Genomic DNA, 57,671 nt, shown 5'->3' with positions numbered 1-57,671 from the left:
CCGCCCAGGACACTGCGCTGACCTCGGCATCGGACACCGAGATCGGTGTCCAACCAACCTGGAACATCGCATTACCGGCAGTGGACGCACCGGCCGTGAGCTGTGCGGGATCGATGGGCCGGGAAGCCAGATGCCGCACCGTGGCGACCGGAGCGCCCGACGGATCCGCCAGATCCAGAGCGGCACCGTGCTCACCGACGCGGGTGAGCCGAACACGCAAGGCGTTGGCACCGGCCGCGTGCACGGTGACACCGGACCACTCGAACGGCAGCGCGAGCCCACTTCCCTCCGCGGGCGTGTGCCCGGCGATGAGCAGTGCGTGCAAGGCGGAGTCGAACAGCGCGGGGTGAACCCCGAAACCCTCGGCATCCCGCGGATCCGGCAGCGCGACCTCGGCGAACAGCTCGTCGCCACGCTGCCAAGCCGCCTGCAAACCCTGGAAGACCGGGCCATACCCATACCCGGCATCGAGCAGCTCGTCGTACACACCGTCGATCGGCAACGGCTGCGCACCAACCGGAGGCCAGGAGGTGAGATCGGCATCGGCCGCCACCTCGCCCGGGGCAAGGATACCTTCGGCGTTCAGCGTCCACGACGACGCCGAAGCGACATCGTCAGGGCAGGAGAAGATCCGCACCACGCGACGGCCCGTCGGGTCCTGGTCGCCGACCACAATGCGCAGCGCGAGCCCACCGGACTCCGCCAGCACCAGCGGGGCCTGTAGGACCAGCTCCTCCAGGGTCGAGCAGCCGACCTGCTCCGCCGCGTGCAGGGCGAGTTCGACGAGACCTGTGCCGGGGAACAGTACGGTGTCCATCACCCTGTGGTCGGCCAGCCATGGGTACGTCTGCGCCGACAGACGGCCGGTGAGGGTCACCGCGTCGGAGTCCGGTTGCGATATCACCGCCGAAACCAGGGGATGTCCGGTTGCCACCAGACCCATCGCCCGAGCGTCACTGCCACCGGCCAACCCTTCGGCCATCCAATAGCGTCGACGCTGGAAGGCGTAGGTGGGCAAGTCGATTCGCCAACCTCCGGAACCGGCGTACAGACCGGCCCAATCCACCGTCGAACCTGCGACATGCAACCGGGCGAGACCCGTCAGCAGGGTCGAGGGATCCGCATTGTTTCGTCTGGTCAGCGGGACTGTGGTCGCGGTGTCGAGGGTCTGGACGATCATCGGGGCCAGCACCGCATCGGGCCCGACCTCGGCGAACCTGGTCACGCCCATGCCCGCCATCACGGCGACCGCATCAGCGAATCGCACCGTTTCGCGGACCTGACCGACCCAGTACGACGGATCCGACATCTCGTCACCGACCCGGGCGCCGGTCACTGTGGACACCAACGGGATGGCGGGCCGACCGAACGCCAAACCCTGTACCACCGAAGCGAACTCAGCCAGCATCGGCTCCATCAGCGCCGAATGGAAAGCGTGCGAAACCCGCAACCGATGCGTCCGCCACCCACGATCGACACAACGATCGACCACAGCGGCGACATCGGCCTCGACACCGGAGAGCACCACCGACGACGGACCATTGACCGCCGCGATCGACACCTCGAGCTGGGCTTCGACACCTCCCAGCAACGCCAGCACCTCGGCGACCTCGTCTTCCGACGCACCCACGGCCACCATCGCCCCACCCGCGGGCAACGCCTGCATCAACCGGCCACGCGCCGCTACCAGCACACACGCATCCCCGAGCGACATCACCCCCGCCACATGCGCAGCCGCGACCTCGCCGATCGAATGACCGGCCACCACATCCGCACGCACGCCCCACGACTCCAGCAGCCGGAACAACGCCACCTCGAACGCGAACAAACCCGCCTGAGCGAACACCGTCGCATCGACCAGGCCATCGCTCGACAGCGCCGCACCCAGCGAAACCGACTGCCCCAACAACGGATCCAACTCAGCCACGATCGCATCGAAAGCCTCGGCGAACACCGGATACGCACCACGCAGCTCAGTAGCCATACCCGCCCACTGCGCACCCTGACCGGAGAACACCACACCAGTCGAACCCGGCACCACACGACCGGTCACCACACCGGGCGCCTGCACGTCGGCGGCCAGCGCCCGCACTCCGGCGAGCAGACCGTTGCGGTCATCGGCCATGACAACAGCACGATGCTCGAAGACACCACGCGTCGACGCCAACGAGTAACCCACATCGATCGGATCGTGGTCGTCGACATACGACGCCAGACGGGCGGCTTGACTCGCGAGAGCCTCGCCACTACGTGCCGAGAGCACCCACGGCAGCACTCCACCGGCCGAGCCGATACTGACCGCAGGCACCGATCCCAGCGCCGGCACCGAACCCACCACCGGCGGAGCCTGCTCCACGATGACGTGCGCATTCGTGCCACTGATACCGAACGACGACACACCGGCACGACGCGGCCGATCCACGACCGGCCACGGCACCGACTCGGTCAACAACCGAACGTGGCCCTCGGACCAATCGACCTTGGTACTCGGCTGATCGACATGCAGGGTCTGGGGCAGCACACCGTGCCGCATCGCCATCACCATCTTGATCACACCACCCACACCCGCGGCGGCCTGCGCGTGACCGATGTTGGACTTCAACGATCCCAGCCACAACGGACGATCCGGGTCACGATCCTGCCCGTAGGTAGCCAGCAATGCCTGGGCTTCGATCGGATCGCCCAACGTGGTGCCGGTGCCATGCGCTTCCACAGCATCGACCTCGACCGGGGACACTCCGGCATTCGCCAGTGCTTGGCGGATCACTCGCCTTTGCGAGGGACCGTTCGGCGCGGTCAAACCATTCGACGCACCATCCTGATTCACCGCCGAACCGGCAAGCACCGCCAACACCTGATGACCATTGCGGCGGGCGTCGGACAACCGCTCCAACACCAGCACACCGGCGCCTTCGGACCAGCCGACACCATCGGCGGCATCGGCGAACGACTTACACCGTCCATCCGGCGACAACCCACGCTGACGACCGAACTCGAGGAACATATCCGGTGTCGCCATAACCGCCACACCACCGGCCAACGCCAGATCACACTCGCCCGACCGCAACGACTGCCCGGCCAGATGCAGGGCCACCAGCGACGACGAACACGCCGTATCCACGGTGACCGACGGCCCTTCCAGACCGAACACATACGACACACGACCCGAGACCAAACTGCCTGCGGCACCGCTACCGGTCCCGGTTGCCTGGGCGTAGTCGTGGTACATCAGACCGGTGAACACGCCGGTCGAACTGCCCCGCAGCACCGCCGGATCCATACCGGCCCGTTCCAACGCCTCCCACGAGACCTCCAAAAGCAACCGCTGCTGGGGATCCATCACCGTGGCCTCGTTGGGGCTGATTCCGAAGAAGTCCGCGTCGAATTCGGCTGCGGAGTACAAGAACCCACCACTGCGCGTATAGGTCTTGCCCGCCTTACCGGGTTCGGGATCGTAGATGCCCTCGATGTCCCAGCCTCGATCCACCGGCATCTCCCCGGTGGTATCGACGCCCGAGACGACCAGATTCCACAGGTCCTCCGGCGAGGCGACCCCACCTGGATAACGGCAGGCCATCGCGACCACAGCGATCGGCTCGTCGTCGGCTCGAACCCGACTGACCGCGTGCTCTTCGACAGCTTCGGTACCGGTGAGTTGCGTACCGATGAACTCGGCCACGACTTGCGGATTGGGGTAATCGAAGATGAGCGTGGCCGGGAGCTGCAGACCGGTCGCGGTGTTGAGCTTGTTGCGGAACTCGACGGCGCTCAACGAGTCGAACCCGAGCTGCTGGAAAGCCTGCTGGGGTTCGACGGAATCGAGGGAGGCGTGTCCGAGGATGCCCGCGGCAACCGACCGGACGAGGTCGACCAGAGCACCTTCGCGGTCGGAATCCGACAGGCCTGCCAGCGTCTGTAGAAACGCCTGACCCGCGGGGGTCCGGCTGGGGCGGCGCACAGGTGCCGGTGCCATCGAGCGGACGAGAGCCGGGATCTGCTCGCCCCGTGTTCGAAGCACCGCGGGATCGACCCGCAGTGCTACCAGCTGAGCGGTATCGGCGGCGATCGCCGCATCGAACAATGCCAGACCCTCGGCCTCGGTCAGCGGCGGGAAGCCCTGCCTGCGCATCCGATCGAAATCGTCCTCGGACAGCTCGATACCGAGCCCGCTCGACCGCGCCCACATGCCGTAATCGAGGGAGGTCGCAGGCAGCCCCAACCTGTGACGATGCACCGCGAGGGCATCCAGGAAGACGTTGGCCGCAGCGTAATTGGCTTGTCCCGCGGCCAGCACCAACCCACCCGCCGAGGACACCAGCACGAACAGCGACAGCGATCGATCACGCGTGAGCTCGTGCAGATGCCATGCGGCATCGACCTTGGGCCGGAAAACATACCCGATCCGGTCCACCGTCATCGACTCGATCACACCGTTGTCGGCAGTTCCCGCCGCGTGCACCACACCCACCAGGGGATGCTCGTCGGAGATGCCGTCCAGCAGCGCGGCCAGCGCGGACCGATCGGACACATCACACGCGGCAATGGTGACCTCGGCGCCGAGCTCGACCAACTCGTCACGCATCTCAGCGGCACCCGGAGCGTCCAGGCCTCGCCGAGACGTCAAAAGCAGATGTCCCACACCATGTTCGGTCACCAGATGCCGAGCGATCACGGCACCCAGACCACCGGTACCACCGGTAACCAGCACGGTGCCAGGCTCTGTCAGCCGAGCGATCGTGCCCGGTGCGTGGCGGATCAAACGCGGCACGAGCAGAGTCGTGCCGCGTAGCGCGGCCTCCGGTTCCCCAGCAGCGGCTGCCACTGCGGTCGCGACAGCGAACATGTCACCGTCCTGATCCAGATCGACAAGCTGGAACCGACCCGGGTGCTCGGCCTGCGCGGCACGCAGCAGCCCCCACACCGGCGCTTGATCCAGACGCACCTGCTCGGAATCGGCAACGGCCACCGCCTGCCTGGTCGATACGACCAAACGGGAAGCAGCGAAACGGGTTTCGGCCATCCAGCCCTGGACGTTGTCGAGCACAGAGGTCACGACCTGCCGTGCCGCCGCTGTCGGCGGACCGTCCTGGAGCGGGCACTCGAGCAGCACGATGTCGGGAACAGCCGACTCCTCGGCCGCATCCAGATCGGTGATCAACGCCGCGAGATCACGATAGCGCCGCACTCCGTCGGAACTCTGGTCACCGCGGTTCTCGCCGGAACCGAGGACCGCCACGCGGCCCGGGTCGACACTCACCGCTGACGAGGCCGCAACGGTGACCCATTCCACGCCGAAGAGGGCCTCCGACACCCGGCCCGCGCCCAGGCGTTCGGCCGACACCGGCCGAGACACCAGAGCACCCACCGACAGCACCGGCCGGCCCTGGTCATCGGCTATCTGCACCGCGAAGTCGTCGCCTTCGGGGACGCTGTGTACCCGCACGGCGGCGGCACCGGTCGAGTGCATGACCACACGATTCCAGGCGAAAGGCAGCACCGCGGAATCATTTCCGCTGCGACGACCATGAATGATCTCGGTGTGCAGGGCCGCGTCGAACAATGCGGGATGGATTCCGAAACCCTTGGCATCCTGCGGATCCGGCAGCGCGACCTCGGCGAACAACTCATCGCCGCGCCGCCAAGCCGCCCGCAGACCCTGGAAGAACGGGCCATACCCGTACCCGAGTTCGAGCAACTCGTCATAGGCTCCGTCGATGTCCAACGGCTGCGCGCCAGCCGGAGGCCACGAAGTCAGATCGAAATCAGCCATGACGTCACCCGGGGCGAGCACGCCCTCGGCGTGGAGCGACCACGGACCCTCTGCGGCCTGTCGAGAATGGACGGTCAGTCGTCGGCGACCGGCCTCGTCGGCAGCGGTCACCACGACCTGTACCGCGACACTGCCTTCGGCGGGCAACGTCAACGCGGTGTGCAGGACGAGCTCGTCCACCACCGGGCAGCCCAGCAGACCGCCGACATAACCGGCCAGCTCGACGAATCCGGTACCCGGCAGCAACACGACTCCGTGCACGCTGTGGTCGGCCAGCCATTCGACGGAGTCCAGCGACCACCGGCCGGTGAGGCTCATTCCACCCGACTCCGGGTGCGGCACAACGGCACCGAGCAAGGGATGGTCCACCGTATCGAGCCCGACGGCGGTGATTCCGCCGAGTTCGGCACCGAGCCACGACTGGGCCAACATCTGCTTGGCGTCGAGCCAGAACCGCTCGTGTTGGAAAGCGTAGGTGGGCAGGTCGATTCGCCGAGCTCCGGTACCGGCGTAGAGACCGGCCCAGTCCACTTCGGCACCGGCCACGAACAACCCGGCCACCGCATTCAATACGGTTGAGGCATCTGCGTGGTCACGTCTGGTGACAGCGACTGTCGCTGCGTCACTGAGAGTTTGGGCGACCATCGGTGTCAAGACGGCGTCGGGCCCGACCTCGGCGAACCTGGATACACCCATGGCCGCCATCGCGGCGACCGCATCGGCGAACCGCACCGTGTCACGAACCTGACCGACCCAATACGACGGATCCGACATCTCGTCTTCGACGCGGGCACCGGTCACCGTCGACACCAACGGGATACTCGGGCGGGCGAACGCCAAACCCTCTATCGCCGAAGCGAACTCATCCAGCATCGGCTCCATCGACGCCGAATGGAAAGCGTGCGACACCCGCAGCCTGTGTATACGCCAACCCTGTTCGGCGCACCGATCGGCGACAGCCACGACATCGTTCTCGACACCGGAGAGCACTACCGACGACGGACCGTTCACCGCCGCGATCGACACCCCACCGGCCAGCAGCGGTAGTACGTCGGCCTCGGACGCACCGACGGCAATCATCGCCCCGCCCGCGGGCAGCGCCCACATCAACCGGCCACGCGCCGCCACGAGCACACACGCATCCGCCAACGACAACACACCCGCCACATGCGCGGCAGCGACCTCACCGATCGAATGTCCGGCCACCACATCCGCACGCACGCCCCACGACTCGAGCAGCCGGAACAACGCCACCTCGAACGCGAACAACCCCGCCTGCGCGAACACCGTCTGGTCGATCAGGTCATCGCTCACCAAAGCAGCACTCAGCGAAACAGTCTGCCCCAGCATCGGATCCAGTTCAGCGACGATCGCGTCGAAATGCTCGGCGAACACCGGATACGCACCATGGAGCGCGGCGGCCATGCCAGCCCACTGCGCACCCTGACCCGAAAACACCACACCCGTCGAACCCGGCACCACACGACCGGTCACGACGCCAGGAGCCTGCGCGCCGGCAGCCAATGCCCGCATACCTACGAGCAGACCATCACGACCCTCGGCCACCACGACTCCGCGATGCTCGAACACACTGCGCGTCGATGCCAGCGAGAAGCCGATATCGAGCGGATCATGTTCGCCCACACGCGATGTCAAACGATCGGCTTGATCGGCAAGCGCCTCGCGACCGCGGGCCGAAACCACCCACGGCAGCACAGCCGGGACGGTCCGCACAACCGGCGCCGGAGCAGGCTCCACCACCGACGCCTGTTCCAGGATGAGGTGAGCGTTGGTGCCGCTGATACCGAACGAGGACACACCGGCGCGGCGCGGCCGATCCACCTCCGGCCATGCCACCTGCTCGGTCAGCAACCGGATGTGGCCTTCGGACCAATCGACCTTTGTGGAGGGCTGATCGACGTGCAGGGTCTGCGGCAGCAGCCCGTGCCGCATCGCCATCACCATCTTGATCACACCGCCGACACCCGCCGCCGCCTGAGTGTGACCGATATTGGACTTCAACGACCCCAACCACAACGGACGATCCGCATCACGGGCCTGACCGTAAGTAGCAAGCAGCGCCTGCGCCTCGATCGGATCTCCCAAGGTGGTACCGGTGCCGTGGGCTTCCACCGCGTCGACCTCCGTTGGGGAGACCCCGGCATTCGCCAATGCTTGGCGGATCACCCGCCGCTGCGACGGACCGTTCGGCGCGGTCAAACCATTCGACGCGCCGTCCTGATTCACCGCCGAACCCGCGATCACCGCGAGAACCTCATGACCATTGCGGCGCGCGTCGGACAACCGCTCCAACACCAGCACACCGGCGCCTTCGGACCAGCCGACACCATCGGCGGCATCGGCGAACGACTTACTCCGCCCGTCCGGCGAAAGCCCCCGCTGCCGACTGAACTCGACAAAGACCTCCGGCGTCGCCATGACCGCCACACCACCGGCCAACGCCAGATCACATTCGCCCGACCGCAACGACTGCGCGGCCAGATGCATCGCCACCAGCGACGACGAACACGCCGTATCCACGGTGACCGACGGCCCCTCCAGACCGAACACATACGAAACTCGACCGGACGCGATAGATCCCGAATTCGAATTGACCGGATAGTCGTGATACATCATCCCGGTGAAGACCCCGGTCGAACTGCCACTCAGCACGGTGGGATCGACACCGGCCCGCTCCAATGCCTCCCATGAGGTCTCCAGCAACAGGAACTGCTGCGGATCCATCAGCGCGGCTTCATTGGGACTGATGCCGAAGAAGACAGGATCGAACTCGCCGGCAGAATGCAGGAATCCACCCTCACGCGTGTAGGTGGTGTGCGGTGTTTCGCCGGTGGGATCGTAGATACGTTCGGTATCCCAGCCACGATTCACGGGGAATTCCGACGTCGTGTCGATACCGTCTACGACCAAATTCCAAAGATCCTCGGGCGAACTGACACCACCCGGGTACCGGCAAGCCATGCCGACGATCGCAATAGGTTCGTCGGCAACAACTTTGGCGGCAGTGACCGCGATGTCCTCTCCTGCGCCGGTGAGCTCGCCCGCGAGGTATGTGGCCAGCGCCTGTGGTGTCGGGTAGTCGAAGACCACCGCGGCCGAAAGCGACAGGCCGGTGGCGGTTTTGAGCCGGTTGCGCAGCTCGACCGCGCTCAGCGAATCGAAGCCCAGGTCCTGGAACGCGCGATCGGGATCGATCGCGGACGCACTGTCATGACCGAGGACGGCCGCGACGTACGTGCGCACGGTATCGAGTACCGCCTGCTGCTGTCGATCGGCGTCCAGACCGGCCAGCCGCTGCTGGAGACCGGACATCACCGCCGATGTCGCCGCCGCCGGCCGCCGGGCGGCTCTCGGCGCCAGTTCCCGCAGCAGCGGTGGCAGCAGTCCGGCATCGGCCTGGGCACGAATCGCGGCGGTGTCCACCGCGGCGATCACCGCGTGTGCCACGCCGCGGTCGAGCACCGCATTCCAGCCGGCCAACGCCTGCTCATCCGGCATCGCGGTGAATCCGCCCCGGCTCATCCGGGCCACATCGGTCTCACTCAGGTGTCCGGTCATGCCCCCCGAGCGTGCCCACGGACCCCACGCCAGCGATTGGCCGGCCAGCCCTCGTGCACGACGGTGCGCCACCAGCCCGTCGAGGAAGGTATTCGCGGCCGCGTAGTTGGCCTGTCCTGGTCCGCCGATCGTGCCCGACACCGACGAGAACACCACGAACGCCGCAAGATTCAGCTCCGCGGTCGCCTCGTGCAGGTACCAGGCGGCATCCACCTTCGGCGCCAGGACTGCGTCCAACCGTTGTGCGGTCAGCGACGCGATGATCCCGTCGTCGAGCACACCCGCGGCATGGATCACGCCCGTCAACGGCCACTGTGCAGGCGCTTCGGCAGGCAGCCCCGCCACCGCGTCGGTGTCGGTGACGTCGCAGGCCACCACCCGAACCTGTGCGCCCAGTTGCTCCAACTCGGCGCACAGCGGTGCCACGCCGTCGGCCCGCGGACCGCTGCGGCTCACCAGTAGCAACGACCGCACGCCGTGCTCGGCCACCACGTGGCGGGCCACCACCGCACCCAAACCACCTGTGCCGCCGGTGATCAGCACCGTTCCCGTGCCGAAGGCGGAAGCATCATCGCCAGGTACGGAAGGCACCACGGTCGCGGGTCGGGTGAGCCGAGCGGTGTGGGTGACTCCGGCGCGCACGACCACCTGGGGTTCGCCCACGGCCATGACAGTGGCCGCGAGTTGCTCGTCGATGCCGGTGTCCGCATCGACCAAGACGATTCGGCCCGGATCTTCCGTCTGCGCTGTGCGCACCAAACCCCACACCGCGGCGCCGGCAAGGTCGGTGAGGTCTTCATCGGGCAGCGCGACCGCGCCGCGCGTGGCGATCAGCAGGGTGCTCGAGGCGAACCGGTCCTGATCCAGCCATGCCTGCACCACCTCGAGGATCCGCGCGACCTCGGAATGGGTGGCGGTCACCACATCGGTGCCGGTGTGTTCGTCCCACCCGAACCCGGCCTCGACCACCACCACCGGGGGTACCGGCGACTCCGGATCCAGGTCCCACCGACCCACGGCCACATCTCGAGGTGTTACCGCCACCACCGCGGACTCGGACGCGGTCGGCGACCACACCAGTTCCAGTACCGGATCGGCCGAGCCCGCGGCAGCCGCGGCGAGCTGCTCGAGTGGCATCGGCCGGGTCTTCACCGATCCCGACAACACCGGCTGTCCCTGCTCATCGGCTACCGACACCGACACCGACGATCCGGTCGTGGTCAGACGTACGCGCAGCACCGACGCTCCGGCCGCGTGCAGCGACACCGATTCCCACGAGAACGGCAGCACGACCTGCCCGGCCCCGACCGTGAACGGTGAATCAGGCTTTCCCGCAGCGCTTTCGAGTACACCGGCCAGCAGTCCCGCCTGCAGGGCAGCATCCAGCAGTGCCGGATGGATCCCGAATCCTTCGGCTCGCACCCCGGTGTCCGCATCGACGGCGATCTCGGCGAACACGTCCGCACCGCGTCGCCACAGCGCCCGCACACCCTGGAACGCCGGACCGTAGTCGTAACCACGCGCCAGCAGCTCCGGGTACGCGGCCGCGACATCGATACCACTCGACGCGGCCGGCGGCCATGCCGCCGGTTCGGGTTCGGTCATGTCGTCGTGGGTGGTCAGCAGCCCTCGCGCGTGCAGTACCCACTGTCCGTCGCGGTCGTGTTCATCGCGGGAGTAGATCGATATCGGCCGCTGCGGGGACTCGTGTTCGGGCCCGCCGACGATGACGTGGATCTGCACACCGCCTGCCGCGGGCAGCAGCAGTGGCGCCTGTAGCGTCAATTCCTCGATCACCGGACACCCGGTGACGGCGCCTGCACGCAACGCCAGCTCCACAAACCCGGTGCCCGGCAACAACACCGACCCGGCTACCGCATGGTCGGCCAGCCAGGGCTGTGTCGCTACCGACAATCGGCCGGTCAACAGCACGCCACCGGACTCAGGCACCGACACCATCGCGCCCAGCAACGGATGGTCCACCGCACCCAAACCAACGGATTCGACACCCGCCGTGCCGGCAGTGGCCTCGAGCCAGTAGCGACGGCGCTGGAACGCATAGGTGGGCAACGCGACCCTATCCGTGCGGCGGCCCGCATACAGCGGCGTCCAGTCCACCCCTACACCGACGACAGAGGCTTGTGCCAGCGCGGACACGAACTGAGTCGGCTCGTCGATCGAGCGCCGGGCGGCCGCGACCACTATCGACTTGGCCTCGACGGCCGGAGTTTCGACAAGACATTGCCGAGTCATCGCGGCCAGCACCGCATCCGGTCCGATCTCCACGAATCGCCGCACACCCGCCTCGACCAGGGCGTCGATCCCTGGTGCGAACCGGACACACCGCCGCACCTGCTCGACCCAGTACGCGGGATCGGTCAGCTCGGCAGCGACCACGACCGCCGAAACGTTCGACACGATCGGCAAGGACGGCTCGCGGTACGTCAATCCTTCGGCGACAGCGCGGAACTCGTCGAGCATCGGCTCCATCGACACCGAGTGGAACGCGTGGCTGACCCGTAGCCGGGAGGTCTTCACTCCATCCGCAACCAGCCGATCACCGATCTCGTCTATCACCGACGCTTCCCCGGACAACACCACCGACGACGGGCTGTTCACCGCCGCCAACGACACCCGGCCGCCGAACTCGGCCAGCACCTCCAACGCCTCGGCCTCTGACACCGCGACCGCGAGCATTGCCCCGCCCTCCGGCAAGGCACCCATCAACAGACCACGCGCCACAACCAGCGCACACGCGTCCTCGAGCGACCACACCCCCGCCACATACGCCGCCGCCAACTCACCGATCGAGTGCCCGATCAGCAGATCCGGTGTCACACCGAATGATTCGATCAACCGGAACAACGCCACCTCGAACGCGAACAACGCCGGCTGGGTGAATTCGGTCCGATCCAACACACCCTCGGTGTCGGCGAACATCAACTCCTTCAAGGACAGCGCGGAGCTCCTCGATGGGTGGGCCCGACCCAACAACGGATCGACCTGCGCGCACACCTCGTCGAACGCCGCCGCGAATACCGGAAACGCGTCGTACAGACCCGCACCCATCCCCATCCGCTGCGCACCCTGCCCCGTGAACAGAAACGCCGTCTTCCCCGAACCCGCCGACCCCTCGATCGTGCGCGGCGAACCCACCGCCAAATCGGCCAGACCCGCCAGCAGTTCGTCCCGATCCCGACCGACGACGACACCCCGGCGCTCCAGCAATGCCCGCGAGTCCACCAATGACCGCGCCGCCGACCAGATGTCGACCTCCGGGCGATCGACCAACCACGCCCGCAACCGCTCGGCCTGCGCCCGCAGGCCCTCCTCCGATGTGGCCGAGATCGTCCACGCCACAGCGGCATCGATGTCCGGCAAGGCCGATCCGTGCTCAGGCATCGATACCGCCTGGGCCGGAGCCTCCTCGATGATCACGTGCGCGTTGGTGCCGCTGACTCCGAACGAGGACACACCGGCGCGGCGAACCGTCCCCCCTGCGCGCCATGGTTCCGCCCGAGACAGCAGTCGCACCGCGCCTGCCGACCAATCCACGTGCGGGGACGGCGTTTCCGCGTGCAGGGTCGCGGGCAGGGTTTCGTGTCGCAGCGACTGCACCATCTTGATCACGCCACCGACACCGGCCGCCGCGACGGTGTGACCGATATTCGATTTGATCGATCCGATGCGGAGCGGCTCCCGATCCCCACGCTCCTGCCCGTACGCGGCGATCAACGCGTTGGCTTCGATGGGATCTCCCAGCGGAGTGCCGGTCCCGTGCGCTTCCACCGCATCCACGTCGGCGGGCGTGAGCCCGGCATTCGCGAGGGCCTGCGCGATCACTCGCTCCTGCGACGGACCGTTCGGCGCTGTCAGGCCATTGCTCGCACCGTCCTGATTCACCGCACTGCCCCGGACGACGGCCAGGATGTCATGGCCGAGCCGCTGCGCATCCGACAGCCGCTCCAAGACCAGGACGCCCACGCCTTCGGCGAAGGCCACACCGTCGGCCGCGGCGGAGAACGCCTTGCAGCGGCCATCCGGCGACAGGCCGCGTTGCCGCGCGAAATCAACGGAGAGATAAGGGGTTGCGGCCACGGTGACGCCGCCGGCCAGGGCCAGTGACGTTTCGCCCTGACGCAGGGCCTGACACGCCAGATGCAATGCCACCAGTGAGGACGAGCATGCGGTATCGATCGTGACCGCTGGTCCCTCGAGGCCGAACACGTATGCGACGCGGCCGGAGATGACACTGTGGGTGGTGCCGGTCAGCCGGAACCCTTCGAGATCGCCGGTGACGCGGTCGACATATCCGGAGGCGCACGCGCCCGCGAACACGCCGGTATCGCTGCCGCGCAACGCGATCGGGTCGATTCCGGATTGCTCCAGTGCCTCCCAGGATGCTTCCAGCAGCAACCGCTGCTGCGGATCCATCGCCAGGGCTTCCCGCGGGCTGATTCCGAAGAATCCGGCGTCGAAATCACCGGCATCGTCGAGGAATCCGCCGCCGCGGCTGTAGACCGTGCCGGGTCTATCCGGATCCTGGTCGATCAGCTGGTCGAGATCCCACCCACGATCGTTCGGGAATTCCGTGGTGGCATCGGTACCCGACCGCACCAGATCCCACAACTGGTCCGGGGTTCGGACGCCGCCGGGGAATCGGCAGCTCATGCCGACGATCGCGATGGGCTCGTCCACGCGGACGCGGCGCGACACCCGGGTCGTTCCGGAACCGGACGCCGCTCCCTCGATCTTGGAGTGCAAGAGGGTGGCCACCGCCGCGGCGGTGGGGTGGTCGAAGACCATGGTGGACGGTAGCTGGACACCGGTGGCCTTCGACAGGCGGTTGCGGAATTCGACGCCGCCGAGCGAGTCGAATCCCAGTGTGTCGAATCGCTCGTCGGGACTGATGTCTTCGGCGGAGCCGTGCCCAAGGACGGCTGCCGCGTGCTCCCGGACGAGTTCGAGCACCACCTCGGCGCGTTTGGCCTCCGGTACCCGGCTCAGTCGAGTGCCGAGCGAACTCGACGCGGCCGCGGTCGGGGCTGTGGTGCGGGGCAGGTAACCGCGCAGCACCGCAGGCACCGCACCGTCGCGCGCTTCGCGCCGCAGCTCCGCCGGGTCGAACCCGATCGCAGCCAGGTGCGCGGCGGCGCGTGCGGTGGCCGCATCGAACAGCCGGAGACCTTCGTCGTTCCCGAGCGGGTGGAGACCGAGCCTCTCCCAGCGGGCGACGGCGCTGCGGTCCAAAGCGCCGGTCATACCGGCGGCGGAATTCCAGGGCCCCCACGCCAGCGAAATCGCGGACAGTCCTTCGGCTCGGCGACGGTGCGCCAGTGCGTCGAGGAATGCGTTGGCTGCCGCGTAGTTGCCCTGTCCCGCCGATCCGATCGTTGCCGCGATGGACGAGAACAGCACGAAGGCCGACAGGTCACGGTCGCGACTGAGCTCGTGCAGATGCCACGCGGCCGCAGCCTTCGAGTCGAACACTCGCCGCAGTTGCTCGGCGGTCAGGCCTGCGAGGGTGCCGTCGTCGAGGACACCCGCCGCATGTACTACGCCGGTCAGCGGATGATCGGCGTCGATCGAATCCAACAGCGAACGGAGGGCTGCTCGATCGCCCACATCGCAGGCCGCCACGCTGACGCCAGCTCCGGCCGCCGACAGCTCGGACACCAGTTCCGTCGCACCGTCGGCAGTTTCGCCACGCCTGGACACCAGCAGCAAACGGCGGACTCCGTGTGCGGCGACCAGACGTCGGGCCACGAGGGCGCCGAGGCCACCGGTGCCACCGGTTATCAGTACGGTGCCATCGCCAAATGACGGGTGGGCCTGCGTCGCGTAGCGACTCGATGAGGGGTGGTGGTCGGGCGACGGGTGGGCCTGTCCCTCGGCATCGTGTTCGGCTCGTGCTTTCGCGAGCCTGGGCATGAGCAATGCTCCGGCGCGCACCGCGACCTGTGGTTCGCCTGCCGCGATCACCGCACCGATCGGCATCGAATCACCCAGGGGCGCAGCGGCCGACGGATCGGCGTCGACGAGAACGAACCGACCCGGATATTCGGATTGGGCGCTACGCATCAGCCCCCAGACGGCTGCCGCGGCGAGATCCGGCGCCTCGCCAGGCAGCGCGGCACCGTTGGTGGTCACCAGAACCAGCCGAGTGTCGGCCAGGCGGTCTTCGGCCAGCCAGGCCTGCACCGTCGCCAAGACCGTTTCCAGGTGGCCGCGAACGGCCGCCGGATCGTCGGCCGCGGCGCTGTCCTGCGGATGCCAGATCACGACATCCGGAATAGTCGGTGCCGCAGCGAGTTCCGATGGGCTCGGCGAGCAGGTGTCGATTCCGGCGATCGGCACCGAACCGAGGACGGCCATCCGTTCCGCGGACGGACTCGGTGCCGTTGCCTGCACGGGCATCCACTGGACGCCGTAGAGATCGGCGTCGTCCCCGGCCACTGTGCCGCGCATCTGTTGTACGTCGTAGGGCCGCATGACGACCGCGTCGACGGAGACCACCGGCCGCCCCGAATCGTCCACGGTCGCGACGGAGATCGTCTCCGGCCCGGTCGCCGTGGCGATGACCCGCAGCGTCGTCGCCTTGACCAGCGGCTGGTGCAGTCGCGCCCCGCCCCAACGGAACAGCAACCGGCCGGTGTTCGGATCGCTGCCTTGATCGCGCCAGACGAGCCCTGCCAGACCGGCGTGCATCACGAGGTCGAGCAGAGCGGGATGCAGATCGAACCGCTCCGGTTCGGCCGCGGCTGCGGTATCCAGGGTGATCTCGGAGAAGACGGTCCCGCCCCGCTGCCACGCGGCGTCGACACCGAGGAACGCGGGACCGTATTCGAGTCCGGAGCCCTTCGCGATCTGCTCGGGAATCCATGCCGTGTCGAGGGTTTCGGCGTCGACCGGCGGCCAAGCCTCATCGCGCAGCTGATTCAGCAGCGCGTCGTCGCCGTCCCAGGAGGGGGCCAGTACGCCACTGGCGTTGCGCACCCATTCGCCCGCTCGGCGACCTGTCTTACGGAAGTAGAAGCTGAACTGCCGTCGCCCGGTCCGGTCCGGCTCCTGCACCGACACCTGGAGCTCGACCTCGTCGTCCTCCGACGGAAGGATCGGAGCCTCCAGGGTCAGCTCCTCGACGACGCCGCAATCTATTCTGCTGCCCGCTACGAGGAGGAACTCGACGAGCGTCGCACTCGGCAGCACCACGGTGCCGTAGGTCATATGGTCGGCGACCCACGGGTCGGTCGGCAGCGAGAACCGGCCGGTGAAAACGAACTCGTCCTTGCCTGCCACCGGCACCACGCCGGTGAGCAACGGGTGGCCGTGGGCGTCGCCGGTGGCTTCGGGACGCGGCGGCAACCAGAATCGCTGGTGTTGGAAGGCGTACGTGGGCAGGGGAACTCGCGGCATCGCACGGCCACCGAACAGTGACGTCCAGTCCACCCGCACGCCGGACGTGTGAGCGTGCGCCAACATCGTCAGGAACTGTTGGGGCTCATCGTGATCCCGGCGCGTAGCCGCGGCAACCACCGACGACTCCACGCTGTCCGGAAGGGTCTGCCGGGTCAGCGCCGCCAGCACCGCGTCGGGCCCCACTTCCAGGAAGCGACGCACACCCGAGTCGATCAACGTCTCGATACCCGGCGCGAATCGCACCGCGGCCCGCACTTGCCGGACCCAGTAGGCAGCTTCCATCACCTCGTCCCCGGCAAGCTGACCGGAAAGATTCGATACCACAGGAAGGCGCGGCCGGTTGTACGTCAAGTTCGCTGCGACAGATTCGAATTCGGCCAGCATCGGCTCCATCCGATGCGAGTGGAAGGCGTGGCTGACTCGCAGCCGCGAGGTCTTCCGGCCACGCTCGGCGAATCGAGCCTCGATTTCGGCGACCGCGTCCTCGTCACCCGAGATCACCAGGGCCGCAGGCGCGTTCACCGCAGCGACCGACACTCGCTCGGAATACCGAGCGACGACATCGTTCACTTCGCTTTCGGACGCCGCGATGGCCAGCATCGCTCCGCCCTCGGGCAACGCACCCATGAGACGGCCGCGCGCCGCCACCAACCGGCAGGCATCCTCGAGCGACCACAGACCCGCGAGGTATGCGGCCGCGACTTCGCCGATCGAATGGCCGATCAACACGTCCGGGGTGACGCCGAACGACTCCAGCAGCCGATACAGCGCTACCTCGAAGGCGAACAACGCAGGCTGGGTGAACTCCGTCCGATTCAGAATCGTGGCATCAGTACCGCCATGAGCGGCGCCGCTGAACATGAGTTGTTTCAGCGAGCACTCCAACACCGGATCGAACTGGGCGCACACCGAATCCAACACGTCGGCGAATACCGGGAACGCCTCGTACAAGCCTGCGCCCATGCCGATTCGCTGGGCACCCTGACCGGTGAACAAGAACGCCGTCGTCCCCGAGCCGATGGCGCCCGCGACGACACCGGAGCCGGTTCCCGATTCGGCAAGATCGGCCAGCCGCTCGAGCAACTCGGCCCGATCGCGACCGAGGATCACACTCCGCGAATCCAACTGCGCCCGGGACGTCGCCAGCGAATAGGCGGCATCGGCGATGTCGATCTCCGGCCGCTCCGACAACCATGCGCGCAGCCGTGCCGCCTGTGCGCGCAGGCCTGCCTCGCCCTTACCCGACACCAGCACCGGGGTGACCGGCACGGTGATAGTCGAGTGCCGCTCCGCTTCGTCGTCGATGTCACCCTCAGTAGCCGCTACCGGTGCAGCAGGTGCTTCTTCGAGGATCACATGCGCGTTGGTACCGCTGATCCCGAAGGACGACACACCGGCCCGACGCACTCGATCGCCTGCGGTCCACGGTTCGGCTTCGGTCAGTAGACGCACCGCGCCCGCATCCCAATCCACGTGCGGCGTAGGAGTTTCGACGTGCAGCGTGCGCGGCAGTCGTTCGTGCCGCATCGCCTGCACCATCTTGATCACACCGGCCACACCGGCAGCGGCGACCGTATGGCCGATATTCGATTTCAAGGAACCGATCCGCAACGATTCCCGATCACCGCGATCCTGTCCGTAGGCGGCGATCAACGCCTGCGCTTCGATCGGATCACCCAGGGTCGTGCCGGTCCCGTGCGCCTCCACGGCGTCGACATCGACCGCCGAGATCCCCGCATTGGCGAGGGCCTGCGCAATCACCCGTTGCTGGGCCGGACCGTTCGGTGCGGTCAGGCCGTTGCTCGCGCCGTCCTGGTTCACCGCACTACCGCGAACGACGGCCAGGATGTTGTGACCGAGCCGCCGCGCATCCGAAAGCCGCTCGAGCACAAGCACACCCGAGCCCTCTGACCACGCCACACCGTCGGCGGCGGCCGAGAACGCCTTGCACCGACCATCGGGTGACAGGCCGCGCTGGCGGGAGAAGTCCACGTACAGATACGGGCTGGCCGCCACGGTCACACCACCGGCGAGCACCAGCGAGCTGTCGCCCTGGCGCAGCGCCTGGCAGGCCAGGTGCAACGCCACCAGCGATGACGAGCACGCCGTATCCACCGTCACCGCAGGCCCTTCCAGGCCGAACGCGTACGCGACGCGACCCGAGATGACGCTGTGCGACGTGCCGGTCAGCCGGAAGCCCTCCAGGTCACCGGTCACCCGACGGGAGTATCCCGACGAGCAGGCACCGACGAAGACGCCGGTATCGCTGCCCCGCAACGACATCGGGTCGACACCCGCGTCCTCCAGGGCTTCCCATGCTGTTTCGAGCAGCAACCGCTGCTGCGGATCCATCGCCAGCGCTTCGCGAGGACTGATGCCGAAGAAGCCTGGATCGAAATCGCCTGCACCGCCCAGGAATCCACCGTGGCGCGTGTAGACCTTTCCAGGCTTGTCGGGGTCCGGGTCGAACAGCCGGTCCAGGTCCCACCCGCGGTCGGTGGGAAATTCGCCGATGACATCCCGGTCCGCCGCGAGCAGGTCCCACAGATCCTCGGCGGACCGAACGCCGCCCGGGAATCGGGCACTCATGCCGACGATCGCGATCGGCTCGTCCGACGCCGGGGATGGTCGGCCAGCGGAACGGGTGAGCTCAGCGCGCCGCTGCCCGCGGCCCGTCCCCGTGACCCGTTCCAGTAGTAACGCCGCGACCGCACTCGCGGTCGGATGGTCGAATATGAGCGTCTTCGGCAGCGGCACACCGGTGGCCCGCATCAGTCGGTTCTGCAGCTCCACTCCGCTGACGGAGTCGAAACCGAACTCGGTGAACGGCAGGTCGGGGTGGATCGACAGGGCCGACTCGTGGCCTAGGACGGCAGCGGCATGCTCACCAACGAGATCGAGAACTACTGTGTCGCGCTGATATTCGGGGACCGACAGCAGTTTGCGTGCCAGCGGGCCGTCGTCCCACGCTCCGGTCTGCTCCCTGCCCTCCGAAAGCTGGCCCTCGGAAATCTGCTCCTCGGTTATCGCAACGACGTCGGTTACGCGGGAAGCGACGGATGCACCGGCCCAGAAACTACGGCGCTGGAACGCGTACGGCGGCAGGTCGACCCGCGTCCCACCGGACACCAGCGCGCGCGGATCCACCGGCACACCGGCGCAATGGGCCTGTGCCAGCGACGCCATGAACCGTTCCGGTCCACCGTCACCGCGCCGCAACGATCCGACAACCTGCACGCCCTCGGCCGCACCGGCCGCCTCGGTGGTTACGCCGATGCCCATCGTGAGCACCGGATGCGGACTCGCCTCGATGAACCCGTTGATACCGTCACCGATCAGCGCCGTAACGGCATCGGCGAACCGAACCGGTTCCCGCAGTGACCGATACCAGTATTCGGCGTCCAGTTCCGCCGTATCCAACCGGTCGGCGAATACCGTGGAGAAGAAGGGCACCGACCCGGATCGCGGGCGGATCGGCTCCAGTTCCTCGAGCAGCCGATCACGCAGCCGCTCAACCGCTTTCGAATGCGACGCGTAATCCACCGGAATCCGGCGGGCCCATACACCGTCGCGGGCGCAGTCGGCGAGGAAGTCATCCATCGCCGAAACGTCACCGGCTATCACACTTTGCGCCGGTCCATTCACCGCCGCCAACGACAGCCGGTCCCCATACGCCGACAAACGTTCCCGGACCGCCTCCGCGCCGAGTCCGATCGAGGCCATACCGCCCTGTCCGGCCAGCTCATCGGCGACCGCCCGCGATCGGAGAGCCACCACACGCGCCGCGTCGGACAGCGATAGTCCACCGGCAACATAGGCGGCGGCGATCTCGCCCTGGGAATGGCCGATCACCACGTCCGGCTCCACGCCGGCCGCTCGCCACATCCGGGCCAGCGAGACCATCACCGCGAACAGCGTCGGCTGCACCACATCCACGCGATCCAGCGGGGGCGCGTCACCTTCGCGACGCAGCACCGCCGTCAGCGACCAGTCCACGTACGGCGCGAGCGCCGCTTCACATTCCGCAATCGACTCCGCGAACACGCCACCCGAATCCAACAGCCCGAGCGCCATCCCCTCCCACTGGCTGCCCTGCCCCGGGAAGACGAACGCGATCCGCCGCTGCTCGACCCGCGCGGTTGTCGGCTCGACCGCCACAGCGGGCGCGGTCGGGTCGGCCAGGGCCGCCAAGCCTGCCAGCAGCTCCTCGCGATCCCGCCCGACGACGTTGCCGCGCCATTCCATTCGGGCTCGCGTGGTCAGCAGCGAGTGCGCCACATCGACCGCATCCAGCTCCGGACGGCGGAGCAGCCACTCCCGGAGCCGGGCCGCTTGCGCACGCACGCCGTCCTCGCTGCGGGCCGACACTACTAACGGCACCGCCCCCGCAGCCCCGTCCACCGTGGCCGCGGCGGACCCGGCGGCGGGCGCCTCCTCCAGGATCACGTGGGCATTCGATCCCCCCATACCGAACGACGACACACCTGCCGTGCGGACGTTGCCCACGGGCCAGTTCTCGACGCCCGTCACCACCCGTAAACCCAGGTCCTCGAGTGGAATTCGCGGATTCGGCGTCTCGAAGTTCAGGCTGGCCACCAGTTCCCGGTTGCTCAGACAGAGCACGGTCTTGATGAGGCCCGCGATACCGGAAGCACCTTCCAGATGCCCGATATTCGTCTTGACCGATCCGACGGCCAGCGGCACATCCTGCGTCCGGCTCACGCCGTAGGTTTCGCCGAGCGCGGCGGCCTCCACCGGATCACCGGCGGGTGTTCCGGTCCCGTGCAATTCGACGTACTGCACCGACGGCGCCTCGACACCTGCCGCCGTCAGAGCCGAGCGGATCGCCGCGGCCTGCGCGTCCCGGCTCGGGGCGCTCAGCACTCGGCGTTCGTTGCCGGTGTTGACCGCACTGCCGCGGATCACGGCATGAATCCGGTCGCCGTCGGCGACCGCCTGCGCCAGTGGCTTCAGCACCACGATGCCGCCGCCCTCGCCGCGCACGAACCCGTCGGCCCGCGCATCGAAGGTGTAGCACCCGCCGAGCGCCGACTGCGCGCCGAACTGCTCGATACGCTCGCCGCTCGTAGGCGACAGAATGAGGTTCAGGCCACCGGCCAAGGCCACATCGCTCTCGCCGCTGCGCAGACTCTCACAGGCCAGATGAACCGCGACCAGCGAGGATGCTTGGGCGCTGTCGATTACGATGCTCGGGCCGCTGAAACCGAAGTAGTTCGAGACGCGGTTGGCGATGATGCCGCGTCCGACACCCCACAGCGAGTGGCGGCTGACACCCGGCCCGCCCTGGGAGGCCACGATTTCGGCGAAATCGCTTCCGGTGGAACCGAGGAACACACCACACCGCCGGGCGTCGCGCGCCGTGGCTGCCAGGCCTGCGTCCTCCAGCGCCTCCCAGCTCAACTCCAGTGCAAGCAACTGCTGCGGATCGAGCGCCCGCGCCTCGTTAGGCGAGACCCCGAAGAAGTCCACATCGAAATGCCCTGCGGTGTCGATGAATCCGGCACGCTCGGTGATGTTCTCTCGCCCGAGGGGAGCTGTGCCGATCTCGGCGCGCCCTTCCCTGAGCAGTTGCCAGAAACTGTCGAGATCGGCCGCGCCCGGCATTCTGCAGGACATGCCAACGATAGCGACGGCAAACGCCGATCCGGTCACCTCTGAACATCCTTCCTCAAGGCATGCTGTGACCCCCCGTAAGCATCTGACGTGTGTGTTTGTTGCCGATCACCGTTATCGGAGACGTTTGCCGGTCGCCCCGCCGGCAATGCGTTCTCGATTCGGCGTTTCCGCCGCGGCTCCTCAGCGATGGCGGTCGGTGAACGACCGCCGCCTCCCGCGACACCATCCGGATCGCGGAGCAGATCAGGTAACCATCAATTAGTAGGTCAAAATTTAGGTTTAAACTAAAGATTCTGTTAAACTGGGGTCCACTCAGACGTTTCCTACTTCGGCATAATGGATTTCGACGCGACCGAGGCTCGGCGAATCACCCCGAGGCATGCGTAACGCCTTCGCAGGCGACCCGGACCCCGAGGAGATGCGCGCAGACTGGACCCAGCTGTGCCGCCGGGCTCAGCAGAGCAATCGATCAGCGAGTGACGCTTCAGAAAACCGAAGCGTTACGGTGGCATGCCAGGGACGCAGCCTTCGCGCCATCGGGCGCGCGTAAGAGGGTGTAGTGCCCGAACAAGGTGCGTACGTCGCACCTACGCGATGGCGGTGTGGATTGGCACAATGATCCCTCTCGGATTTTCGTACGACAGCACACGATTCATGGTTACCGAACAGTATTTGTACGATCTTGACCTTGTCAACCGTCCGGAAGTATCACGACGGTTACTCTGACTCAGGACCAGCCGCAGGCTCGATCGAGCCGGTGGTCACCGGTCGGCTCCGGCGCTCCACCAGTGGAGGTTCGATGGATCGTCGGCGTCGTCGCGGTCGCCGCGCTCGGCATCTCGCTTCTCGGTGATCGATCGCCGCCGCGAGCCGTTCGGGTGGTGGTTGTGTCCGTTCACCGGGATGAGATCCTTCCGTCGGCTCACCAGGAAGAGCTCGCCCGCTCGGCCTCGACCGGCGACCGTCGGTTGCCGATCCCGAGATCGACGAACCCACCGAGCGAATCAGGCAACTCGGCGGACCCGGTGCCGGTACGGAATCGCTTGTCCCGGAGACTGATTCGACTATCGGTCTATGATCTTGGTGCAGCCAGGGGCGGTGGCCGTCAGGCGGACCGCACCGCTCCAATTGCGAGTCGGCCCGCAGTGCTGCATAGTTGACCGATCGGTCGCAATAGCTCTAGTATCTCGAAATATGGTGCGCACCAAGGAATTCGACTTTGCCGTGATGTTGGACCGCACACTGGAACTGTGCTGATTTCGCGGCTACGAGGCGCCCTACACCGCGAATCCGACTGGGCACCCTGGCACTGCCAGGGCCTGCGCATTCGCGACCTCCAGCCGCAAACACGAGTGCTTCAGAGGCGCTGCAACGCGGAGGTCGTCGCGGAGGTCGCGCCCGAGTTGACAGGTGCCAGCAGACCAGCTGCCCCGCATCGCGATCCGCGCCCACGAGCCGACAGCGATGCTGTCAAGGGCGCGGATCTCTGTCGACGAAGGCCGTCGGCTGTTCCGGTACGTATCCGCCGCGCCGGAAGCGATCCAACCCGAGTTCGGTCCCGAGTTCCGATCGCAGTCCCGGATTACGCACGTAGAACACGAACAGGTGGTAGACCCGGGTCGGGTCGGTCTCGAGATCCTTGTGGCCGATGTCGATGGTTCGGTAGCCGGTGGCGGCATCACCGGTGACAAGGGTGATCACGTTGGTTCCGCTGCCGACTTTGTTTTTCTCTCGGCGGCTGCGGGCGCCGACTGCCGAGATGTCCTGCCAGGCAACATTGGTCGGGCCTTTGCCGTAATCGATCGAGATGTCCTGTGCCGTGAGCACGATGCCGACGTTGCCGAGGGTCTTGCGAGGGTGGTATGTGCCGAGGCCGATGAGGATGGCGAACAAAGCTGGCAGGGAAATGAGGAAGAAGAACGCTGCTCCGGACGACCAGTCGTCGTTCAACGATGCGATGAGTTGCCACAGTCCGGCCCCGAGCAGGGCAACTCCGAATGCGATAGCTACCAGACTTCCGATCGAGGAAGGGCGCGGCACCGGCAGCACGAGCGCGGAGCCAGCTCCGGTGGCTCGAATGTCAGCGGCCACCGGAGCAGTTCGGGGGAGTTCCGACCATCCCCATAGGGTGAGAGTAGCAGCGAAGGGGCCCAGAAGCACGAGCCCGAGGAGTACGCCCCACACCGATTCCGGATCTCTCACAGCTGTCCAGATCCCACCCAGAACCAACGGCCACACGACCATCGCCATGACGAACGGCAGCACCGTATAGCGGTACGCGCCGAACGCCTTTCGTTCCCAATCCGCTGGTAGCGGCAAGCTGGACGTGCTCCGGTATCTACCCACGAGATCTCCTCCTGCGATCTTGCACGCTTACGCCGTTGCCGATCTGATCCCAGCCTCGGTTGCGCCCTGCACGATCTGAATCAGTTTCGGCACCATTCCGATGATCGTCGACGCTTCTTTCGCAAGCTGGAGCAGGATCTGCGACATCTTCGTGCCTGCGCCCGCGATGCTCGTGCTGGCGCGGGCGACCGCCGCGAAAGACGCCGTCCCCCCGGTGCAGATGATGATCGCGGCAGCCTCGACCAGCACGCCGGCCAGCCAGTTCAGGAGTTCGGTCACGACACCGCGAACACCCTCGACCAGGTCACCGAGCGCGGCATTCACTTTGCTCAGCGAGGTCGCGAGGGAGGACTGAGCCTCGATGTCCGCCATGAACGCATCGGCCTTGGCTTTGTAGGCCGCGCCTGCGGCACCGGCCCATTCACTGACGTCTTTCTGCAGTTCGGTGTTCCATGTCGCGGCGGCTTCGGTCAGCGCACCGGAAATGTTTTCCCAGGACGTGGAATACGCCTTGACCATGTCCGGGTTACCGGTGACCCAGTCGAGCGCCTTGCGCAGCGGTTCGACATTCTCCAGCATCCAGCCCATCAGCAGGGCGCCAACGATATTGAACGGATCGAACTTCGCCAGGGGAACCCCTGCGGACATGCGGCTCCGGTACTCCAGCACGTCCGCCGCGGCGACGGCTACCGAGGAAGCTTTGAGGGCCGCGCCGTACAGGTTCTTGACCGGGTCTTCCCCGTTCAACGCTTCCTTGACGAGCCCGCCGGCTTCCCAGGCATCTCCCAGCGGCGTGCCTTTGAGCAGACCTGATTCGGCACCGTCGCTGTTTATCCTGGGGAGCAGAGCCTTCTGGTCGAAACCGTAAGCCTCGTCGTCGTCGACCTTCCCGTCGATCAGTTCATTGCCTTCAGGCGGCGCGGCGTCGTTGAACGGCACGGCTCCCTCCCCTATTTGATCTGGTTCTGTTGACCCTCGATCTCGGCTTTACGGCCGGCATCGAGGTTTTCGAAGGTATCCGCGCAGTACCGCAGCGTCTTCGGTAGCGCCTCGGTCGTTTCGACGATCTTCTGCAGGCTGTCGGTGATCCGCTCGTGCAGCGAGCCCACCATCAGATCCGCGTACCACCCGACGAAAACCCCGTAGCCGTCATCCAACTTGGCGACATAGTCAGCGGCCTGCTTGGCCTTGCTGACGTTCCCGAGCGTCGATTCGACGGCGCTGGCATGCGCGCGTACCTTCTCCGGATCGACGACGACGTCGTCGCTGTTCCACATCTATGTCCTCGTTCCAGCCACGACTTCTTGCCCCATCCCGAACGCCGTCGGCACCCCGCTGCTGTCCACCGCCACGCTCACGCTGGACTCGGACAACGTCGCCATCCGCCCCTCCAGCTCTCCGAACCGCCGTGCCCGCCCCAAATCGGCCGCGAACTGCGCCAATCCCCCTGCGGCACTGCCCGGATCGAAGCCGACCATCGACACCTCCCCCTCCCACCAGCTGTCCAGTCCGATCGAACTCTGTCAACGAAACACGCACCACGCAAATCACAGTGCGATCTTTCGATCTCGTCCTCTGTATTGGACGCGCCATCGACCCATCCGGTTCCATCGAATGTCAGCCAACGCGGAGCTGCGCCAGCGCCATCCCGGAGGTCGGGCCTACTGGCTGATCGTCTTCTCGTGTCACATGATCCCGACGATGCTCGCCACGCCCGGCATCAACGACCCCGCGATCACGCCCGATGTACTCCGAGGCAACAGCCGTCGTCGACTGATGGTCGACCAGGCACCCGCACGAGCGCGATCGGCGGGCCTCAGTGCTGTCGGGACCATCGAACCTTGTTGCCAGCGTCGATAATCTCGGTCCCATGGTGTTCGACTCGACCCGTTTCGATCTGGAGCCGTATGCCGGTTTCGATACGGCTCGGTACGTTCGGCGGACGTATTGCAGTTGGGAGGTTGCCGGCTGGCGGTCGCTGCTCGTGCAGCGGTTCGAGCATGTCCCCGTGGTCGAGGACATGGCGTTGCCGGGCACGGCAGACCTGCACCTGGTAGTGCCCATCGCGGGGCGGGCCGTGATGGAGACGCGCAGTGATGGTCGGGCGCAACGCTCCACGTGGGCGCCGGGTCGGCCGGAGCTGGCGATCCCGGGCTGGCCTGTCCTTCGCCGCTATCGGGCGGACGGGGCGATGCGCAGTGTGCAAGTCCACATTCCGCGTGACACCGTCGATACGGTCGTGGCGCAACTGGGTGGCCACGCGGTGGACTACGAGGCCATGGCCGCGTCCGTCACCGCGGGGGATTCGCTGGTCGAGGAAACCGTCCGAGCGCTCGGTCGCACGGGCGAGGCCGACGACCTGTATGCCGAGGCCGCGGCGGCCTTCTTGACCGTGCATCTACTCACCCGCCATGCGCGACTGCCTGCTGATCGGACGCCGACGCGCGAGGACGCACGCGTGCGCACGGTCGTCGCGACGATGCGTGCGCGGCTGGCCGATTCGATCACCCTGGCCGACATCGCCGGCGAGGTGCATCTGAGCGTCTACCACCTCGTCAGGGTCTTCAAGGAGGCGACCGGGGTGACACCGTACCGGTACCTCACCCGGTTACGGATCGACGAGGCGAAACGGCTGTTGCGCGAGACCGACCTGACGATCGCCCAGGTCGCGGCACGGTGTGGCTTCGCAAGCCCTGGTGCGCTGTCAACCGCCTTCTTGCGGCACACCGGGGCGCGTCCCTCGGAGTATCGCAATTATTGACCGGTGCACCGCAATCTCGAGCATTGGGTGGGGGATGACTCGCCCTTACGGTTCATTCCATGGCCGACATCTTCTCGGGCGAGGTCGCCACGGGTATGGACCTGAATCCGATGACATGGATGGTCGAGCGGGCCGACGCACCCCGTCGGATCGCGACCGGGGCGGGCGGGCGCAGCGCCGAGGTCACCGACCACGTCCTGCTCATCCGCCGAACCGCCTGACGCTCGCGACAAGGGAGACCGCCATGCCCAGCACGACCGGCCGCACCCGCTGCCGCGACACCCCGCCGCCTCGGACCGGAAACAACGAGGCCGAGACCCTGCGCGGATTCCTCGACTATCTCCGGACCTCGATCGCGGCAAAGGTCGAGGGCGCCCCCGAACCGCAAGCACGAACTGCCGCAGTACCGTCGGGCACCAACCTGCTCGGCCTGCTCGAACACCTGACTCATGTCGAACGCTCGATCTTCCTCGGCGACAACGTCACCGACTGGCCTGCGACGTTCCGAGCCACATCATCCGACAGCGTGGCCGACGTCGTCGCCCGCTACCGAGCCACGGTCGAGCACGCCAACGAAATCCTCGACGTCTGCACCGACCTCGGTGCACCTGTCCCGCGGCCCCGGTCGAACCGCCCCACCCCCAGCGTCCGCTGGGCACTGGTCCACATGATCGAGGAAACCGGCCGCCACGCCGGCCATGCGGACATCCTCCGCGAAATGATCGACGGCTCGACCGGCCGCTGAACCGATCACCTTCGATCGAATTCGCCTCCACCGCAGCGGTAGCCGTCCCCCAAGACCCGGTCTGCTCGGCGACCAGAGCGTGTGGCCGACCTCGGGCAGCCGCCGAACGCCGGGAAACAGCTTGTCCCCCGACGCATCTCGGTCTCACCGTGCAGATCGCGTCGACTGAAAACGCAGGAAGGATATGACGTGCCGCACTACCGAGTACGTTCCACAACCTCGGCTCCCGTCAGCACGGTGTGGGGTTTGCTGATCGATGGCCACAGCTGGCCCCGCTGGTCCTCCGGGCTGGACGAACTGGTCGAGGAACGCTCCAGCGGCCTCGATTCGCGCGGCAACGACGGCATCGGCGCGGTCCGCGCGTTCCGCACCGGCCGGGTCGTCACCGGTGAGCGACTGACAGAACTCGTGCAGGATCGGCTCCTCGCGTACGAGGATGCCTTCAACTTCGCCATGAAGGACTATCGCGCCGTCGTCGAACTGCAGCCGACTCCCACGGGCGGAACGACCATCACCTGGCGCGGCACCTGGCGTATGCGGCCCGGGATCGGCTGGATCATGCCCTTCTTCCTTCCCCGGGTGATGCAGCGCATGGCCGACGACCTCGCCGACTACGCAGCCACCGCGGCGGGGCCGCCCAACCCCTGACCGTGATCAGCGTCGCAAAGTCGCATCCAACGAGGTGCGCAGGAATTCTGGTGTGGCATGGCGGTTCTTTCGACTGCGGCGGCCCGCGTCGGCGTTCGACAGTCCGCACCGTGCCGCGACGGCGTTGTCAATAGTGACCATGTCAGCCGCCCCTCCCGACCACAGTGCGTTGCGAGTGCGGTGATCATCGCCCCGGGCTGTCGTGAGGCCGGCGCTGTACCAGCTCCAGCCTCCGACGCCCTGTCGTGCCGCGAACCGCACGGGTCGAACCTGCCGCGCTGCAGCGCCGAAGATCAACGGGCCGAGATCATCTCGAGCGGTGTCATCCAACGCCGACGATCGCGCAGCAGAACGTCGGTTCAGCAGGTCGAGGCGCCGGGAGCTCTACCACGGGACGGTCTCGCCGTGGCGATCCAGGAACTGCAGGCCGGGCGCGCCGGCTTGTGCTTCGAGGACGTCGGCGACGGCGGGGATGCTCTCGCGGGGCGTGAGAGGCGCGTCGGGGCCGCCGAGCTGGGTTTGGTTGTGGCCGGGGTCGATGAGCAGCTTGGTGTGTCCATCGCCGGCATGGCGGGTGGCGTAACTGCGCATCAGCTGGTTGAGCGCGGCCTTGCTGGCCTTGTAGAGCTCGTAGCCGTCCTCGGTGTTTCGCGAGATGCTGCCCTGCTCGGAGGACATGACTGCGACGGTCCCGCCGGGCGCGACGAGTCCGCGCAGGGCCTCGAGGGTGCGCAGGGGGCTCAACGCGTTGGTGATCATCACCTCGGTGAACATGTCGGTCGAGACCTCGCTGATCGGCAGATCGCCTCGGTCGATCGCGGCGTTGACGAAGAGCAGATCGAACCGACGATCGGCCAGGCGCTCGGACAGCTCGGCCAGCTGGACGGAGCTTGTCATCTCCAACGATTCGACCTCTAGAAGTCCTTGCGAGGCATGGGCATTCGCTTGCAGCCAGCCGCCGCTGCGGCGCGTCGTGGCGATGACTCGCCAGCCGCGTCGAGCGAGCTCGTCGGCGAGGACGAGCCCCAGCCCTCGAGAGGCACCGATGACGAGAGCTTGGCGGTGGGACGTGGCGGACACATTCACTCCTACGTTGTGATACTTAGTCTAGACGCGACGTTGCGACTAGACTACAGCCCGACACCGCTGATGGGTATGGTGTCTCGCATGCCCGCCGCGAACTCCCAGCCCCGTAGGGCGCACTCCGGCCCTCGACGCGACGAGGCAGCGCGCCGGGCTGTACTTCATGCCGCAGACGATCTGCTGGTCGAGAATGGATTCGGGGCTCTGACCATCGAGGCGATCGCGCGGCGCGCCGGCGTCGCCAAGCAGACGATCTACCGCTGGTGGCCCTCGAAGGTCGAGATCCTGCTCGACACGCTCATCGAAGACAGCACCAAGCACCTTCCCGTTCCGACGGAAAAGCCCACGGCAGAGAACATCCGCGGCTACCTACGCCGCTTCGCGCGATTCCTTACCCGCGACCCCGCCGGCAAGGTCCTGCTCGCGCTCATCGCCGAGGCGCAGCATGATCCCGACACAGCCACAAGCTTTCACCAGCGCTATCTCGGTCCACGCCGTGACCAGGAATGCGACATGCTCACGCGCGCAATCGACGCCGGCGAGATCTCGCCCCACCTCGGCCCCGACGCCACGATCGACGCTCTCGTCGGCCCGATCGTCTATTGCGCCCTGAGGGGGTCGAGCATCCCACGCGGACTGGTGGACACCCTCGTCGAGAACCTGCTCAGGCCCCGCGACACTCGAGTGTCCGCCGAGTAGCTCGCCCGGCCGATCAACCGGGCACCGACCAGACCGATCGATGACAATTCGCAAGCCGGTTCACATGATGCAAAGCAGCCAGGACCCTGTCTGACCGGCTTATGCCGTCGGAGACATTTCAATGAACTCTGGCTCACTTGTTGCTCGTTCGCGGGTGAGGTCGCAGTCGTAGACCCGCGGGTTTGAGGGTGAGGGTTTCGCGGACGTCGAGTCGGTAGTCCGGGTCGGGTTCCAGGTCGAACTGGTGCAGGATCACAGCCAGTGCGACAGTGATCTCGTGCTGGGCGAACTGCCGACCGATGCAGGCTCGTGGACCCGTGCCGAACGGCTTGAAGATGCGCGGTGGCAGGTTCCGGATGTTGTCGGGAAGGAACCGGTCAGGATTGAACTCGTCGGCGTCGGGACCCAAGCCGGGTCACGGTGCGCCGCAAGGAGCAAAACCAGCACCCAATCCATCTGCCGGAAACGGTATCTGCCGTCGCAGAGCGTCGTGTCCTGGCGTGCGCGCCGAAAGTAGCCCGGTCCGGTCGGCCACAGCCGCAACGTCTCGTCGACGACCCGCCGCAAGCCCCGTAGTTTGGCCACATCCTCGAAGCGGATGTCAGGGAAATCTTGGATAGAGGACCAGGGAACAGAGATTCGCGCAATTGGACTGCTGGCTGCGATATCTGGCCATCGAGTGGCATCGAGGATCGCTCCGGCTAACGTCCGGCGTAACAATTGCTGACGAACTACGCACTGCCACTTGATGTTTGAACGCGGAGGCGCAAAGGATCTCAGTTCGTGCAGTTGCCCATGCTCCTGGTAGTGTCGGATTTCAGTGTTCGGGGGGCGGGCTTCGAGCGTTGGGGATCGGCGAAGTCCGTGAAGCCCTTCGATGAATTGCGATCCGGGGGAGTTCGATCGGATGTCGAGTATCGGGGATCGGTTCCGCGAGCTTTCTGTGATGGTGCCGATCCCGCGGCCCTGGAATCTGGATGCCTACGTCGCCGCGGTGGCCGAACATCGTGGGCGCCCGATCGAGCTAGCGGCCATGGACACCTCCGCGCTGGGCGCGGCGGGCTGCGGCACAGGTAGCGGTTTGTGGATCGCGCGCCGCAACGACGACATCATCGTCTACGACCGCGACACTTCCGCCTGGCATGCGCAGCACATCGTCTTGCACGAGATCGGGCATATGCTGCTCGAACACGATCGACAGCCGTCTCGGCAGGTCGATGAACTCCGAGACACAGCGCTGACGATGTTGATGCCGTCGATCTCGGGCGATTCCATCCAGCATGTGCTGGGACGCAACGCCTACGGTGACGACAACGAGCGCGACGCCGAGTCGTTCGCCGACATGGCGCTGTTACACGCGACCCAACCGCCGCCGCCTGCTTCGTCCATGCGTCGCACTCTCTTCAGAAACAGGCGCCGATGACTTCTCCGCTGCCCGCCACCGCCGCGCTGCCGATCATCGCCACGACCTCCACCATCACTGTGCTGCGGTGGAGGCTGATCAACCAGACACCCACCGACAAACTGATCAACCGGACGCTGGCCTGGGGCGTCGTCGGTCAGCTGCTGCACGAGCGCGGGGTGGCTCCGGGTATCGCCAGCCTGCTGCACCAGCTGTCACTAGGTGCCATCCTGGCTAGCCTGTCCGGTATCTACGGGATCGCCAAACTGTGGGGCGGAGCGGATCCGGAAACTACTGGGCAGCGACAGCGCCGCTACGACGGCGTGATCATTGGCGTGTTCATCCTGTTGTTGATTGCGGGAACCCCTGCGCGCAGGCAAGGTCTGCTCATCGACCAGGCGCTGGGCTCGCCGGCGGTCGCGTTCTGGGCGATATTCGGTGCGCCGTTGGCTGTCTGTGCGGCACTGCTGTTGCAAATCACTGTCCGTGATTTCCGTACCGAAGATCTGACCCTGCGCGAAAAAGTATTCTACGGCGCAATTTTCGCCGCCGCAGGTAGCCTGCTGTTCGACGCGTTCGCCGGGCCAGCGGTCGCGGCACTATCTACCTACACCGACTTCTCGGCACACGACGAACAGATGAGTCGCAAGGCCACGACGTTCTTCGCGTCTGCTCTCATCGGTGCGCTCATCGTCGCGGTTCCGCTGTTCCCCGTCCTGGCTGAGCATTTCGGATGGGATCGAACCAGTCGCCACGCCCGCCGACTCCAGCCGCTGTGGCGTGATCTGACCACAGCGTTCCCTGACTTGGTCCTCTACCCCGCCACCGAACTCGCCAAGCTCCCTCCGACGCCGCGGCTGCACCGGATGACCATCGAAATCCGTGACATCTTGTTGAACCTGCGGCCGTACATGTCGGTCACCACCGATACCGCGCCAGCACTGCCAGATGAGATGGGCAAAGAGACAACGCGGTACGCGATCTTGGTCGCTCATGCTTTGGATACCAAACGGGCTGGGACGCAGCCTGACCCGGTTGGGGCGCGAACCGTACCTCGGGCACCGGAGGCGACTGGCGATCTGGATTCCGAGATTCAGGTTCTGCTCGAGCTGGCCCGTCAATGGCCGCATGCCCAGACCGCTGTAGTGGCCACATACACATCGGCCCCAGCCACACCGAACGCATCGAACAAGGAGCAGCCCCGTTGACCGACCTATCCGTCCGCCCCGTCCAACGACTCCCCCATCCACCATTTCGACTGCCTCTGCTGGGTGACCTGCTGACTGTGCGGCCGGGAAGGCCAACACAGGCCGCGATGCGGGACGCACGCCGCCTCGGCCCGATCTACGAACGCCTGATCATCAACTATCCGATCGTCATCGTCTCCGGCGTCGATCTGCTCGCCGAGATCAACAACCAAGAGCATTGGGCGAAGAATCTGAGCCCGTTGTTCCGCCTCATGCGGCCAGTCGCCCGCGATGGACTGTTCACGGCCTACAACGACGAACCGAACTGGCAGACCGCACACAACATCCTCATGCCCGCGTTCACCCAGTCAGCGATGCGCAGCTACCACCAGACGATGACCGACACCGCCGCCGAACTGGTAGACCACTGGTCCGAGCAGTCCGGCCGTTGGATCGATGTCGCCGAGGACACCAACAAGTACACCCTCGAAGTCATCGGGCGTTGTGGTTTCAGCACCGGCTTCGACTCGTTCACCCGCGCGCACACCGACGAGCATCCCTTCGTCGCGGCGATGACCCGCAGTCTGCGTTTCATCAACCGCAACGCCAATCTGCCGCCTGCCGTGCACAAATTTCCCCGCAACCGTGCCGCGCAGCATGCCAATGACGTTGCCTTCGCCAAGAAAATCGTCGACGACGTCATCGCCGCCCGCCGCAGCGAGGATCCCTACAGCACTCGCGACCTGCTCGGGTTGATGCTCAACAGCACCGATCCCGCCACCGGGAACGCTCTCGACGAGAAGAACATCCGCCACCAAATCCTCACCTTCCTGGTCGCTGGACACGAAACCTCCGCCGGTGTGCTCGTCTTCGCCGTGCACTTCCTCGCTTCCCGCCCTGATGTAGCGGCCCGTGCCCGCGCCGAGGTCGACGAGCGTTGGCCCGGCCGCGAGCGGCCGCACATCGGCTATGAGGATGTCGCGAAGCTTCGCTACCTACGCCGCGTTATCGACGAAACGATGCGGCTGTGGCCGATCGCCCCCGGATACTTCCGGGAAGCCAAGCACGACACCACCATCGGCGACGGCAAATACCACTTCCGCAAAGGCGACTGGGTATTCGTCCTCACCCTCGCCGCCCACCGAGATCCAGGCTGGGGCCCCGACCACGACGAGTTCGACCCCGATCGCTTTCTTCCAGAGAACCTGCGCAAACTCGACCCCAACGTCCGCGCAGCCTACAAACCCTTCGGAACCGGCGAACGCGCCTGCATCGGCCGACAATTCGCCTACCACGAAATCCTGCTCGCCCTCGCCCACATTCTTCACACCTTCACCATCGAACCCGAACCTGGCTACGAACTCGACGTCGCCGAGCAGATCTCCCTGAAGCCCCGGGGACTGCGCCTCCGATTCCATCACCGGTAGTGCATGACGGGCAGCCTGCTGTGTGGTTTCCGGTCGGTGGTCTCGATGAATTCGCCGCCGAGCTGGATCTGGATTCGGTGTTGTTCCTGTGCTGGCCGCCGGGCTGGGGTAACTCCATGGCATCCGAGGCCGACCGCCACGCACGATGCGGCTGCACCGGCCGTCACCGCTCCGCAGCCGAACCGCGGAGCGTGTCGGTAGCTGTAGTGAGGGAGTCGTTGAGCGCGGCGACGAACCGCTGCAGCACCGCTAGTTCACTGTCGTCGCACTCGGCCAGATACGCGCCGACGGACGTGCCGAGCCCTGTGAACAACGGAGCAACCACGTCCCGCGCCTGCGCGCCGGCCAAGGCGACAAGGACCCGGCGCCGATCCTGCGGATCTCGATCGCGGCGCACGAAGCCCGCCCGCTCGAGCCGGTCGATCATCGCGGTCACCGCACCTCCCCGGGTGATGCCGATACGGTCGGCCAATTGCCCTGGCGTCTGCGGTCCGTCCATGCTCAGCACATTGAGGCAGCTCAGGTCGGTGACGGCAAGCCCGAGCCGTGCGGCGACGGCCGAATGAAAGATGACGGTGCGGGTTGCCTGTATCCGCAGTTCCGTCTGCAGCGAACTCAGGGCCGCCCTCCGGGTTTTCCCTGATCCCATTTCACATCACTCCTTCTAATCTCTCTATATCAGAGAGGCTCTCAAATAGAGAGTACTTGAAGGCAAGAAGGAGATGCGGACATGACGACGAAGCGGGCGATACCCCTCTGGCTGCTGGTCATCTTTGTGGGAATCCAGTTCGGGGCCGGATGGTACGAGAAACTCGGCGTCATTCCGATGTGGGCGGACGCACCCCCCGACGAGCTGTTCCCGGCGATGGAGGCGTCCGGCTTCAAGAAGGCAGGCCGCGCGTTCTGGCCGTTCGTTTCCCCGGTGGTGGCGGTTCTGTCGCTGATCAACCTGTACCTCGCGTGGCGCACGCCGGTCGCCTTCCGGCGCTGGTGGATTGCGGGGGCCGCCATCATGTTCGGCTACTCGGTCTCGACCTACGCCTACTTCGCGACCCAGATGCTGATCTTCCAATCCAACGGCGCGGACTGGACTCCCGAGCGCGTGGAGTCCTTCGTTGACACATGGACCACACTGAACTACCCCAGGATGGCCATCGGCGCCATCGGCTGGCTGTGTGCGCTGCGCGCGCTGTCGCTGTCAGGGGTTACAACTCGGAACCACGCGCCCGCCGTGCCGACCGGCAACGCGGTCGGGTAGTCCGGGCGGAAGTCGCGCCCGCCCGATCGGGCGGGCAAACCGTCCGGCTACACCATCGCATGTCGTGCCGTCGACAGGTTGCGCCGATTGCAGCAAATCACCTGCGCCCTTCTGCGACAGGACATCTGGTCGCCGCAATGACGGCAACGACACACTCCTCGGCCACGATCGAGATCGGCTGGCCCGGCGCCCAGCGCGCGAAGCGCCAACGGTCACCCAACCGACCCGGTGCATCCACAGACGAAGTGGCACAAACGATCTCACCCAAAGGATTGGCCGCGACGTCGGCGGAAACTCCATCGAACCTCACACCGTGTGGATGCGCCACTGAATCAGCTGACCCCGCCGATCACTGCCTTTCCCTCGGCTGCGGCGGCCGCGAAGTACGGGCACAGGTCCTCGAACTCGTCATCCTCGTTCTCCTCGTCCCAGTCGGCTACCGTGGTGCCGAGGACCCAGCCTTCCGCGACCAGCCCCTCCGTGACCTGGCGAACCTCGTTCGGGGTGAGGACGAAGGCTGGTCCGTAGCAGAACTCGTACCCCGCGATGACGTCGCAGTGGTCGCCGGTCGCCCTGGCGAGCCAGGGGTAAGCGTCCCTCCAGTCGGCAGTGCCTTTCTCGGCCTCAGCGCGGCCTTCGGCGATGGCGCTGAGCGTGCGGTAGTCGTATCCGTAGAAGTCCGCCACCCGGCGGAGCCCGCCGGGGAGTGGCGCGGAGTCGTTCTCGGAGAAGAACACGGTGTGAATCAGTTCGGGTTTCTCGCGCATCTCTTCGAGCAGCGAAGGTTCGATCTTTGCCAGTTCCAACCACATGGACACGGGCAGCTACTTCCTATTCCAGATGTTCGATCGGTCCGGTTCAGCGCGCGTGCGGCGTATCCGGCAGCTTTACCACGGCGGTGCCGGCCTGGGATTCGCCATACTCCCAGCCCACGACCAGGCGAGCGCCGAGGCTGGCCAGGATGTCGGTAGTGAAGGGCCACCGGTCGGCGCTGCAGTAGTGCGCGCCGGCCGCCCGCGCGTCATCCTCGTCGAGGCAGAGCATGCGCAGGTGGTCGCGGAGCTCGGGGCGGGTGATCGCTGCCAGTGCTGCCTCCCATCTGCGTTCGGCTGTGTCGACGTAGCCCTCGTCGTCGAACGGCACCAGATGTTCGGGGCCGCGCTCGGTGAAGGTCGCCGCGCGCATCGCGTCGGCGAGAGTGCCATCGGTGGAGACCCGAAACAGTACGGTCAGCCAGTTGTTGAGCTTCTTGGAGCTCTCGTGGGTCAGATCTATGCCGTGCCGAGCGAGCAACGGGCCGAGTTCCGCGCCACGCACAAGTACCTGATCGGCGCCGGCGGTCGCGGCGGCGCGTATGTCGGCGACGAAGTCGTCACCGAAGGGTCGGGGGCCTTTGGACCCGGCCTCGCCCCACGGTCCCGTCTCGTCCAGCAGGTGATCGTCGAAGCGGAAGAGGGACCGGCTCAGGTCGAACCGCCACACCCCCGGGGACAAGGGGTACTCGTCGGCGCCAGGAAACGGTAGCTGCCTGGGCTCCGGCTCGGCGAGCGCTGCTGGGGTCGCCCAGGCACTCGGGAACAGGAACTCGTCCAGCGAGTCATCGGCGTAGTACACGCCGTACTCCGCCGTGGGGTCCTCGGCCGGCTTTCCGCCTAGCAGGATGTCGAAAGCGGCGGTCAGTTCGGCATCCCACGCACGGGTGCCTGCCGCTGGGCTTTCACTGGACGTCATGAGAACTCCTGTGTATCAAGTGGTTCGGCCTCGCTGACACGCTAAGGGCTGCCACCGACATTGATGTCGGTAAGCTGCGGCGCGACTGCTGGATAGTGGGGTTTCGACGGATCGCATGGACTGGTCATGAGGGCACTGCGGTGACGCCCCGACGGTTAGTCCGCCGCGCCCGCCATGAGTAGCTGGTGTAGCGCGCCGTCCACATCCTCGTGCTCGCCGAAGAGCCGCACCAGCAGTGCGCGCTCGGCCAGGCCGTGCTCCGCGGCCAGCACCAGTTCCAGTGCCGCGTCCCGCGCTTCGACGCCCGATTCCGCGGCGAGCGACGCCACGATGTCGGCTGCGCTCTCCCTGGTCCATACCCCGGGAATCGCGGCCGCGACCTCGCTCGCGGGCGGGGCGGCGCCGCGATACCAGTGGCCGCCCTCCCACCAGTAGCAGAAGGAGAGCAACCCGGACCCGGCGCGCGGGTTGAGCAGCGGGTTCGCCACCCACCCAGGCGCGCCCGCGTAGAGATCCGGCATGGGCGCGCCGGCGTTGTAGACCGCGTCCAGCACCGGGTCGTTCCATACTCCGCCGGAGAGCACCGCACGGCCGCCAGGGACCAGCCACAGCGAGGAACCGCTGCGTTCGGCGCCCTCGAACAGGCCGAGCGCGGGCAGCACCCGCGGCCCCCACGGAGATCCGGCCGCCACGAACGCCGCGGCGATCGCCGCCCAGCGCATCGCCAGCAACGGCAGCGCGGGCAATGTCGTCTCGATTTCCGGGGTGAGCGTGGCGGTCCGGGCCAGTGCCCCCGCCTGCTCGGCGGGCCGGGACTGCCGGTCCTCGTGCCCGATATGGGCTGCCAGCCAGACGGGGAGCCGCGCCCGCGGAAACGCCTCCAGGTCAGCCCGATACACCTCCGGTGGGAAGAGGTGATCGTCCGGAAAGGGCTCGGCGCCGAAGTCGTGCTCGGCACCGATCTCGCCGGACGCCGACGCCATCACCAGGTAACGCCACCACGGGCCACCGGGCAGGGCGGCCGATGCCTCACGGTACCGCCGGACCAGTGCCAGCACCTCCTCCGAGGGCAACACCTGGGCCGGATGGCCTTGCTCGTCGGTGAAGAAGACCGACGCCAGCTCCGATACGGCGGTCAGCGCGAACACCGCTTGCATCTCGTGCCAGCCCGGCGGGGCGAGCGCGATCAATTCCTCGGCGATCCGGCGGCTCGCCGCGTCGGCGAGCGGTGACTCGGAATCGGCGGAAGGCGAATCCTCTGCTGCGGTCATGAAAGCGGCACCTCCTCGATCGGGCCCGCACGCTACCACTCGGGAGCGAACGGCGCCGGTGCGGCGAATTCGTTTGCCCGTCATTGCGAATTCAACTGTCTGCGTTGTAATCCCACGACATCGAACGCCGAGAGGAGAGCTGTGGTGAGCAATCCGACGGGACGGTACGGAGCCGCCGCGGTGCAGCGATGACCATCCACATGCCCGAGGGGTTGCAGTGGCTGGCCTGGGTGGCCGGAACCACCTGGCCGGAGGGCGACGAGGACGTCGCATGGGCGGTGTCGGAGGCATGGAAGACGGCGAGCACGGAGCTGACGGCCCTGCTCGCCGATATCGATGCGGCCGAACAGGCCACCATCGACGCCTATCCGCAGGGCGAGGGCGGTACCGCGATGGGCGCCCGCTACGACACGCTGCGCACCGGTGAACATTCCATCGAGGCGCTGGCGAAGTTCATGAGCACCGTCGGCGACAGCACCTTCGACATGGGCACCGAGATCCAGGCCACCAAGATCACCGTCATCGTGACGCTGGCCTGGCTGGCGCTGGAGATCTTGTGGGCCTGGCTCTTTCCGCCCACCGCGCCCGCCGTGGAGGCGGCCGCCATCACCACCACGCGATCCTTTCTCAAGGTGTTCGAGGACTTCGTGCAGAAGGCGATCACCAATCTCGCTGCGCGCCTGGGTGCTTCGACCGCCAAGCGGCACTTCTGGACCCAGGCCGCGCGGCTGCGGCCAGTCTTTCCCACCGCGAAGGGCTGGGGCGTCTACGGTACGCGGGCCATAGAGGCGACCGCCATCGTCGGGACCATCAACGGCTCGGTGCAGGTCGGCCAGCTCGCGGCGGGCAAAAGACGGCACTTCAACGGCACAGAGTTCGGGCTGTCCATCCTCGCCGGTGTCGCGGGCGTGGTGCCCGGACGCGAATTCGGGCGCTACCTCGGGCACGGTATCGACAAGGTCGCGGGCAAGCAGTTGAACAACATCCCGGGCCGGGTCGGTCGTGGCGCGGTGATCGGTGGCGCCTCCGGCGCGGTCGGCACCATTTTCGGCAACCTGGCCGTGGGCGCCGCGACCAGAGACTTCTCGTCGTTCGCCTCCGGGCCGGGCTGGGTCGGCGGTGTCACGCGGGGTGCGGTGGTGGGCGGTGCGCGCGGCGGTTTCGCCATCGGCAAGCCGATTCCGCCGGGGCACGGCGACATTCGCTCCTATGTCTGGATGCCGAAACCGAATTCCGGCAATGCGGCGGCCCGGCCACCGGTGAGCGACGGTTCGTCCAGCGGGTCGAGTTCCCGGTCGTCCGGCCAGTCGGACAGCGGTTCCGGTGCGAGCGTGTCGTCCTCGGTTCAACCGGTGCACTCCACCGTTGCGGGCTCGTCGAGCCGGCCGCAGTCCTCGCACAGCAGCGTCTCCGGCAACAGCGTCTACCACGATGCCGCGAGCTCGTTCCAGAGCGGCGGGAGCAGTTCGAGCAGTGGGAGCAGTTCGAGCAGTAGCTCGGGCAACAGCGTCTACCACGACGCGCGCACCAATCAACCTCCGACCTCGTGGTCGTCCTCGGTCGACGGCGGCTGGACCCCACCGCCTCCGTCCGGCTCACACGCCGCTCCCCCGGTGCCGACGGGGTCGTCCTCCTCGTCGAGCAGCGGACATTCTGGCTCCGGCGGTGCGCAGCGACCCCCGCTCCCGCCGTCCGGTGCTCAGGTGACCGGCGCGAATGGCGGGAGCAGCAACGGAAACCCGATCGCCACCCACCACAGCGAACCCTTCCTGGGCGAGGGCAAGGACGTGCGCGGCAAGCCGCGGCCCAAGCAGTGGCCGTGGGTGGAACCGCTGCCCGGCCCGTATTCACCGCCATCGTCGAGTGGCTCCTCCGGGCAGCAGTGGTTACCGGCCCCGGGCGCCCCGCCCCCGGCGGGTGCGCCACTCGAGAACGCCGTCGAGCAGGTCGACGTCCCGTTCACCCCGTAATCCGACGACACAGAAGGGAGTGCCATGGCCGCGGACCGGTTGGAGGTCGATCCCCAGAAGCTGCGCCACGCCTCGGATCTGACCCGGGAGCTGTCGAACGACACCAAGGGAGTCGCCGAGAAGCTGCGCAACACCCTCAGCGGTATCGAGTCCGACGGCACCGTCATGCCGTGGGGTGACGACAAGCGCGGCCACAAGTTCTTCGACGGCGACAAGGGCTACAAGGCGGCGCGGGACAACCTGATCGAGGGCGCCATCGGCGCCGCGACCACGTTGGGCGACATGGCGACCGGTCAGCGTGATGCCGCGGACGCCCTGGCCGATACCGACTCCGGCAACGCCGGCCTGCTCGGGAAGCCGACGCCGTGACCGGGCAGCCCACCGTCAACGAACGCCTGCGCGCCGACATGGCGACGCTGGTGGAGGGTCTCGGCGAGCAGTTCCGCGGCATCGCCGAACTGCAGCAGCGGCGTTCGCGGCTCACCGAGACGGTGAGCGTGTGCGATCAGCGCATCGAGGTCACGGTGAACGCCGACGGCATCCTGATCGACACCAAGTTCGCCGACGACGTCCTGGATCTGACCCTCGAGGAGATCGCGGAGAACGTCACCGCGGCGGTCCAGGCCGCCGCGGCGAAGGCCGCCGAGCGCAGCCAGGAGCTCATGCGCCCGCTGCTGGAACGCAAGAACGCCCTGCCGAAACTCTCCGAGATCATCGAGGGCGCACCGGATCTGGGCTCGCTCATGCCGACGGCGCCCCCACCGCCGCTGCGCCCGCCGGACCCGAACCGCTGGCCCGACGACGACCATTCCGGCGCCCGCGCGCCCCGGTCCGTGGTGGCCGACAACGACGACTGACGCGGCGCACGTGGTGCGCCCATGCGACAAGAAGGGTGAACGGGATGGCTCTCGAACCGGGCACGTGGTCGGGCCTGAAGAACCAGGCGCAGGCCGGGTATCTGAAGTTCGACACGGCCGACGCGCTGGCCGCCGCTCGCGCCTGCGCCGATCTGGTCGACGACCTGCTCGGTATGGCCGAGGCTGTGACGAACCTGCGTCTCGACAATTTCGCGCCGATCGGCACCCTCACCTCCGGCACTCAGCTGGCGATGGCGTTCACCACCAAGGGAAACCGGCTGCGAACCATCCTCAGAGATCACGCCGACATCGTCACGGACATGGGCGAGACCTACATCGCGGCGGGCAAGGCGTTCGCGAACGCCGAGGGTGAGTCCGAGAGCGACTTCCGGGCGCTCAACGACCTGAAGATGCCGACCGTGGCCGGCCCCTACACCCCCGGCGCACGCAAGCCGGGCGGACCGGATGCCGAATTCGACAAGGCGAACGGCGGATTCGCCTGGATGGGCAAGGACGGCAAGCCGCACCTCCAGAACGCGAACGCGGAGAGCTTCCCCGCCTCGCTGAAGGACTACCAGGGCGAGAAGGATCCGGGCGTCACCGCCAGCATCGAGAACAAAGACAGCCTCGCCTTCAGCGAATTATACGAGCTGGGACGCGATCTCGACCCTGCTCCGGTGCTGGCCGCCGCGGGCACCTGGCACAGCATGGCCAACGACCTGCTCGGCAAGCTCAACACCTTCGTGAACGCCATCAACACCGGCACCGAGGCGTGGGAGGGGCAGGGCGCGACCGCGGCGGCCGCGGCGATCGGAAACTACTCCGACGGCGTGCAACCGCTGGCCACCTCGATGATCGCGATGAGCCAGAACCTGGACTACAGCGCGCAGTGGCTGCACCTGACAAAGCTCAGCATGCCCTCCAGCCCCGATCCCGGTGACTGCTGCCCGGGCCGGGTGACCCGCCGGTACCGCAACGAGTGGCAGAAGCACTACGGCGAGGGCATGAAGAACACCGTCTCGGCGATGCCCGTGGTGAACGGTCCGATCGCCCAGCCGGCGCCGCCGGGTGGTCAGGGCCAGAACCAGCCCGGGAACCAGCAGGGCAACGGCCAGTACGGCAACGGCAACGGCCAGTACGGGGTCGACCAGGACGGCTACGGGAACCAGCAACCGGATCCGAGGTACCAGCCGGGCAACGGGCAGGCCGACCCGGCGAGCCAGTCCGGTTACGACACAGCGGGTTCCGGCACAAGCCCGGGCCCTCGCAGCGCCGGATCGCACGGCGCCGAATCGGGCGGCACGGGTTCGGGCAGGGGTGCCCCCCTGCCCAACGGCGCCGAGAGCGGTGGCGGCAGCCGCGGAGGTTCCGGGTCGCAGGGGCAACTCCCACCCGGCTACGAAGCCGCGCAGAGGGAGGCCGAGTCCGCCGCGGCTCGCGCCGGCGGTGCGGCGACCCCGGTCGGCTCGTCCGGCGCTGGTTCGCCGAATGGCGGCGGGACGCAGTCGCGCCCGTCGAGTTCGGGGAATCCGTTCCCGCGCAGTAGCTTTCCCAGCGAGTCGGCGTCCGACTCGCCCTCGGGAGGCAGCGGCGCCAGCATGCCCAACGTCCCGTCGCTCGCGTCCGCTCCGCTGCCCAACGGCGCGAAGGGCAGATCGTCCGGCAGCGGTGGAACGGGCAGTGGGTCATCGGGTGCGGGTGCGGGTAGGTCCGGCGCGAGCGGGCTGGAGGACGCGCTCGCCAAGGCCACCGGTGCCGATCCGGCCCAGGTGCGTTCGATGCTCGGCGATCTGCCGAAGCTGCTGAACGAGAACACCCTGTCCAAGAAGAGCGGCCTCTCCCCGGAACAGGTGCGCTCGGTGCTGAAGAACATCCCGGAGGTGGCCGACGTCGGCGAACTGGCGAAGCTCACCGGTCTCGACCCGGCGCAGGTGCGGTCGGTGCTGAACAACCTGCCGAACGCGCTGGACGAGAAGGCGCTGGCGGCCGCGACCGGCACGAGTGACCACTCGCCCTGGCGTGCCGGCTTGCCGGGCCAGTCGTCCTCCGTGGCCGGGCTGCCCGGTCAGACGATGGGCGCCGACGGCGGCCCGGCGTCGTTCGCCCAGGCGGGCAAGGACTTCCTCGGCCAGATCGGTACGGCGCTCACCCAGGGACTGGAGTCGCTCGGTCAGCTCGGTGCCACCCTGCCCGGCGCGGACCAGTTGCAGGAGATGCTGCGCCGGTTCGACCCGGCCGCGCTCACCGCCGCCGTGGGCGATCTGGCGGTCGATCCGGCGTCCGGCGCGGGCGGCGGTGGCGCCGGTTCCGGTGGTGTGGGCAGCCCAGCTGGTCTGTCCGAGCATCCTTACCAGCAGGCCCGTGCGTTTCCGCGCGCGTCGCTGCCCGGCGCCGAACACCCGATGTATCCGGCCACAGCGGCGGCGGGCCAGGGCGCGCCCGGGATGGGCGGTGCCCCGATGATGGGTCCGGCCGGTGCCGGCGCGGGCGGCGGTGCGCAGGGCAATACCGCGCAGAAGCCGGCCAAGTACCTGAAGTCCAAAACGCATCTGGACGACGCCATCGGCGCCGTGCCAGACCGAGTGAAGCCGGTGATCGACTCGTGAGCCGAACCTGGGAGTTCACCGACCTGGAGTTCAACCTGCTGTGCGAGGAGGTGCGGCAGGGCGAACTGCCCGCCCCGTTCGTCTTCACCAGCCGCACCCGGCTGGCGGACGACTACGAGCGGGAGAAGTTCGAGGTCCAGCAGCAGTTGCGGGGACGGTTCGACCACGAACTGGACGCCATGGCGGGCGCCATCGCCCGACCTGACATCTTCATCGTGGCGCACGCCTGGGACGACCAGGATTTCGACAACCCGGAAGCGCGCACTCGGGTGCATGCCGTCCGGCAACGCGCCCGCGGGTACATCATCACCCAGCGCCCCGGCGAAACCCTCATGCACGCAGGTGGTTTCGACGCTGTCGAATGCGACCCGCACGCCCTGGCCGATACCGTGCTCGGGCTGCTGCCCACATGCAATGCAGGCAGTCTGGACGACATCCAGCTCGCCTTGCCGACCTCGGAACCCGCGATCGTCCACCAGGGCCCGTCGTCCGGCGTCATGGACAACGACGACACAGACGACGACACGGTCCGCAGCGACGCCTTCTTCGCGACCCCCGCGGTGAGCACCGGCATCGTCAAGGTCCTGCAGGGCCGTTCCAAGTACGGCCCGCGCGGCCGGATCGAAGCAGGCATGCTCTGGCGCGACCTCCCCGACGACGGCCGCTACGTCATGCCGCTGGACCACCCGGCCCCGGTCGCCACAGCGATGAGCAGTGACGGCCTCACCGAGTGGGTGCGCGAACAGATCGACCACATTCTGGCGCGCATGGAATCGCATATGGAGACAGAGGACTGACGACGCTCGATCGTGCCCCGCGCCGGGGGCGTCTCGGCGTATCCGAACGCACCGTGATGCCGATTGTCGCGAGTCGCCCGAGGTGTTGGTGGCGGCCGAGAACGTCGTGTTGCGAATAGGGACGCGCGGCAACGTGTTTCGATGTCGGCACGAGCGATAGCTTGGGTTGTGCTTACGGTGAGGATGAACGACCGAGCGGCGAGACTGCTCGGTGTGCGGGACGGCTTCGGTGGTCTGGATCCCGAGGAGGGTCTGGCCCCCGGTTTGCGTACCTGGGTGGACGGCGGGATCGAAAGTCGCGGCGAGGTGGTCTCCTGGGCCCCGATTCCCGCGGACGCTGACGACGCACCGGGGCGTTTGATCGACCTCTACGATTGGGAGCACTGGCACAACGACTTCCACCTGGAAGATTTCGTGTCCGTCGACTCCACGTATGCCGACGGGCCGATCGTCGGCGTCGACGCGCAGCGGACCCTGCTCAGGCAAGGGATCGCGTTGGCGCGGGAGGTCGGGCGGCTGGCCGGTGAGCTGAGCACGCCGATTCCGCTGCGGTGCATCATTAGGGCCAACGAAACCAACGGCAAGTTCGCGTTCTATCGGATTCGGCCCGAGGACAGTTGGGTGCTCGATGACCTCGACAGTGACGACCGTGGCTATGTAGTGATCATCGACTTCGTTCCTCGGCCTCGCGACAGGTTCCGAAGCGCGCGCATCGCTGCGGCGCAACGGGCGGCGCTCATCGACCTCGTCGACCTGCTCGCACCCGATGTCGAGAAGGCTCGTGGCAGATTGGCGTACGTCCTCGAGAATGCGTTGTGGTCAACGTTCGATCCCGAAGATGCGCTGATAGAGGCATTGTTCGACGGCATCGACAGCGCCTTGACCTACTTCCCTCGCGTTATCGCCGATCCCAACGCGATTCGCCGCCGCTTGGAGCTGATGCCCACCTGTCCGAAAGGACTGACCTGGGACTGGGACCGGTACGACGGCGATATCGGATCCTGGAACAGCGAGACCGATCTTCAGCCCTACTTGCGGTTGTTGGCCGATCGTTGTCGTGCGGTCGATACCGCGTTGATCGGCGTCTTCACCGGCGCGGATGGACTGGTGCTGGGTTTCCTGCCTTCGGACAAGCTCGAGCGATTCGTCGTTCTCGCCGCGACGGCCAAGGCAGAGATCGTCATCTACGGCTCGGTCGAGCCTGGCGAGCACTGAACCGGTTCCATCGATGACGCCTTCACCCCTGTTGCAACACACTCTCGTGGGTCCCCTAATCGCGTGTTTCCCAGCGGCCGCACCCTAGGTTCGACGGTGTGATCGAGGCCGTGAAGCGAGACGCCCCGGATTCGATGGATGCCCTGTTCGGCACCTCGGCCGACAACACGATATGAACTGTCGTCGACCGTATCGTCGACGGCGCTCGTGAGAGGTTCGGAAATGACGAAGGCCAGGTCCGGAATTTTTCCGTACCTGGCCTTTGCTCCAGTGGAGCTAAGCCTTGATCCACCGACGGGCTTGTGCCCGGTGGTGGCCGATGAATGAGAAAAGTGCCCTTCGAGCTGGGATGATCTCTGTTGTCTAGGCAGTGATCGGTCCAGTTTCAGAAGGGCACTTCGGGTGCAAGTTTCGCACAGGTTCGCCGCGGAGTCAGCGGTGTTCGATGATCAGAATCTCGTGTCGCTGGCCGGGCTGGTGCCGGTGATGGGTCTGGCCGAGCAGACCGGGCTTGGTGAGTTGCTGGCTCAGAAGGTGGCGATCGCGGAGCCGCGGATCAAGTCGGGGGCGGCGAATCCAGGCCCGAAGCTGGTCACGCTGATCGCGGGGATGTGCGCGGGCGCGGACAGCATCGACGATATCGATGTGCTGCGCAGCGGCGGCATGAGCAGAATGTTCGAGCGGGTGTATGCGCCGTCGACGGTTGGAACCCTGTTGCGGGAGTTCAGTTTCGGTCATGCACGGCAGTTGGAGTCGGTGTTGCGGGCACACCTGTCGCGGTTGTGCGAACGGGTCGAGTTGTTGCCCGGCGCCGGTGTGCGGGCGTTCATCGATATCGACTCGCTGCTGCGGCCGGTGTACGGGTATGCCAAACAAGGCGCGTCCTACGGGTTCACCAAGATCGCGGGCAAACAGGTTCTGCGCAAAGGGCTTTCACCGCTGGCGACCACGATCAGCACCGATCTCGCGGCGCCGGTGATCGCGGGAATGCGGCTACGTGCCGGGAGAGCCGCCTCGGCCAAGGGTGCCGGGCGGATGGTCGCCCAAGCCATCACCACTGCCCGGGCGGCCGGGGTGAGCGGTGAGATCCTGGTCCGCGGAGACTCGGCGTTCGGTGGCCGGGCCGTGATCGGCGTGTGCCGCCGCCTCGGGGCACGGTTTTCGCTGGTGTTGACCAAGAACCGTGCCGTGGCGCGGGCGATCGCGTCGATCCCCGCCGATGCGTGGACACCGGTGAAGTATCCAGGCGCGGTCCGAGATCCCGACACCGGGGACTGGATCTCTGACGCCGAAGTCGCCGAAATCCCGTACACCGCTTTCGCCTCCAGGCCCGATCGGGTCACTGCCCGGCTGATCGTGCGCCGCGTCCGCGATGCCGCCCGCCAGGACGAACTGTTCCCGGTCTGGCGGTACCACCCGTTCTTCACCGATTCGACCGAACCCACCGTCGATGCCGACCTCACTCACCGCCGCCACGCGATCATCGAGACCGTGTTCGCCGACCTGATCGACGGCCCGCTGGCACACATGCCCTCCGGGCGGTTCGGCGCGAACTCCGCCTGGGTGCTGTGCGCGGCGATCGCCCATAACCTGCTGCGCGCCGCTGGCGCGCTCGCCGACCCGCAACTGGGCAGAGCCCGCGGAACCACGCTGCGACGCAAGATCATCGCAGTTCCCGCCCGGTTCGCCCGTCCGCAGCGAAAACCTGTGCTGCACCTGCCCGCGCACTGGCCTTGGGCCACGGCTTGGCGGCAGTTGTGGCACGCCACCACCGCCGCACTCTCGACCGCCTGAACACCCGCAACCGTCCCTACGACCAGGAACAACAGTGGAAGGGCTGGGCAGACCAGCGGCTACCGGCTACCCAAAACCCGCTGGTCCGCGCGCCGGCGGCGCGCGGACCACCGACAAACCGCATCCGTGGATCAAGGCTAAGGGGACTCGAACCCCTGACCCCTACAAAGAGATTCATGAGGCTCATCGGTCCGGCGAGGCATCGATGTTCGGCACAGACACCAACGATCACCCCCGCGACGGCAACGGAAGTGACCGCACCGACAGGAATCGATATCGACGAATTACGTTCGGCCAGACCGGAAAACAGCGCACAACGAGGAACACCCGTCAGGACCGAACTGCACGGCTTCCCCACCGGGCTACCCCGAACGCACCCCCACCGCGAGGCATGGTAGCGGGCAGGCCTGGCCCCGCGCGCACCCGCCGGTCCGGCGACGATGGCTGCCTGTTCGCATCAAGCGATGATTGCCGGCGCAGCGGAAGCGCATCGAGATCCGATTCTGACGAATCGCTCAGCACCGCAGCGCAATTAGGCCAAGATTGCAACGATTTCACGCCGGAGCCTGCCACACGAATGTCTGCGCACATCGGTCGCTGGGGTCGTCGAGCTCCAGCAAGTCTGTGACCGGACAGGGGCGCCTCGCCGACGAAATCGGCTCGGGCGAAAGATGATCGGCCGGTCGAGTCCGGGTGTGGTTGGATGGGGGCGTGATCAACGGTTCCGCGGTCAATTCGGCGGTCGATCGTGTCTTCACCATGGCGACGGTGGAGGAGTCTCAGTCACTGGATGGGTTGGTGGAGGCCGTTTCTCGGTTTCGGGGGCGGCCGTTGCGGGTGATCGAGGATTCGGCGCTGCCGGCGGGGGTGTTCGCGCAGTGGATTCAGTTTCGGGATCACGATGAGGTGAGTGTCGCGTCCTGGGTACAGACTCGGGATCGGACTATTGCGCACGAGCTCGGTCATATCGTGCTGGGGCATCAGGGTCGGCCGGTGCTGGAGCTGGCACAGGCGGTGCTGCCGGCGGAGGTGCACGATATGGCTGCGCTGATGTTGCGCAGAGAGTGCGGGAATTCTGTTGCGGCCGACGAGGAATCGGCTGCGGAACAATTCGCGAGCCTGCTGTTGAATCGGTTGCAGAGGATCGGTCGCAAAGAGCCGCGGTTGCGGTCTCGCTGGGGTGAGGCGCTAGGGTGAACGCAATGGTTCTGGCGCCCTTGATGTGGATCGCCGTGGTCAGCCGGGCGTGGCGGTGGTGGTGGTCGCGCAGCTGGGTGCTGGGGAGCACGGCGGTTGCGTTGGGCGTTGTCGCCGTGCATTTGAGTCTCAATATCCCGGCGGTGGAAACGCTGGTGCAGGCTGTCGTGCCGATTTCCAATTTTTCGACCGGACTGCGCATGGTGCTGTTCAATTTGATGGCTGCCTCCTCGGGTGTGCTGGCATTGGCCGTGACGAGCGATCCGGAGAGGCTGGTGCGCGGGGCACGCGCACTCGGCCTGATCGCGATAGCCGGTTCAGTGGTGGCATTGGCGATTTTCGCCTGCGCGCCAACGGTTCCGCAGGCGGCAGGGGGATTCGAGTTCGACATCTCGTACAGTCATCTGCCCGGATACGCCGAGGCCGGCATCGCCGGTGCGCTGTTCCCGGCTTTGCTGTGCCCGGCGCTGATGGTGATGACCGCCCGTGCAGCGGACGTGCGCAGCCTGACCGGCTGGAGTTTGACCCTGCTGTCGGTGGGGCTGGCGGCGGCGACAGTGTGGGCGTGGATTCGGCTGAGCTACTTCGTGGCGGCGCGCTATCTCGGTGCGCCACAGCTGCCGGCGGTGTTCGAGGTGACCCGGGCGGTTTCCGCGGTGGGCGTGCTGGTGATCTTCGTCGGCATGATGTTGTCGCCGATCGTGTCGTGGGTGCGTGCGAAGCGGACCTTGTGGGCGATCGGCCCGCTACATCGGGAGTTGATGTCGCGCCGGCCGGGGGTGCGCCAGCCGTCCCGCCGGGGCAGTAGCGCCGATGAGCGGGCCGGTGACCGGGTCACCGAGTTGCTGGACGCGTTGAGTATGGAAGCCGAGAGCGCCGCACAGCCCAGCGGTTCTGTCGCCGATATGCCGGAAGTGGCTGCGGCAGTAGCAGATTGGCTGTTACACGGGCGGCTGTCGCCCGCGTTGAGTAGCGCCGGTATTCGATCGGCGGTACTCGAGGCGGAGCTTGACCGCACGTGGGCGTTGACCTTGGCACGAAAATATCGGGATGGACAACGGGAGGTTTCGGCGTGACGGAAACGATGGCGCCGCAGGCGCGCGCGGCTCGGGTGATCACTGAGCTCGGGGCGCCATGGGTGATCAATATCGTTACCGGGACGGTCGCCGGATTCGCTGTGGGTGCTCCCGGGTGGGGGCTTTTCGTCGCCGCGATCACGGGTGGGATCCCGATGATCATCATCCTGGCCGGTGTGCGGCGCGGTATCGCGAGCGATCACCATGTGACCGATATCGACGGTCGGCGCTGGGTGATTCCCGCGATTCTGGGCATCGTGGGTGTGGGCCTGATCGTCGAGATCGTGCAGGGCGCGCCGCGCGATCTGATCGCATGGACGGTGGCCGGGCTGGTTGTCCTGTTCGGCATCGGAATCGTGACCGTGATCGGCAAATGGAAGGTGAGCGTCCATACCGCCGTGAGCGCGGGAACCACTGTCCTGCTGGCGTTGATCGCGTCACCGTGGTTCCTGGCCGCATTGCCGCTGACTATCGTCAATGGATGGTCGCGAGTGTGGCTGGGTGACCACACTCGCGGGCAGGTCGTCGTCGGCTCCTTCGTGGGTGCGGCGCTCGCCGCCGCGGCCTATCAGCTGGCGTCCTGAATCAGCGGTCCGCGCCGCCTTCGGCAGTGCTGCGGCGGAGCTCCTGGAACCCGACCTCGAAAACCCTGGAAGGGTCGTAGCTGCGGGCCGCGACCTGTTCGGCGCCCGAATCGCGGATCGAACTGATCCAATCAATATGACGCCGGATCTCCGCATAGGACTCCGGTGACCCGAAATAGTCGATCGGAACGCGGAATACGGTGGCGATATCGGTCACCGTCGGCAGCGTGGGTGAACGTCGCTTACCTGACAACAGTTGTGACATGTAGCCGGTGGTCATCCGGCCACCGTTGGCCCGGATCATGTCGACCACCTCGGTCTGACTGTATGGGCCCCGTCCGCGCGGATACACCGTCGCGAAGAGAAACCTCAGTCGCTCGGCAAACGCCGGGCCGACTTCGGGTTCCGCTGGCGCGTCATTGTTTTCGAGGTTCGACATAGCCCCGGACCTCCTCCTTCTTCATCGTCCGTCGGCGCACCCGCCCGGCAGAACTCCATGGCTACTTTATCCACACTCACAACTTGCTTCTGCAACTTGCAATAGCAAGCTGAGCCGCTTAAGGTCACCATAGCCGTCCTGACCGGTCGGCATGGGGCGGTCCCGGCCATGGGGGAGTCCCGGTTCGCTCGTGGAGGGGGCAAGCGAACCATCCGTGGTTGGCAGGGCCGGGCGGTGCACACTGGCGTGCATCCCGGCACCTGCTGCAGGGGATTCGAGTCAGCAGGCAGCACCCTCTGGCGCCGACTCGGCCGATCCGGAGCAGAACAACGGGAACGGTGCTCATGATCCGCCACGACGGACTCAGCGACCCGACCACCACGGTGGCGTTCCGCCATCCTCGACTGCTCCCGTGCGCTGAAGTCGGCGAAGGTATCGCCCACGTCATGCGACACGAGCATCCGGTACCGAAGCCCATACCGAGATTCGACCTCGTAGGACTCACAGATCGCGAGGACTGTCGTCTCGGACAGCGCCGATACCTTGCCGGTGCGCTCGCAGGATTGCGTACACGGAGGACGGTTCCAGTACTCCAATCGGCCGTCGATGGGCTTGGCCGCGACACCGGTGTCGGCGGTACCGGAATCCGGAACGGTCAGGTTCGGGCTCGCGGACGGTGGCGAAAAGTTGTTTGCCACAACAGGATCCATGCCACGTCTCCGTGACCGGTCACCCCGATGTGGTGGGTCGTGGAGAAATTTGCGCTCACGGCCTATGGGCAGCACGGACGATGCCGTCCATTCCTCACCCCGGCGGGCCGGAGAAGACCGCGAGGTAATCCTCACGTGTCCAGCCGACGTACCGGACCGTGTCTGGGTGGAGCATCATGAAGCTGGATCTCATCTCGACATCGAATCCGGGGTTCTTTTGATGGTTGTACTTCTACTCCGCAACAAGTAGCGGCGGGCGCCCGGCGATTGGGACCACGCGGCGAGTGGAAATCGGTTCTCCGATCCAGGTCTGCGCGGGTGTACTGACGATATGACGATCACATCTGCCACGATGCGTGCCGCCGGGTCGATCTGTCGCCTGTGTTGGCGTTGGCCGTCGCGTTCTACTCCGAGGACGGTTTCGCCACCGGCGAACCCGAGTTGCGTGGCAACCTCGCGACGTTGCTCGCCTCGCCTGCGGCGCGAGTCGCGGTGGCGCATTCAGTGGATCGGCTGCTCGGGTTCGCCGTCACCACTACCAGCTTCGGTCTGGAGAGTGGACTGGTTGCCGAACTCGAGGATCTGTTCGTGGTGCCTGCTGCGCGGCGCCGCGGGCTGGCCGGACAGCTCATCGAGGACAGTGTCGGGTGGGCGCGCGAGCGAGGTTGCCGGTGTCTGGAGTTGGTCATCGCGCCGAACGGCCGCGATGTCGGGCACTTGTTCGCCTACTATCTCGCACGCGGTTTCCACGACGATGGTCGTCGCCTGATCAGCAGGCGGCTCTGATTCGACCTGCCGTCAGCTGAGATCCAACGCCGAGCAAGTAGCGCTCATGGCTCCCCTTTATGTCAAGAGGCAGTTGGGAGTCCGGCGTTAGGCTGTTTGGAGGTAGGTCCGGGTTGTGGCTTGTCCGAAGGATCGGTGTGCGGGGTCGGGCCGGTCACGCTGGAGTCAGTCGTCGTTCCCGAATGCCCTCCCTGAGGTTCACCCGAGGAAGTGGACACCGAGTTAGCAGGATCGTTGGTTCTGCTGGTAAGGATGTTCGTTATGCCTCCTCGCAAGCGTCGGTCGTTCACGGCCGAGTACAAGGTCGAGGCTGCACATCGTGTGATCGATTCCGGTCGTCCGATCGCCGTGGTCGCGCGTGAGCTCGGTATTCACGAGACCGTGTTGAGTACCTGGGTCAAAGACGAGCGGCGCAGGATCGCCGCGGCCGAGGTCGGGGGCGAGAAACCTCTGGACGCGGCCGAACGGGCGGAGTTGCTGCGTTTGCGCAGGCAGGTGTCGGAGCTGGAGAAAGACAACGCGTTCCTGGCAAAAGCTTCGGCGTACTTTGCCGCGATGCAGAACAACCGGCCCGGTTCGATCTGATGGCGAAGTACGCCGGCCCCGACGACATCGCCGACACCGCGGGCACCGGCAAACCGGGACAACGGTTCTCGATCCGACGGATGGCACGCCTGCTCGGCGTGTCGGCGTCGGGCTACTACATGCATGTCAAGCGCAGGGCAGCAACGGTTTCGACGCCACGTCAGCAGCGTCGTGCCGATCTGACGGTGAAGATCTTGGACGTGCACGCCGCCTCCGACGGTACATACGGTTCTCCGCGAATCACCGCCGAACTCCGCGAACGGGGCGAGGTGGTCAGTGCCAAGACCGTCGCGGCGATCATGGCGCGGATCGGGATCGAAGGCATCAGTCCACGCACCTTCAAGGTGCGAACGACCGTGGTCGATCCGGCGGCGTCGTTCCCGCCGGATCTGGTGCGCCGTGACTTCGACCAGGGGCGCCTGGATGCGGTCTGGACGACCGATTTCACGTATCTGACCTGCGGCGAAGGCGACATGTACTTGTGTGCGATCCGGGACGGGCATTCCCGCCGCGTGCTCGCCCACGTCATAGCCGATCACATCGGTTCCGACGTGGTGTGCCAGGCGATCGACCAGGCCGTAGCAGTGCGCGGGCATCCGGTCGCCGAGACCGTGCTGCACTCCGATCGCGGGGGCGAGTTCACCGCGGGATTGACGGTGCAAGCCTGCCACCGTCACGGGCTGAAACGGTCGATGGGCGATACCGGAATCTGCCCCTTATCCGGCTAATATCCACCGATTCCTCTGGTCAAGGGGGGTGCGGGGGTGTTCGGCGATTCGTGTGACCGCGTGTCGGCTGACCCGGAGTAGACCTGTCGGGCATGAGCACGGACAACCGTGATCGACTGCGCCTGGAACACGAAGCCGACCGGTGGTATCTGGCGGGCACGGGTTCCGATGGGTTGCGGGTGATCGATGAGTATCTGGGTTATCTGGCTGATCGCAACTATTCACCGAAAACGTTGCGGGCCTATGGATTCGACCTGGTGATGTTTGGGCGGTGGCTACTCGGTGAGGGCCTCGGGGTCGACGATGTGACCACGCCGGTGCTGCTGCGGTATCTGGCGGCGTGCCGGGCGGCGCGGTTGCCGGGACGGCCGGGCCCGAATGTGGTGGACCTGTCGGGCCGGCGGCTGGATGGGTATGCGGCCGCGACGGTGAACCGGCGGCTGGTGGCGGTGTCGGGATTGTTCGCGTTCCGCGCGATGCGCGACCCGGCGCTGTCGAGTCCGGTGCCGAAAGGCCGTGAAGCGCAACGGTTCGTGCCGGGTGAGAAGACCGGACTGCTGGCGCATCTGGTGCGCAAACCGCGACCGCGGTCGGCACTGCGGTTGCGCGAACCGCGACGGCTGCCGAGGCCGTTGGCGGTGTCGGAGGCGGCACGTTTGCTGGCGAGCCTGCGGACCTGGCGCGACCGCGCGATCGCCGGGCTGATGCTGTATTGCGGGTTGCGGTCGTGCGAGGTGCTGGCTCTCGACGTCGCCGATGTCGATATCGGGCGGGGCTGGATCCGAGTCTGGGGCAAGGGCGCCAAGGAACGCGCGGTCCCGCTCGACGGTGACCTGGCCCGCGTGATCCAGGGCTACCTGTTGGCCGAGCGACCCGAATCAGCTTCTGCGCGTTTGTTTCTGGTCGCCAAGGGCCCGAACCGCGGCCAGCCGCTCACCCCGGCCGGGTTGCGGACGATCTTTCGTTATCACCGGCAGCTGTCCGGTGTCACCGCCGGGCATCCGCACGCGTTGCGGCATTCGTTCGGCACCGCGCTGGCTGAGGCCGGAGTCGACCTGTCGGTGATGCAGGCGTTGCTCGGGCACACCCATGTCGACACCACCGCCCGCTACATCCATCTGGCCCCGAAGCGGGTGAAGGAGGAATTCGATGCCGCTCGCGCACGTATTCGCCGCCAGGTCTGACGCCGACAACATCTACCACGCCTACCTGGCCGAGCTGGCGCGCACCGGCCGAGGAAGCGGCCCCTACTACAGTTCGGCCCGCACGTTCCTGCAGCGCTGGCCCGATCCGCAAGGCTGGGCTGATGAGCCGCTCGAGCTGCGGTGCTCGGCGAACTCCTCAACGCGTCCGTTCATCACGTTCCTGATGCTGCACGGCTGGTTGCGGCCCGGCTACGACTACCTGCTCGAACGCAAGATCTCCAGCCTTTGGCGCGAGATCGACGCCTCCCCGATCGGACCCGATCTAGCTCGATACCTCACTGTCGCAAGGGAACTCGGATTCAGCCAGCGGGTCCGCACGGCCACCGGCTCGCAGGCGCCAGCGCGGCTGCTGATCCAGACCGGCCGCCGCCTGCACCAGCTCACCACCGGCGATCTCGACGAGTTCGCCCACGCCTGCCGCGACCGTCAGCACCGCACTGGCAAAGGCTGGCACCACTACAAGGCCGCGCTGGCCAACACGCACCTGGTGCTGTTCCACCTCGGTATCCTGCCCGAACCGCCCCGCCGCGGCGGCCCCTGGGACTTCGCGGTCCGCCTCGACGGCATCACCCCGGCGATCGCTGAGGCGATGATCGACTACCTCAACGCCAAACGCGGCACCTGCACCCGCCACACCGTCTCCAGCATGGCCACACGGCTCACCGGGTTCGGCCGGTTCCTCACCGATCTCGACCCCATCCTGACCCGGCTGTCACAGCTGGACCGGCGCCGCCACATCGAACCCTGGCTGGCCAGCCTGGCCGACGTGGTCAACAGCAAGACCGGCGAACCGATCGGCGTCGCCGACCACGCCCGCCGCGTCGTCGCGGTCAACACCTTCCTCACCGAAATCACCGATTGGGGATGGAACGAGGCACCGAAGCGGAAACTGTTGTTCCGCAACGATGTCCCCCGTCTCCCGCGCCCGCTGCCACGCTACATCCCGGTCGACGCCGACCGGCGCCTTGCCGACGCCCTGCACGCCAGTGACCACGAACTCGCCGCCTCGGCGTTGCTGCTCGCACGCGCGGCCGGACTGCGGATCGGGGAACTGCTCGACCTCGAAATCGACTGCCTCCACGAGATTCCCGGCGAGGGAGCATGGCTGAAAGTCCCGCTCGGCAAACTCGACACCGAACGCATGGTCCCCCTCGACGACGAAACCGTCGAACTGATCGACCGGATCATCGAAATACGCAGTCCCGGAAGACCATTACCGCACCCACGGACCGGGAAACCGGCCCAGTTCCTGTTCACCCGCCACGGCGGCCGACTCTCCCAGCAAGCCGTCCGCCACGAACTCGACCGCGCCGCGACCGCCGCCGGGATCGGCCACCTCACCCCGCACCAGTTGCGCCACACCTATGCCACCGCCCTGGTCAACGCCGGAGTCTCCCTGCAATCGCTGATGGCACTTCTCGGACACGTCTCCGCTCAGATGAGCCTGCGCTACGGGAAACTGTTCGACACAACCGTCCGCACCGAATACGAACGCGCCCTCACCCTCGCCAAGGACCACCTCGCCGCGCTGCCGACCACACCCGCCGGCACCAAAGCACTACCGTTGGCCGACATCACCGGCGGCGCGAATTGGACACAGACCCCGGCACTGAAATCCCGTCTGGCAGGTGGCTTTTGCCTGCGCGCCCCCGCCCAGGGCGCCTGCCCCTACGCCAACATCTGCGAGCACTGCCCGAACTTCCGCACCGACCTCACCTACCTGCCCATCCTGGCCGCCCAACGCGCCGACGCCCGGAAACTCGCCAACGACGCCGAACAACGCGGCTGGATCGCTGAAGCCGACCGCCACCACAAACTCATCGCCCGACTCGACACCGCCATCGCAGACATCCAGAAATCAGCCGGATAACCGGGAAAACCAACCGGCGGAACAAGATCAGCCCTGATTAGCCGGATAATGTTGGGACAACAGCCCCGCCGAATCATTCTGGTCGACCTACAAACACGAATCCTATTACCGGCACGTCTACGCCACAAAGGCTGAACTCGTTGCCTCGGTTGACAATTGGATCCGAAGATACAACCATGATCGGCGCCACTCCGCCCTCGGGATGCTCAGCCCCATACGCTACGAGAAATCCCTGACAGACGCAGCCAAGGCTGCTTGAAACCCTGTCCACCATTCGGGGTGAACCTCA

36 protein-coding genes and 2 pseudogenes (1 of these 38 running past the window's edge) are annotated in these 57,671 nt (G+C 66.6%); 25 read left to right on the top strand and 13 right to left on the bottom strand.

The window, feature by feature from the left end; translation table 11 throughout:
- From AC3EO7_RS30430 to AC3EO7_RS30405, 6 genes are all read right to left on the bottom strand, one after another.
- Nucleotides 1–22,441, bottom strand: partial view of an SDR family NAD(P)-dependent oxidoreductase gene (locus AC3EO7_RS30430; protein ID WP_435593098.1) — the 5' portion only. The gene continues 1,718 nt to the left of window position 1, outside the view; only the first 22,441 of its 24,159 coding nucleotides appear in the window; the start codon lies at nt 22,439–22,441; its stop codon lies beyond the left edge, outside the window.
- Nucleotides 22,442–23,166: 725 nt separating this feature from the next.
- On the bottom strand, nt 23,167–23,304 hold the full coding sequence (locus tag AC3EO7_RS30425) for a hypothetical protein (protein ID WP_431970996.1): 138 nt from the start codon (nt 23,302–23,304) through the stop codon (nt 23,167–23,169).
- Nucleotides 23,305–23,875: 571 nt separating this feature from the next.
- Complete coding sequence (locus tag AC3EO7_RS30420) at nt 23,876–24,670, bottom strand: hypothetical protein (RefSeq protein ID WP_435593097.1); 795 nt, start codon at nt 24,668–24,670, stop codon at nt 23,876–23,878.
- Nucleotides 24,671–24,778: 108 nt separating this feature from the next.
- Complete coding sequence (locus tag AC3EO7_RS30415) at nt 24,779–25,690, bottom strand: WXG100-like domain-containing protein (RefSeq protein ID WP_431970999.1); 912 nt, start codon at nt 25,688–25,690, stop codon at nt 24,779–24,781.
- Nucleotides 25,691–25,701: 11 nt separating this feature from the next.
- Nucleotides 25,702–26,028, bottom strand: coding sequence for a type VII secretion target (locus tag AC3EO7_RS30410; protein WP_431971000.1), 327 nt, complete (start codon nt 26,026–26,028; stop codon nt 25,702–25,704).
- The gene (locus AC3EO7_RS30405) at nt 26,029–26,229 is read right to left on the bottom strand and encodes a hypothetical protein (RefSeq protein WP_431971001.1); all 201 of its coding nucleotides are present in this window, start codon (nt 26,227–26,229) and stop codon (nt 26,029–26,031) included.
- 392 nt (nt 26,230–26,621) lie between these two features.
- On the opposite strand from AC3EO7_RS30405, the gene AC3EO7_RS30400 reads away from it, so the two are divergent.
- The 4 genes from AC3EO7_RS30400 (at nt 26,622) to AC3EO7_RS30385 (ending at nt 28,905) form a co-directional block, all read left to right on the top strand.
- Nucleotides 26,622–27,512 carry a helix-turn-helix domain-containing protein gene (locus AC3EO7_RS30400; protein ID WP_435593096.1) on the top strand — a complete coding sequence of 297 codons (891 nt, stop codon included), beginning with the start codon at nt 26,622–26,624 and terminating at the stop codon, nt 27,510–27,512.
- Nucleotides 27,513–27,571: 59 nt separating this feature from the next.
- Nucleotides 27,572–27,733, top strand: coding sequence for a hypothetical protein (locus AC3EO7_RS30395; protein ID WP_431971003.1), 162 nt, complete (start codon nt 27,572–27,574; stop codon nt 27,731–27,733).
- Between the two features lie 23 nt (nt 27,734–27,756).
- Nucleotides 27,757–28,257: a DinB family protein gene (locus AC3EO7_RS30390; protein ID WP_435593095.1), complete on the top strand. Its 501-nt coding sequence runs from the start codon at nt 27,757–27,759 to the stop codon at nt 28,255–28,257.
- Between the two features lie 189 nt (nt 28,258–28,446).
- Complete coding sequence (locus AC3EO7_RS30385; RefSeq protein WP_435593094.1) at nt 28,447–28,905, top strand: SRPBCC family protein; 459 nt, start codon at nt 28,447–28,449, stop codon at nt 28,903–28,905.
- Between the two features lie 384 nt (nt 28,906–29,289).
- Here AC3EO7_RS30385 and AC3EO7_RS30380 read toward each other — a convergent pair whose 3' ends face one another.
- Nucleotides 29,290–29,985, bottom strand: coding sequence for an SDR family NAD(P)-dependent oxidoreductase (locus AC3EO7_RS30380; protein ID WP_435593093.1), 696 nt, complete (start codon nt 29,983–29,985; stop codon nt 29,290–29,292).
- A gap of 87 nt (nt 29,986–30,072) precedes the next feature.
- Between AC3EO7_RS30380 and AC3EO7_RS30375 the strand changes: the two genes are divergently transcribed.
- On the top strand, nt 30,073–30,687 hold the full coding sequence (locus AC3EO7_RS30375) for a TetR/AcrR family transcriptional regulator (protein ID WP_435593092.1): 615 nt from the start codon (nt 30,073–30,075) through the stop codon (nt 30,685–30,687).
- A gap of 133 nt (nt 30,688–30,820) precedes the next feature.
- Here the strand turns inward: AC3EO7_RS30375 and AC3EO7_RS30370 are convergent.
- Nucleotides 30,821–31,272 (bottom strand): annotated as a pseudogene (locus tag AC3EO7_RS30370) (cytochrome P450).
- Between the two features lie 361 nt (nt 31,273–31,633).
- Between AC3EO7_RS30370 and AC3EO7_RS30365 the strand changes: the two are divergent.
- From AC3EO7_RS30365 to AC3EO7_RS30355, 3 genes are read left to right on the top strand one after another with little or no spacing between them, the layout of a single operon-like run.
- Nucleotides 31,634–32,110: a hypothetical protein gene (locus AC3EO7_RS30365; RefSeq protein WP_488186300.1), complete on the top strand. Its 477-nt coding sequence runs from the start codon at nt 31,634–31,636 to the stop codon at nt 32,108–32,110.
- Nucleotides 32,107–33,297, top strand: a complete 1,191-nt coding sequence (locus AC3EO7_RS30360; protein ID WP_435593090.1) for an MAB_1171c family putative transporter — start codon at nt 32,107–32,109, stop codon at nt 33,295–33,297. Before AC3EO7_RS30365 ends, AC3EO7_RS30360 begins: the two co-directional genes overlap by 4 nt.
- Complete coding sequence (locus AC3EO7_RS30355) at nt 33,210–34,703, top strand: cytochrome P450 (protein ID WP_435593089.1); 1,494 nt, start codon at nt 33,210–33,212, stop codon at nt 34,701–34,703. The genes AC3EO7_RS30360 and AC3EO7_RS30355 overlap by 88 nt, the downstream gene beginning before the upstream one ends.
- Nucleotides 34,704–34,866: 163 nt before the next feature.
- Here AC3EO7_RS30355 and AC3EO7_RS30350 read toward each other — a convergent pair whose 3' ends face one another.
- Complete coding sequence (locus tag AC3EO7_RS30350) at nt 34,867–35,352, bottom strand: MarR family winged helix-turn-helix transcriptional regulator (protein WP_431971011.1); 486 nt, start codon at nt 35,350–35,352, stop codon at nt 34,867–34,869.
- 81 nt (nt 35,353–35,433) lie between these two features.
- On the opposite strand from AC3EO7_RS30350, the gene AC3EO7_RS30345 reads away from it, so the two are divergent.
- On the top strand, nt 35,434–35,961 hold the full coding sequence (locus tag AC3EO7_RS30345) for a DUF1772 domain-containing protein (RefSeq protein WP_431971012.1): 528 nt from the start codon (nt 35,434–35,436) through the stop codon (nt 35,959–35,961).
- Nucleotides 35,962–36,293: 332 nt separating this feature from the next.
- On the opposite strand, the gene AC3EO7_RS30340 is transcribed toward AC3EO7_RS30345, so the two are convergent.
- The 3 genes from AC3EO7_RS30340 to AC3EO7_RS30330 form a co-directional block, all read right to left on the bottom strand.
- Nucleotides 36,294–36,779: a hypothetical protein gene (locus AC3EO7_RS30340; protein WP_431971013.1), complete on the bottom strand. Its 486-nt coding sequence runs from the start codon at nt 36,777–36,779 to the stop codon at nt 36,294–36,296.
- A gap of 40 nt (nt 36,780–36,819) precedes the next feature.
- Nucleotides 36,820–37,692 carry a hypothetical protein gene (locus tag AC3EO7_RS30335; RefSeq protein ID WP_435593088.1) on the bottom strand — a complete coding sequence of 291 codons (873 nt, stop codon included), beginning with the start codon at nt 37,690–37,692 and terminating at the stop codon, nt 36,820–36,822.
- A gap of 155 nt (nt 37,693–37,847) precedes the next feature.
- Nucleotides 37,848–38,963, bottom strand: coding sequence for a hypothetical protein (locus AC3EO7_RS30330; protein WP_431971015.1), 1,116 nt, complete (start codon nt 38,961–38,963; stop codon nt 37,848–37,850).
- A gap of 188 nt (nt 38,964–39,151) precedes the next feature.
- Here AC3EO7_RS30330 and AC3EO7_RS30325 point away from each other — a divergent pair, with 188 nt between their 5' ends.
- The 10 genes from AC3EO7_RS30325 (at nt 39,152) to AC3EO7_RS30280 (ending at nt 51,059) form a co-directional block, all read left to right on the top strand.
- A complete protein-coding gene (locus AC3EO7_RS30325; RefSeq protein ID WP_435593087.1) occupies nt 39,152–40,933 on the top strand; it encodes a WXG100-like domain-containing protein in 1,782 nt (593 codons plus the stop codon).
- A 24-nt stretch (nt 40,934–40,957) separates the two neighbouring features.
- Nucleotides 40,958–41,302, top strand: coding sequence for a hypothetical protein (locus AC3EO7_RS30320; protein WP_435593086.1), 345 nt, complete (start codon nt 40,958–40,960; stop codon nt 41,300–41,302).
- Complete coding sequence (locus AC3EO7_RS30315) at nt 41,299–41,790, top strand: YbaB/EbfC family nucleoid-associated protein (protein WP_435593085.1); 492 nt, start codon at nt 41,299–41,301, stop codon at nt 41,788–41,790. Before AC3EO7_RS30320 ends, AC3EO7_RS30315 begins: the two co-directional genes overlap by 4 nt.
- A gap of 44 nt (nt 41,791–41,834) precedes the next feature.
- Nucleotides 41,835–44,396, top strand: a complete 2,562-nt coding sequence (locus tag AC3EO7_RS30310; RefSeq protein WP_435593084.1) for a hypothetical protein — start codon at nt 41,835–41,837, stop codon at nt 44,394–44,396.
- Nucleotides 44,393–45,193 carry an ESX secretion-associated protein EspG gene (locus AC3EO7_RS30305; protein WP_431971020.1) on the top strand — a complete coding sequence of 267 codons (801 nt, stop codon included), beginning with the start codon at nt 44,393–44,395 and terminating at the stop codon, nt 45,191–45,193. The genes AC3EO7_RS30310 and AC3EO7_RS30305 overlap by 4 nt, the downstream gene beginning before the upstream one ends.
- Before the next feature lie 183 nt (nt 45,194–45,376).
- Nucleotides 45,377–46,408, top strand: a complete 1,032-nt coding sequence (locus AC3EO7_RS30300; protein ID WP_435593083.1) for a DUF6630 family protein — start codon at nt 45,377–45,379, stop codon at nt 46,406–46,408.
- Nucleotides 46,409–46,810: 402 nt separating this feature from the next.
- The gene (locus tag AC3EO7_RS30295; RefSeq protein ID WP_435593082.1) at nt 46,811–48,202 is read left to right on the top strand and encodes an IS1380 family transposase; all 1,392 of its coding nucleotides are present in this window, start codon (nt 46,811–46,813) and stop codon (nt 48,200–48,202) included.
- Nucleotides 48,203–48,913: 711 nt separating this feature from the next.
- The gene (locus AC3EO7_RS30290; protein ID WP_435593081.1) at nt 48,914–49,399 is read left to right on the top strand and encodes an ImmA/IrrE family metallo-endopeptidase; all 486 of its coding nucleotides are present in this window, start codon (nt 48,914–48,916) and stop codon (nt 49,397–49,399) included.
- A 5-nt stretch (nt 49,400–49,404) separates the two neighbouring features.
- Nucleotides 49,405–50,475, top strand: coding sequence for a hypothetical protein (locus AC3EO7_RS30285; RefSeq protein ID WP_435593080.1), 1,071 nt, complete (start codon nt 49,405–49,407; stop codon nt 50,473–50,475).
- Nucleotides 50,472–51,059 carry a phosphatase PAP2 family protein gene (locus tag AC3EO7_RS30280; protein WP_435593079.1) on the top strand — a complete coding sequence of 196 codons (588 nt, stop codon included), beginning with the start codon at nt 50,472–50,474 and terminating at the stop codon, nt 51,057–51,059. The genes AC3EO7_RS30285 and AC3EO7_RS30280 overlap by 4 nt, the downstream gene beginning before the upstream one ends.
- 1 nt (nt 51,060) lies before the next feature.
- Here the strand turns inward: AC3EO7_RS30280 and AC3EO7_RS30275 are convergent, their stop codons facing one another.
- Nucleotides 51,061–51,363, bottom strand: a complete 303-nt coding sequence (locus tag AC3EO7_RS30275) for a hypothetical protein (protein ID WP_435593078.1) — start codon at nt 51,361–51,363, stop codon at nt 51,061–51,063.
- A gap of 1,235 nt (nt 51,364–52,598) precedes the next feature.
- On the opposite strand from AC3EO7_RS30275, the gene AC3EO7_RS30270 reads away from it, so the two are divergent.
- From AC3EO7_RS30270 to AC3EO7_RS30245, 6 genes and pseudogenes are all read left to right on the top strand, one after another.
- Nucleotides 52,599–52,994, top strand: coding sequence for a GNAT family N-acetyltransferase (locus AC3EO7_RS30270; RefSeq protein WP_435593077.1), 396 nt, complete (start codon nt 52,599–52,601; stop codon nt 52,992–52,994).
- Between the two features lie 210 nt (nt 52,995–53,204).
- Nucleotides 53,205–53,579 carry a transposase gene (locus AC3EO7_RS30265; RefSeq protein ID WP_195134258.1) on the top strand — a complete coding sequence of 125 codons (375 nt, stop codon included), beginning with the start codon at nt 53,205–53,207 and terminating at the stop codon, nt 53,577–53,579.
- Entirely contained in the window at nt 53,579–54,307 is a 729-nt protein-coding gene (locus AC3EO7_RS30260) for an IS3 family transposase (protein WP_435593076.1), read from the top strand. Before AC3EO7_RS30265 ends, AC3EO7_RS30260 begins: the two co-directional genes overlap by 1 nt.
- 92 nt (nt 54,308–54,399) lie before the next feature.
- Nucleotides 54,400–55,491 carry a tyrosine-type recombinase/integrase gene (locus AC3EO7_RS30255; RefSeq protein ID WP_435593075.1) on the top strand — a complete coding sequence of 364 codons (1,092 nt, stop codon included), beginning with the start codon at nt 54,400–54,402 and terminating at the stop codon, nt 55,489–55,491.
- Nucleotides 55,457–57,382, top strand: coding sequence for a tyrosine-type recombinase/integrase (locus AC3EO7_RS30250; RefSeq protein WP_435593074.1), 1,926 nt, complete (start codon nt 55,457–55,459; stop codon nt 57,380–57,382). The genes AC3EO7_RS30255 and AC3EO7_RS30250 overlap by 35 nt, the downstream gene beginning before the upstream one ends.
- Before the next feature lie 61 nt (nt 57,383–57,443).
- Nucleotides 57,444–57,641 (top strand): annotated as a pseudogene (locus AC3EO7_RS30245) (integrase core domain-containing protein); the annotation flags it as partial.
- Nucleotides 57,642–57,671 lie beyond the last annotated feature (30 nt).

It is taken from the genome of Nocardia sp. bgisy118 (genome assembly GCF_057708605.1).
This window is presented reverse-complemented; position numbering and strand designations above follow the sequence as displayed.

What these genes read in the sequence shown, in the direction of transcription:
- AC3EO7_RS30355 (WP_435593089.1), top strand. Translation starts at nt 33,210, where the DNA reads ATGGCCGCATGCCCAGACCGCTGTAGTGGCCACATACACATCGGCCCC.
- AC3EO7_RS30395 (WP_431971003.1), top strand. Translation starts at nt 27,572, where the DNA reads ATGGCCGACATCTTCTCGGGCGAGGTCGCCACGGGTATGGACCTGAAT.
- AC3EO7_RS30345 (WP_431971012.1), top strand. Translation starts at nt 35,434, where the DNA reads ATGACGACGAAGCGGGCGATACCCCTCTGGCTGCTGGTCATCTTTGTG.
- AC3EO7_RS30310 (WP_435593084.1), top strand. Translation starts at nt 41,835, where the DNA reads ATGGCTCTCGAACCGGGCACGTGGTCGGGCCTGAAGAACCAGGCGCAG.
- AC3EO7_RS30360 (WP_435593090.1), top strand. Translation starts at nt 32,107, where the DNA reads ATGACTTCTCCGCTGCCCGCCACCGCCGCGCTGCCGATCATCGCCACG.
- AC3EO7_RS30400 (WP_435593096.1), top strand. Translation starts at nt 26,622, where the DNA reads ATGGTGTTCGACTCGACCCGTTTCGATCTGGAGCCGTATGCCGGTTTC.
- AC3EO7_RS30365 (WP_488186300.1), top strand. Translation starts at nt 31,634, where the DNA reads ATGGTGCCGATCCCGCGGCCCTGGAATCTGGATGCCTACGTCGCCGCG.
- AC3EO7_RS30350 (WP_431971011.1), bottom strand. Translation starts at nt 35,352, where the DNA reads ATGGGATCAGGGAAAACCCGGAGGGCGGCCCTGAGTTCGCTGCAGACG.
- AC3EO7_RS30335 (WP_435593088.1), bottom strand. Translation starts at nt 37,692, where the DNA reads ATGACGTCCAGTGAAAGCCCAGCGGCAGGCACCCGTGCGTGGGATGCC.
- AC3EO7_RS30250 (WP_435593074.1), top strand. Translation starts at nt 55,457, where the DNA reads ATGCCGCTCGCGCACGTATTCGCCGCCAGGTCTGACGCCGACAACATC.
- AC3EO7_RS30285 (WP_435593080.1), top strand. Translation starts at nt 49,405, where the DNA reads ATGGTTCTGGCGCCCTTGATGTGGATCGCCGTGGTCAGCCGGGCGTGG.
- AC3EO7_RS30405 (WP_431971001.1), bottom strand. Translation starts at nt 26,229, where the DNA reads ATGGTCGGCTTCGATCCGGGCAGTGCCGCAGGGGGATTGGCGCAGTTC.
- AC3EO7_RS30375 (WP_435593092.1), top strand. Translation starts at nt 30,073, where the DNA reads ATGCCCGCCGCGAACTCCCAGCCCCGTAGGGCGCACTCCGGCCCTCGA.
- AC3EO7_RS30255 (WP_435593075.1), top strand. Translation starts at nt 54,400, where the DNA reads ATGAGCACGGACAACCGTGATCGACTGCGCCTGGAACACGAAGCCGAC.
- AC3EO7_RS30330 (WP_431971015.1), bottom strand. Translation starts at nt 38,963, where the DNA reads ATGACCGCAGCAGAGGATTCGCCTTCCGCCGATTCCGAGTCACCGCTC.
- AC3EO7_RS30320 (WP_435593086.1), top strand. Translation starts at nt 40,958, where the DNA reads ATGGCCGCGGACCGGTTGGAGGTCGATCCCCAGAAGCTGCGCCACGCC.
- AC3EO7_RS30390 (WP_435593095.1), top strand. Translation starts at nt 27,757, where the DNA reads ATGCCCAGCACGACCGGCCGCACCCGCTGCCGCGACACCCCGCCGCCT.
- AC3EO7_RS30410 (WP_431971000.1), bottom strand. Translation starts at nt 26,028, where the DNA reads ATGTGGAACAGCGACGACGTCGTCGTCGATCCGGAGAAGGTACGCGCG.
- AC3EO7_RS30300 (WP_435593083.1), top strand. Translation starts at nt 45,377, where the DNA reads ATGAACGACCGAGCGGCGAGACTGCTCGGTGTGCGGGACGGCTTCGGT.
- AC3EO7_RS30275 (WP_435593078.1), bottom strand. Translation starts at nt 51,363, where the DNA reads ATGATCCGGGCCAACGGTGGCCGGATGACCACCGGCTACATGTCACAA.
- AC3EO7_RS30325 (WP_435593087.1), top strand. Translation starts at nt 39,152, where the DNA reads ATGACCATCCACATGCCCGAGGGGTTGCAGTGGCTGGCCTGGGTGGCC.
- AC3EO7_RS30260 (WP_435593076.1), top strand. Translation starts at nt 53,579, where the DNA reads ATGGCGAAGTACGCCGGCCCCGACGACATCGCCGACACCGCGGGCACC.